The 57671-nt window shown below is 65.5% G+C and carries 48 protein-coding genes (2 of these 48 cut by a window edge); 38 read left to right on the forward strand and 10 right to left on the reverse strand.

The window, feature by feature from the left end; genetic code table 11:
- The 9 genes from B5V03_RS24675 to B5V03_RS24715 all read left to right on the forward strand — a co-directional run.
- Nucleotides 1-1162, forward strand: partial view of a Zn-dependent hydrolase gene (locus B5V03_RS24675; protein ID WP_129272977.1) — the 3' portion only. It extends 92 nt beyond the left edge of the window; the window shows 1162 of its 1254 coding nt (coding positions 93-1254); the start codon falls outside the window, past its left edge; it ends in the stop codon at nt 1160-1162.
- An 8-nt stretch (nt 1163-1170) separates the two neighbouring features.
- The gene (locus B5V03_RS24680) at nt 1171-1701 is read left to right on the forward strand and encodes a flavin reductase (RefSeq protein WP_164988254.1); all 531 of its coding nucleotides are present in this window, start codon (nt 1171-1173) and stop codon (nt 1699-1701) included.
- A gap of 117 nt (nt 1702-1818) precedes the next feature.
- Nucleotides 1819-3291 (forward strand): PLP-dependent aminotransferase family protein, encoded by a 1473-nt coding sequence (locus B5V03_RS24685; protein ID WP_245502333.1) that lies wholly within the window; start codon nt 1819-1821, stop codon nt 3289-3291.
- 416 nt (nt 3292-3707) lie between these two features.
- Entirely contained in the window at nt 3708-5717 is a 2010-nt protein-coding gene (locus tag B5V03_RS24690) for a hydantoinase/oxoprolinase family protein (RefSeq protein ID WP_129272980.1), read from the forward strand.
- Nucleotides 5714-7294 (forward strand): hydantoinase B/oxoprolinase family protein, encoded by a 1581-nt coding sequence (locus B5V03_RS24695; protein ID WP_129272981.1) that lies wholly within the window; start codon nt 5714-5716, stop codon nt 7292-7294. Before B5V03_RS24690 ends, B5V03_RS24695 begins: the two co-directional genes overlap by 4 nt.
- An 11-nt stretch (nt 7295-7305) precedes the next feature.
- Entirely contained in the window at nt 7306-8601 is a 1296-nt protein-coding gene (locus B5V03_RS24700) for an aminotransferase class III-fold pyridoxal phosphate-dependent enzyme (protein ID WP_164988255.1), read from the forward strand.
- The gene (locus B5V03_RS24705; protein ID WP_129272983.1) at nt 8598-10280 is read left to right on the forward strand and encodes a long-chain-fatty-acid--CoA ligase; all 1683 of its coding nucleotides are present in this window, start codon (nt 8598-8600) and stop codon (nt 10278-10280) included. The genes B5V03_RS24700 and B5V03_RS24705 overlap by 4 nt, the downstream gene beginning before the upstream one ends.
- A 106-nt stretch (nt 10281-10386) precedes the next feature.
- Nucleotides 10387-11319 (forward strand): N-carbamoyl-D-amino-acid hydrolase, encoded by a 933-nt coding sequence (locus tag B5V03_RS24710; protein WP_129272984.1) that lies wholly within the window; start codon nt 10387-10389, stop codon nt 11317-11319.
- A gap of 5 nt (nt 11320-11324) precedes the next feature.
- Nucleotides 11325-11978, forward strand: coding sequence for a flavin reductase family protein (locus B5V03_RS24715; RefSeq protein ID WP_206736188.1), 654 nt, complete (start codon nt 11325-11327; stop codon nt 11976-11978).
- On the opposite strand, the gene B5V03_RS24720 is transcribed toward B5V03_RS24715, so the two are convergent.
- The gene (locus B5V03_RS24720; RefSeq protein ID WP_129272986.1) at nt 11975-12637 is read right to left on the reverse strand and encodes an aspartate/glutamate racemase family protein; all 663 of its coding nucleotides are present in this window, start codon (nt 12635-12637) and stop codon (nt 11975-11977) included. The genes B5V03_RS24715 and B5V03_RS24720 overlap by 4 nt on opposite strands.
- A gap of 56 nt (nt 12638-12693) precedes the next feature.
- On the opposite strand from B5V03_RS24720, the gene hydA reads away from it, so the two are divergent.
- The 13 genes from hydA (at nt 12694) to B5V03_RS24785 (ending at nt 28259) form a co-directional block, all read left to right on the forward strand.
- Entirely contained in the window at nt 12694-14163 is a 1470-nt protein-coding gene (gene hydA / locus B5V03_RS24725) for a dihydropyrimidinase (RefSeq protein ID WP_129272987.1), read from the forward strand.
- Between the two features lie 16 nt (nt 14164-14179).
- A complete protein-coding gene (locus B5V03_RS24730) occupies nt 14180-15154 on the forward strand; it encodes an NAD-dependent epimerase/dehydratase family protein (RefSeq protein ID WP_129272988.1) in 975 nt (324 codons plus the stop codon).
- A 1-nt stretch (nt 15155) separates the two neighbouring features.
- Nucleotides 15156-15905, forward strand: coding sequence for an SDR family oxidoreductase (locus B5V03_RS24735; protein ID WP_129272989.1), 750 nt, complete (start codon nt 15156-15158; stop codon nt 15903-15905).
- On the forward strand, nt 15902-17338 hold the full coding sequence (locus tag B5V03_RS24740) for an NAD(P)-binding domain-containing protein (RefSeq protein WP_129272990.1): 1437 nt from the start codon (nt 15902-15904) through the stop codon (nt 17336-17338). The genes B5V03_RS24735 and B5V03_RS24740 overlap by 4 nt, the downstream gene beginning before the upstream one ends.
- 107 nt (nt 17339-17445) lie before the next feature.
- A complete protein-coding gene (locus tag B5V03_RS24745) occupies nt 17446-19065 on the forward strand; it encodes an ABC transporter substrate-binding protein (protein ID WP_129272991.1) in 1620 nt (539 codons plus the stop codon).
- Nucleotides 19066-19094: 29 nt separating this feature from the next.
- On the forward strand, nt 19095-20129 hold the full coding sequence (locus tag B5V03_RS24750) for an ABC transporter permease (RefSeq protein ID WP_129272992.1): 1035 nt from the start codon (nt 19095-19097) through the stop codon (nt 20127-20129).
- The gene (locus B5V03_RS24755) at nt 20126-20974 is read left to right on the forward strand and encodes an ABC transporter permease (RefSeq protein WP_129272993.1); all 849 of its coding nucleotides are present in this window, start codon (nt 20126-20128) and stop codon (nt 20972-20974) included. The genes B5V03_RS24750 and B5V03_RS24755 overlap by 4 nt, the downstream gene beginning before the upstream one ends.
- Entirely contained in the window at nt 20971-22641 is a 1671-nt protein-coding gene (gene nikE / locus B5V03_RS24760; protein ID WP_129272994.1) for a nickel ABC transporter ATP-binding protein NikE, read from the forward strand. Before B5V03_RS24755 ends, nikE begins: the two co-directional genes overlap by 4 nt.
- Nucleotides 22642-22786: 145 nt before the next feature.
- Nucleotides 22787-24391 (forward strand): ABC transporter substrate-binding protein, encoded by a 1605-nt coding sequence (locus B5V03_RS24765; protein ID WP_129272995.1) that lies wholly within the window; start codon nt 22787-22789, stop codon nt 24389-24391.
- A gap of 17 nt (nt 24392-24408) precedes the next feature.
- Entirely contained in the window at nt 24409-25350 is a 942-nt protein-coding gene (locus B5V03_RS24770) for an ABC transporter permease (protein WP_129272996.1), read from the forward strand.
- The gene (locus B5V03_RS24775; RefSeq protein WP_129272997.1) at nt 25347-26270 is read left to right on the forward strand and encodes an ABC transporter permease; all 924 of its coding nucleotides are present in this window, start codon (nt 25347-25349) and stop codon (nt 26268-26270) included. Before B5V03_RS24770 ends, B5V03_RS24775 begins: the two co-directional genes overlap by 4 nt.
- Before the next feature lie 19 nt (nt 26271-26289).
- Nucleotides 26290-27279 (forward strand): ABC transporter ATP-binding protein, encoded by a 990-nt coding sequence (locus B5V03_RS24780; protein ID WP_164988256.1) that lies wholly within the window; start codon nt 26290-26292, stop codon nt 27277-27279.
- On the forward strand, nt 27276-28259 hold the full coding sequence (locus tag B5V03_RS24785) for an ABC transporter ATP-binding protein (RefSeq protein WP_129272999.1): 984 nt from the start codon (nt 27276-27278) through the stop codon (nt 28257-28259). The genes B5V03_RS24780 and B5V03_RS24785 overlap by 4 nt, the downstream gene beginning before the upstream one ends.
- 9 nt (nt 28260-28268) lie before the next feature.
- On the opposite strand, the gene B5V03_RS24790 is transcribed toward B5V03_RS24785, so the two are convergent.
- Complete coding sequence (locus tag B5V03_RS24790; protein ID WP_129273000.1) at nt 28269-29615, reverse strand: aspartate aminotransferase family protein; 1347 nt, start codon at nt 29613-29615, stop codon at nt 28269-28271.
- 18 nt (nt 29616-29633) lie between these two features.
- Entirely contained in the window at nt 29634-30548 is a 915-nt protein-coding gene (locus B5V03_RS24795; RefSeq protein WP_245502334.1) for a GntR family transcriptional regulator, read from the reverse strand.
- Between the two features lie 88 nt (nt 30549-30636).
- Here B5V03_RS24795 and B5V03_RS24800 point away from each other — a divergent pair, with 88 nt between their 5' ends.
- From B5V03_RS24800 to B5V03_RS24820, 5 genes are read left to right on the forward strand one after another with little or no spacing between them, the layout of a single operon-like run.
- Nucleotides 30637-31797 carry a C45 family autoproteolytic acyltransferase/hydolase gene (locus B5V03_RS24800; protein WP_129273002.1) on the forward strand — a complete coding sequence of 387 codons (1161 nt, stop codon included), beginning with the start codon at nt 30637-30639 and terminating at the stop codon, nt 31795-31797.
- Nucleotides 31797-33362 carry an ABC transporter substrate-binding protein gene (locus tag B5V03_RS24805; protein ID WP_206736189.1) on the forward strand — a complete coding sequence of 522 codons (1566 nt, stop codon included), beginning with the start codon at nt 31797-31799 and terminating at the stop codon, nt 33360-33362. Before B5V03_RS24800 ends, B5V03_RS24805 begins: the two co-directional genes overlap by 1 nt.
- Before the next feature lie 14 nt (nt 33363-33376).
- The gene (locus B5V03_RS24810; protein WP_129273003.1) at nt 33377-34321 is read left to right on the forward strand and encodes an ABC transporter permease; all 945 of its coding nucleotides are present in this window, start codon (nt 33377-33379) and stop codon (nt 34319-34321) included.
- Nucleotides 34318-35130, forward strand: a complete 813-nt coding sequence (locus B5V03_RS24815) for an ABC transporter permease (RefSeq protein ID WP_129273004.1) — start codon at nt 34318-34320, stop codon at nt 35128-35130. The genes B5V03_RS24810 and B5V03_RS24815 overlap by 4 nt, the downstream gene beginning before the upstream one ends.
- On the forward strand, nt 35127-36734 hold the full coding sequence (locus B5V03_RS24820; RefSeq protein ID WP_129273005.1) for an ABC transporter ATP-binding protein: 1608 nt from the start codon (nt 35127-35129) through the stop codon (nt 36732-36734). The genes B5V03_RS24815 and B5V03_RS24820 overlap by 4 nt, the downstream gene beginning before the upstream one ends.
- A 59-nt stretch (nt 36735-36793) precedes the next feature.
- Here the strand turns inward: B5V03_RS24820 and B5V03_RS24825 are convergent, their stop codons facing one another.
- The 3 genes from B5V03_RS24825 to B5V03_RS24835 form a co-directional block, all read right to left on the reverse strand.
- Nucleotides 36794-37744, reverse strand: coding sequence for an acetamidase/formamidase family protein (locus B5V03_RS24825; RefSeq protein ID WP_129273006.1), 951 nt, complete (start codon nt 37742-37744; stop codon nt 36794-36796).
- Nucleotides 37745-37753: 9 nt separating this feature from the next.
- Nucleotides 37754-39172: a cytosine permease gene (locus tag B5V03_RS24830; RefSeq protein WP_164988257.1), complete on the reverse strand. Its 1419-nt coding sequence runs from the start codon at nt 39170-39172 to the stop codon at nt 37754-37756.
- Nucleotides 39173-39459: 287 nt separating this feature from the next.
- Nucleotides 39460-39954, reverse strand: a complete 495-nt coding sequence (locus tag B5V03_RS24835; protein ID WP_245502335.1) for a MarR family winged helix-turn-helix transcriptional regulator — start codon at nt 39952-39954, stop codon at nt 39460-39462.
- 194 nt (nt 39955-40148) lie between these two features.
- Between B5V03_RS24835 and B5V03_RS24840 the strand changes: the two genes are divergently transcribed.
- The 10 genes from B5V03_RS24840 to B5V03_RS24885 all read left to right on the forward strand — a co-directional run bounded on the left by B5V03_RS24840 (nt 40149) and on the right by B5V03_RS24885 (nt 50867).
- Nucleotides 40149-41426, forward strand: coding sequence for an amidohydrolase/deacetylase family metallohydrolase (locus B5V03_RS24840; protein WP_129273007.1), 1278 nt, complete (start codon nt 40149-40151; stop codon nt 41424-41426).
- Nucleotides 41427-41438: 12 nt separating this feature from the next.
- The gene (locus B5V03_RS24845; RefSeq protein WP_129273008.1) at nt 41439-43829 is read left to right on the forward strand and encodes a xanthine dehydrogenase family protein molybdopterin-binding subunit; all 2391 of its coding nucleotides are present in this window, start codon (nt 41439-41441) and stop codon (nt 43827-43829) included.
- The gene (locus tag B5V03_RS24850; RefSeq protein WP_129273009.1) at nt 43826-44662 is read left to right on the forward strand and encodes an FAD binding domain-containing protein; all 837 of its coding nucleotides are present in this window, start codon (nt 43826-43828) and stop codon (nt 44660-44662) included. The genes B5V03_RS24845 and B5V03_RS24850 overlap by 4 nt, the downstream gene beginning before the upstream one ends.
- Nucleotides 44659-45852: a xanthine dehydrogenase family Fe-S subunit gene (locus tag B5V03_RS24855; protein ID WP_129273010.1), complete on the forward strand. Its 1194-nt coding sequence runs from the start codon at nt 44659-44661 to the stop codon at nt 45850-45852. Before B5V03_RS24850 ends, B5V03_RS24855 begins: the two co-directional genes overlap by 4 nt.
- Before the next feature lie 76 nt (nt 45853-45928).
- Nucleotides 45929-47083 carry an ABC transporter substrate-binding protein gene (locus tag B5V03_RS24860; protein ID WP_129273011.1) on the forward strand — a complete coding sequence of 385 codons (1155 nt, stop codon included), beginning with the start codon at nt 45929-45931 and terminating at the stop codon, nt 47081-47083.
- 67 nt (nt 47084-47150) lie between these two features.
- On the forward strand, nt 47151-48023 hold the full coding sequence (locus B5V03_RS24865; RefSeq protein WP_164988266.1) for a branched-chain amino acid ABC transporter permease: 873 nt from the start codon (nt 47151-47153) through the stop codon (nt 48021-48023).
- A complete protein-coding gene (locus tag B5V03_RS24870; RefSeq protein ID WP_129273012.1) occupies nt 48020-49057 on the forward strand; it encodes a branched-chain amino acid ABC transporter permease in 1038 nt (345 codons plus the stop codon). Before B5V03_RS24865 ends, B5V03_RS24870 begins: the two co-directional genes overlap by 4 nt.
- On the forward strand, nt 49057-49839 hold the full coding sequence (locus B5V03_RS24875) for an ABC transporter ATP-binding protein (protein ID WP_164988258.1): 783 nt from the start codon (nt 49057-49059) through the stop codon (nt 49837-49839). The genes B5V03_RS24870 and B5V03_RS24875 overlap by 1 nt, the downstream gene beginning before the upstream one ends.
- Nucleotides 49832-50536, forward strand: a complete 705-nt coding sequence (locus B5V03_RS24880) for an ABC transporter ATP-binding protein (protein ID WP_164988259.1) — start codon at nt 49832-49834, stop codon at nt 50534-50536. Before B5V03_RS24875 ends, B5V03_RS24880 begins: the two co-directional genes overlap by 8 nt.
- Nucleotides 50508-50867 (forward strand): Rieske (2Fe-2S) protein, encoded by a 360-nt coding sequence (locus B5V03_RS24885; protein WP_129273015.1) that lies wholly within the window; start codon nt 50508-50510, stop codon nt 50865-50867. The genes B5V03_RS24880 and B5V03_RS24885 overlap by 29 nt, the downstream gene beginning before the upstream one ends.
- A gap of 5 nt (nt 50868-50872) precedes the next feature.
- Here B5V03_RS24885 and B5V03_RS24890 read toward each other — a convergent pair whose 3' ends face one another.
- From B5V03_RS24890 to B5V03_RS24900, 3 genes are all read right to left on the reverse strand, one after another.
- Nucleotides 50873-51733: an alpha/beta hydrolase gene (locus B5V03_RS24890; protein WP_129273016.1), complete on the reverse strand. Its 861-nt coding sequence runs from the start codon at nt 51731-51733 to the stop codon at nt 50873-50875.
- Between the two features lie 107 nt (nt 51734-51840).
- A complete protein-coding gene (locus B5V03_RS24895; protein WP_129273017.1) occupies nt 51841-53376 on the reverse strand; it encodes a glucosamine inositolphosphorylceramide transferase family protein in 1536 nt (511 codons plus the stop codon).
- Between the two features lie 29 nt (nt 53377-53405).
- A complete protein-coding gene (locus B5V03_RS24900) occupies nt 53406-54596 on the reverse strand; it encodes a glycosyltransferase family 4 protein (protein WP_129273018.1) in 1191 nt (396 codons plus the stop codon).
- 279 nt (nt 54597-54875) lie between these two features.
- Here B5V03_RS24900 and B5V03_RS24905 point away from each other — a divergent pair, with 279 nt between their 5' ends.
- Nucleotides 54876-56972: a GumC family protein gene (locus B5V03_RS24905; protein WP_129273019.1), complete on the forward strand. Its 2097-nt coding sequence runs from the start codon at nt 54876-54878 to the stop codon at nt 56970-56972.
- A gap of 7 nt (nt 56973-56979) precedes the next feature.
- On the opposite strand, the gene B5V03_RS24910 is transcribed toward B5V03_RS24905, so the two are convergent.
- Nucleotides 56980-57671, reverse strand: the 3' portion of a protein-coding gene (locus B5V03_RS24910; protein ID WP_129273020.1) for a lipopolysaccharide biosynthesis protein. 655 nt of this gene lie beyond the right edge of the window; 692 of the gene's 1347 nt are visible here — the last part of the coding sequence; its start codon lies off the right edge, out of view; it ends in the stop codon at nt 56980-56982.

The raw sequence follows: 57671 nt of genomic DNA on the forward strand, positions 1-57671 counted from the left end.
TCGTCAGGCGCTGAGCGACGGCGAGATCGCCGCCTGGCGCCGCGTGATCGGTTGGGCGGTTGAAGCGGGCATGACGCCGTCGACGGATGCCGCGGCAAACCTGTTCCTGACGCTGGCCGGCCGCGATCGCGCCGCGCCACCGTTTCTGCTTGGCAGTCATCTCGACAGCCAGCCGACCGGCGGCAAATTCGACGGCGCGGCCGGTGTGATGGCGGCGTTGGAGGCGGTCGTGTCACTCGCCGAGCAGGGCGGCACACCCGCGCGCGATGTCATCGTCGTTGCCTGGATGAACGAGGAAGGCTCGCGCTTCGCCCCGGGCATGATGGGCTCGGAGGCCTTCACCGGGGAGCGCGACATCGACGCGATCCGCGCCGCGCGCGACGCAGACGGCATCACCGTCGGCGAAGCGCTCGATCGCTTCCACCAGGCCTTCCCCGACCTGCCGCACAGGCCGCTTGGCTTTGCCGCCGGGGCCTATCTCGAACTGCACATCGAGCAGGGACCGCTGCTGGAGGCGGCCGACCGCACCATTGGGGTCGTCACAGGTATTCAGGGCAAGAAGACCTTTCAGGTGGTGGTCGAGGGCGCCGAGGGCCATGCCGGCACGCTGGCGCAGTCGGAGAGGCGGGATGCGCTCGCGGCCTTTGCCCGGATGGCCTCAGTGCTCCATGCCGAGATCGGCGCCATCGATGCCGACATCAAATTCACCGTCGGCCGGGTTACGGTCATGCCGAACGCGCCGTCAGTGGTGCCGTCGCGTGTCAGCTTCAGCATCGATCTGCGCCATCCTGATAATGCGGTGCTCGATGCCGCGGGTGCGCGCATCATGGCGCTCTGCCGGGAACACGCTCGACCATGTGCAGTGACGGTGACGCCACTGGTCGATGCGCCGTCGAACCAATTCGATCCGCGCCTGCGGGCTAGCATCGCGGAAGCTGCGCGTGAGCAGGAGCATCCTGCGATGCCTATCCTCTCGGCTGCCGGTCACGACGCCCGCCACCTCGCAAAAATCTGTCCGGCGGCGATGATCTTCATTCCGTGCCGCGACGGCGCCAGCCATGTCGAGCACGAATGGGCCGAGCCTGATCATGTTGCGGCCGGCGCCTCCGTTCTGGCGCAGGTGCTGCGCGGGCTCGCGCTTGCGCCTGCGATCGAGGCGTGAGGACGCTGATGCAGGACGTCGCCCCTCAGGATTACCGTGACGCGATGGCCTGTCTCGGCGCGGCCGTCAGCATCGTGACGACCGACGGCAGCGCGGGCCGCGCCGGATTTACTGCATCGGCAATTTGCAGCGTCACCGACGATCCGCCGACGCTTCTGGTCTGCATCAATCGCGCCTCCTCCGCCTATGCCAGCGTGACGCGCAACGAGGTGGTGTGCGTCAACGTGCTTTCGGCCCGTCACGAGCAACTGTCCCGCTTGTTCGGCGGCAAGGTGCCCGCCGACGAGCGGTTTGCCGCGGCCAATTGGTCGACACTCGAAACTGGTGCGCCGGTGCTGGCCGATAGTGCCGCTGCGTTCGACTGCCGGATTACCGATATCGTCAATGTCGGGACGCATGACGTGCTGTTCTGCCGGGTCGTCGCGCTGCAGAGGTCCGGCTGCACGGACAATCTGATCTATTTCGGCCGCGCCTACCACACGATCGGGGTGACCGATCCGGCGGAGGCTGGACCCGACTCCACTTCTGGCCCATCCTGAGGCGATGCCGGCGGATATCGCCGCCCGTTCCAACAGCCGCTCCACGCGATGGACAATAGCCGTCAACCGCACCAGCGCGTATCCCTTGCGGGGATGCATATCGACCGGACCTCGGCCATGCCGCTGCATTTGCAGATCGCGGCCCACATCCGTGGCTGCATTCTGCGTGGCGCCTTTCCGGCCGGAACGCAGTTTCTGGGCTCGCGCGAGATCGCGCGGGAATTGGGCTGCTCGCGCACGGTGGTGCTAACCGCGTGGGATCTGCTCTATGCTGAGGGCTATCTTGAATCGACGCCGCGCGGCAGCGTCATGGTGGCGTCCGTCGCGACACCACATGTCGAGCCTTCGTCCGCCAAATTGCCCACGGCCAAGCCTGCGCATATGTCGGAGCGCTGGCGATCGCTGCTCGCCTTCGACTACGAGACCAACTGGCCGTCGGAGTTCAGTCCTGGTGCGCCTGACATCTCGAGCTTTCCTTTCAAGGACTGGTCGCGCCTGCTGCGCCAGAGCTGGCAAAATCCGCGAGAGCAGGAGTGCCTCGACCTTCCGTCCGAGGGACATCCGCGGCTGCGGAGCGAGATCGCGAACTTCCTCGGCTCGGTCCGCGGTCTGGTCTGTTCGCCGGAGGAGGTCGTGGTCACCTCGGGCACGTCAGGCGCACTGGATTTTTGCGCCCGGATGATCCTCGATCCCGGCGACGAGGTCTGGGTCGAGGAGCCCGGTTTTATCGAGGCCCGCTTTGCGCTCACGGCGACCGGCGCAAAACTCGTCCCGGTTCCGGTCGACGACAAGGGGCTGGTCGTTTCGGAAGGGATCAGGCGCGCGCCGGGCGCGCGGCTGATCGTGGTCACGCCGTCGCACCAATATCCGCTCGGAATCAGCATGGGGCTGGAGCGGCGGCTCGAGCTGCTCGACTGGGCCGACAGGAATGACGTCTGGGTGATCGAGGACGATTACAATTCGGAGTTCAGGCATCAGGACAGCATGATCGCGTCGTTGCGCTCGCTCGACCGCGAGGGGCGGGTGATCTATTTCGGCACTTTTTCGAAGATCATGATGCCGAACCTGCGGCTCGGCTACATGGTCGCCAACAGGCATTTCATCGACGGCTTTTCCAAGGGCCGCGCGCGAATCGACGTCCATACCTCCGGCATCGGGCAACTTGCGCTGGCCGAGTTCATGCGCGAAGGGCATCTGCTGCGGCATCTGCGCGGGATGCGGCGGCTCTATGCCAGCAGGCGCAAGGCGCTGATCGACGCAATCGCGGCCCTGATGCCCGATGATTTGACCGTGTCCTCCGCCGTCACTGGGCTGCATCTGGTGGCGCTGTTCACCGACGCGATGCAGGCGCGGATGAGCGACCGCGAAGCGGCAGCCATCCTGAAACAGGCCGGCATCCATGTGCAGCCCTTGTCGCAGAATTTTCTGGAAGCGCCGACCCGTCAGGGATTGGTGTTCGGCTACGGGCGGCTGCATGTCGAGGACGCCGCGCCGCTGCTTGCGAGAATCGCGGCTTGCATCGGCAGCGGCAACGCACCGTCCGACGTGGCAATATCCTCTCTTACTGTTCGTACAATAAAGAGAAGCTGAGGCGACCGGCATGCATAGCTCATAGGCAGGCGGATATCCCTCAGAGCCGTTCGATCGCCTGCAAATTAGACAGGCGATTTGGGGCGCTCCGATTGCACTGCAGCGGGCGTCACGATTTGCGCGGAGAAATCCGTGGTGCGCCGCACTTTTCGTGCGTGGACCAGTCCTCGTCGGCGTGCTCTCTGCGCGGGCACCGCTGCACCAAAACGTGCAGCAGGTGGCGCGGTGCGCGGCGCCCGTCGCTTGCTGGTCTAATGATTTGCGACATCTCTGGCCCTATCCCGAGCCCGTCGCCCTGTCGCACGCTCGAAGTCGGTGGCATGACAGGGGATGATGATGAGCGCTCTCGGTTTGGCATTGGACGTTGCGATGGACCCGGCGTCCGGTTCGGACGTCACGCGTAGCTGACCCCGCACATGAGCTCTTCTGAACATCACTGGGAAGTCGGCACCGATATCGGTGGCACCTTCACCGACATCATTGCCATCCGGCGCGACTCCGCGGAGGCGCGGATCGCAAAAGTGCCGTCGCGCCCCGACGCCCCGGTTCAGGCGATGCTGGAGGCGATCGAGGCGGTGGGCCTGCGCAAGAGCGAGGTCAAGCGCTTCGTCCACGGCACCACGCGCGTGACCAACGCCATCGTTGAGGGCCGGCTGCCAAAGGTGGCGCTGGTCGCGACTGAAGGCTTTGCCGACGTGCTGGAGATCGCGCGCTATCGGCGCCGCGATCTCTATCGTCTCGACATTCCCCCGAAATCGCCGCCGCTGGTGCCGCCGGAACGATGCTTTGGGCTTGCCGAGCGCCTCGATCACGAGGGGCGGGTGCTGAAGGCGCTGGATGAAGCGGAAATCGAGCGCCTGGTGGCGTGGTTGAAGCAGACCGGCGTGCAGAGCGTCGCGGTCGCGCTCCTTCACGCCTATGCCAATCCAATCCACGAAAAGATGCTGGGCGAACGCCTCAAGGATGTCGTTGCCCACGTCTCGCTGTCGCACGAGGTCAATCCCGAGGCGCGTGAATATGAGCGGACCTCGGCGACCGTGTTCAACGCGGCCGCGATGCCGATCGCGGTGGAATATCTGAGCGAGCTGGAGCAGCGGCTCCCGATCGGCCCAGGTTTGCAGGTGTTTCATTCGGCCGGCGCGATGATCCCGATCTCGGCCGTGAAGCGGCGGCCGCTGGTGATGGCGATGTCGGGCCCGGCGGCCGGCGTCTCGGCCTCCGTCAGCATCGCGCGCCAGCTCGGCACATCGCGGATGCTGACGTTCGACATGGGCGGCACAACGACCGACGTCTGCCTGATCGTCGACGGCCAGGCCGAGATGACCGACGGCCGCATGCTCGGCGACAAGCCGCTGCGCCAGCCGATGCTCGCGGTTCACTCGATCGGGGCAGGCGGCGGATCGATCGTGCGTAATGGCCCGGGCGGCTTGACGGTCGGCCCGGAGAGCGCCGGCTCCGAGCCGGGACCGGCCTGCTACGGCCGCGGCGGCCTTGAGCCGACCATCACCGATGCCAATGCCGTGCTCGGCTATCTCAATCCCGAAACCAAACTTGGCGACCGTATCGGCATCGACATCGATGCAGCCAGGCGCGTCGTCGAGCCGGTCGCGCGCGCGTTGGGTCTGAGCCTGACCGAAACCGCGCTCGGCATCATCAAGGTCGCGAACGCGACCATGGCGCGTGCGTTGCGCCGCGTCACGGTCGAGCGCGGCATCGACGGCCGCGACTGCACGCTGCTCGCCTTCGGCGGCGGCGGCCCGATGCATGCCGCAGGTCTCGCCGATCTCTACGGAATAGCAGAGGTCGTCGTGCCCAGCGCGTCGAGCGCGTTCTCGGCGCTGGGTTGTCTCACCGCCGATTTCAGTTTCCTCCAGCAGCAGACGCTTCGCGCGGCACTTGATGGGATCGATCTTGCCCGGGTGTCAGAACGGATCGCGACACTGATTGACGATGCCTCGTCGCCGCTGATTGCGAATGGCGTTGCGCAGGCGGAGATCCAGGTCGAGCTCGTCGCGCTGATGCGCTACGCGGCGCAGAACGACGCTATTCCGGTGCCCTTCGCGCTGCCGCTTGATATTAGCAAGCTGAAGAAAGACTTTCTGGCGCGGCATCACGAGCTGTTCGGCTATGCCACGAGCGAGCCGTGCGTCATCGAATCCGTGCGGGTGCAGGCGCGTCGTCCGTCGACGACGGTGGTGAGCCGGCCTGCGACCGCGGTGAGGGCGGTATCCACCGGCAAGCGCATCTGCTCGTTCGACGGTCTCCACGACACAGCTACCGCGATCATCGATCGCGCCTCGCTGACTGACATTGTCAGCGGGCCCGCGATCATCGAAGACGCCTGGTCAACCGTGGTGGTGCCGCCGGGTTGGCAGGCAAGGCCTGATACCGCCGGCAATCTGTTCCTGACGCGGGGGGCGGCATGAAGCTCGATCCCTTTGTCGTCGAGGTCATCCGGCACGGGCTTTCCGCCGCGGCCGAGGAAATGAGCCTGGTGATGACGCGCTCGGCGCGCTCACCTCTGCTGCGCGAAGCCGGGGACCTGTCGTCGGCGATCACCGACGGCCATGGTGGCCTGGTCGGGCAGGGCCGCGACATCCCGATTCATCTCGGCGCGATGGCCTACACCATCCCCGAGCTGCTGAAGGTCATGCCGCGCGAAAACCTGAACGACGGCGACGTGGTGATCTACAATGTCGGCGCGCTCGGCGGCAATCACCTCAACGACGTCAAGGTCGTGCGCCCGGTCTTCGTCGACGGCGAGATCGTGGCCTTCGCGGTCAGCCTCGCGCACTGGCCTGATATCGGCGGCACCTGGCCCGGCAGCTATTTTGCAAAAGCCATCGACACCTTTCAGGAGGCGATGCGAATTCCGCCGGTGCTGATCGCGACTGCGGCCGGCGTCAACACGCCGATCGTGCAGCTGCTCAAGGCCAACGTGCGCGATCCTGAGTCCTGCGAGGGCGATCTGCTCGCCCAGATCGCTGCGACCAAGGCCGGTGAGAAGCGTATCGTCGAGCTCTGCCGCGAGCACGGCAAGGCGGTGTTCACGGCAACACAGTCGCGCCTGCACGATCTCTCCGAAATCGAGATGCGCGAAGCGATCCGCGCGCTGCCCGATGGCGTCTACGAGGGCGAGGATCATCTCGACGATGGCAGCGTCAACAACGCGCCGGCCCGGATTCACGTCAAGATCACCATCGCACGCGACGAGGCGATCTTCGATCTCTCCGGAAGCTGCGACCGCGTCTCGAACTTCTGCAACACCACGCCGTTCATGGCGCGCTCGGCGGTCGCCTATGCCGCGCGGATCATGAGCGGGCAAGATATGCACCAGAACGCAGGCGCGCTGCGGCCTCTGACCATCATCACGCGCCCGGGCTCGATCCTGGAGCCGGGCTGGATGGCCTCCGTTGCCGCCGGCAACCACGAGACCTCCATGCGCATCGTCGATGCGATTTTTCGCGCGATGCAGGACACCATCCCGGAGCGCCTGTCGGCTGGCGGCGCGACAACTGCAGGTGTGCTGTTCTTTGCCGAACCTCGGCCGAACGGCTCCTGGAAGATGCTCTATGAGGTTCACGGTGGCGGCGAAGGCGCGCGTCATGACCGGGCTGGAATGTCGGCGACGCGGGTGCATCTGTCCAACACGTCGAACACGCCGGTCGAGGTGATCGAGGCGAGCTACGCAATCCGCCTCGAGCAGCAGGCCATTCGCTGGAATTCCGGCGGCGCCGGCGCGCATCGCGGCGGTGACGGCTCGATTCGCACCTATCGCATCCTGGCGCCCTCGATGCACCTGACCACCTGCATCGAGCGCATGGTGATCGCGCCGTTCGGCATGCAGGGCGGAGAACCGGGCAAGGCGTGCCGCATCTCGCTGATCCGGCGGGGCGCGAACGTCGCCATCGACGGCAAATCGAACCTGGTGTTGCAGCAAGACGATCTCGTCACGATCGAGATGTGCGGCGGCGGTGGCTACGGCGCCGCGGCTGCGGAGTGAGGGGACCCGCGATGAGCAAATTGTTGCGAACCGGACTGAACGCTGGCGACAGCGCGCCCATGGCCGTGGTCGGCGGCGAGGGCGTCTACTTTCATTTGTCGGATGGTCGCAAACTGATCGACGGCAGCAACACCGGCGGCGGCCTTGGCCATCGGCACCCCGCGATGGTGGAAGCGATCCGTCGCGCGGCCGATACGCCGGTCGTGAACGAAGGCTGGACTTGGATCGGGCGCGAGCAGGCCGCCGATGATCTGATGGCCACCGCATTCGCGGGCGAAGAGGATTGGGTCGGCGCGGTGCGTTTCTGCATCAGCGGCAGCGAGGCCAACGACATGGCACTGTCGCTGTGCCAGGCGCTGACGCAGCGCTCGGCGCTGGCGACGCGCGAGCGCGCCTATCACGGCATCACCGGCCTGTCGCGCAGCATGACGGTGCAGCCGCAATGGCATGGCGGTCTCGCCGTGCACGCCGGTGGCTCAAAACTGCCGGCGCCGATGGCGCCGGCGCGGGTTCTTCCTGCGCCGGATGGCGCGATCTACGGTGCGCCTGCCAACAACACCCCGCCGAGCGAATATCTGGCGGATGCCGCGCGGCTGCTCTCGGACACCGCGGCAACGATTATCGACTACACCCAGGGCGGCATCTACTACGACGGCGCCTATCAGGACGAGGTGGCGCGCTATGCCCGCGAGGCGAGTTCGTACTGGATCGCGGACGAGGTCGTCACCGGCGCGGGCCGCGCGGGGCGCTGGTTCGCGTTTCAGGGCGCCGAGAGCCGCCCGGATATCGTGACGCTCGGAAAATCGCTCGGCGGCGGTGCGGCTGCGGTCGCTGCGGTCGTGGTCTCGAAAGACATCGTCGAGCGGCTCAAGGGCTCGAGTTGGCAGAACTACGGCACGCTGCGCGGCCACCCGATCAGCATGGCCGCCGTGAGCGCCTATCTGAAGGTCGTCACCGACGAGAAGATCCTCGCGCACGTGCAGATGCTCGAAGCGCTGTTCACGCGCCGTCTGCTCGCGATCGCGCAAAAACATCCGAGCGTGCAGCGCGTGGCGGGGCAGGGGCTGCACTGGACGGTGGAGTTGCACGGCCCGGACTGGCGCACCTGGCGTGCCGACACCACCGAGGTGCCGATCGCCTCGCGCGTCGCGGAGCGGGCGCTGGAGGCTGGCGCGGTGATCGGAACCAGCGGCGAGCAGACCTCGCTGTTCCTGGCGCCGCCGCTGGTGATCTCCGAGCGGGAAGCGACGCTGCTTCTGGATGCACTCGATTACGGTCTCGACATTGCGGACAGGGAGCACGGGTGAGCGCGGATCACGCAACGCCGCATCGATCGCCGGCCTGGCCGGTGGATGAGCCCTGGCATCTCGCGATGCCGGAGGGGACGCTGTACGATGCGCTGGTGCGTGCGGCGCTCGATCGGCCGTCGCACCCGGCGACGGTGTTTTACGGCGCGAGCCTGAGCTACGCGGAGCTGCGCGAGCGCGTCGATGCCATGGCCGGCTTCCTGCAACATGCTTGCGGCGTGAAGCGTGGCGACCGCGTGATGATCGCGCTCCAGAACTCGCCGCAATATGTCATCGCCTACTACGCGGTGATGCGGGCGGATGCCGTGATCGTGCCGGTCAATCCCATGAACAAGACCGCGGAGATCGCGTATCTCGCGGAGGACAGCGGCGCCAAAGTCGCGATCATCGGCAGCGAGCTGATCGATGTCTTTGCGCCGCTGGTGGGCGGAGCCATCGCGCATGCGATCGTTGCGCAATATCGCGACGAGGCGCCTGATGCCACGCCCTATACGCTGCCGTCATGCGTGACTGAGGCGCCGTCGGAGGTGCCTTCATCGCCGGGCTGGCAGTCCTGGCCGTCCGTAATCGCGCAAGGCTTGCGCCCGGGCGCAATGACCGCGGGGCCGGGCGACCTGATGATCCTGCCCTACACGTCGGGGACAACAGGTAAGCCCAAGGCCTGCATGCACACCCATCGCAGCGCGCTGTTCACAGCTGTGCTTCAGGCGCGCTGGTACGGTCTCGACGGCGATGACGTCATGACCGGCTTCATGCCGCTGTTCCACGTCGCGGGCATGCAGGGCTCGATGAATGCCGCGATGGTGACAGGTGCGACGCTGCTGCTGATGGCTCGCTGGGACAAGGATTTGTTACCCGACCTGTTCGAGACCTATGGCGTGTCATTCTGGAATGCGGCGCCGACCATGATCGTCGATGTGCTCGCCAGCGCCCGCTTCCGCGACCGGTGCTTTGCAAAGCTTAAAGTGCTGACCGGCGGCGGCGCGGCGATGCCGACGGCCGTGGCCGATCGGCTGAAAGGCCGCTTCGGCCTCGATTTCGTCGAGGGCTACGGCATGACCGAGACGATGTCGCCGACCCATCTCAATCCGATCGCCGCACCAAAGCGGGAGTGCCTCGGCATCGCCGTGCAGGAGACCGATGCGCGGATCGTCGATCCCGAGAGCTTGATCGAGCTCGACGACCATGTCGTCGGCGAGATTGTCGTGCACGGGCCGCAGGTGCTGCAAGGTTACTGGAACAGGCCACAGGCCAATGCCGAGTCCTTCATCGAGATCTCGGGAAAGCGGTTCCTGCGCACGGGCGATCTCGGCTATCGCGACTCCGACGGCTATTTCTTCGCGGTCGACCGCCTGAAGCGGATGATCAATGTCAGCGGCTTCAAGGTGTGGCCGGCCGAAGTCGAGGCCGCGATGTACCAGAACCGTGCCATCCGGGAGTGCTGCATCATCTCCGCGCCCGACGTCTACCGTGGCGAGACCGTCAAGGCGCTGGTGGTGCTGGACGATGCCGCGCGTGCAACCACGTCTCCAGACGATGTCGTGAGCTGGGCGCGCAGCGCGATGGCCAGCTACAAGGCGCCGCGCGCTGTGGTCTTTGTCGACGAGCTGCCGCGTACCGCGAGCAACAAGATCAACTGGCGGCTTTTGCAGGACGCCGAATGGGGGCGGACGGCATGAAAACTGCTTGGCTGGAAAAATTGGGCAAGGCTGCGTTATGCTGCACGCGCCGACGGGCCCTTGAAACCAAAATCCCTAGCTCCGCCAAGAAATCAGGAACTCGCTGATGCGTATCGTCAATGTTGCCGCCGCCCAAATGGGGCCGATCCAGAAGGCCGACAGCCGCGAGGCCGTGGTCAAGCGCATGATAGCGCTGATGGACGAAGCCAAGGCCAAAGGCGCCGACCTGATCGTCTATCCCGAACTGGCGCTGACCACGTTCTTCCCGCGCTGGTATTCGGAGGATCGGGCCGAGGCCGACATCTGGTTCGAGCGCGAGATGCCGAATGCGGCGACGAAGCCGCTGTTCGAGCGCGCCGCACAGCACCAGATGGCGATGAATTTCGGCTATGCCGAGCTGACGCCCGATGGCCACCATTTCAACACAGCGATCCTCACCGACAAGTCCGGCAAGATCGTCGGCAAATACCGCAAGGTCCATCTGCCGGGCCATGTTGAGTACGACACCAAGCGTTCGCACCAGCACCTCGAAAAGCGTTATTTCGAGCCGGGCGATCTCGGCTTCAAGGTCTGGCGCGAGCTGGGCGGTATCATCGGCATGGCGATCTGCAATGATCGCCGCTGGCCCGAGACCTATCGCGTCATGGGCCTGCAGGGCGTCGAGATGGTGCTGATCGGCTACAACACGCCGTCGGTGAATGCGGAGAAGAGCGAGGAGGGCGTCGAGAAGCGCCTGTTCCACAACCGCCTCTCCGTGCAGGCCGGCGCCTATCAGAACGCGACCTGGGTGGTCGCGGTCGCCAAGGCCGGCGACGAGGATGGCCACCCGCTGTTCGGCGGTAGCCTGATCGTCGATCCCAATGGCGAGATCGTCGCCGAGGCCAAGACCGAGGATGACGAGGTTCTGGTTCACGCTTGTGACCTCGACGCCACCATTTTCGGCAAGACCACGATCTTCGATTTCGCCCGGCATCGGCGCATCGAGCACTACGGCCTGATCACCAGCCAGACCGGCGCGGTGCCGCCGCCGGAGAAGTGACGCCGATGGTGGATAAAGGCATATCCCTGCGGGAGCTCGATCCGCGCGATCGCTACAAGCTGCTCTGCGGCGTGGTGGTGCCGCGACCGATCGCGCTGGTGACGACGCTGGACGAGAACGGTGCCGTCAATGCCGCGCCGTTCAGCTTCTTCAACGTCTTCTCGGAAAGTCCGGCGCTGGTCGTGCTCGGGCTCCAGCACAAGCCGGATCACTCGCCAAAGGACACCACCCGTAACATCCATCGCGACGGCGAGTTCGTCGTGCACATGGTCGACGAGGCACTGTCGGGTGCGATGAACGACTGCGCTGTCGATTTCCCCTCCGGCGACAGCGAGGTCGCGGCGACGGGACTTGCGACGCTTCCCTCAATTGACGTGAAGGTGCCGCGCCTCGCCGCAGCGCCGTTCGCACTGGAATGCCGGCGCCATGTCGTGCTGAACTTCTCGCCCGACCGCGAGCTATTGGTCGGCGAGGTGCTCAGGGTTCACGCCCGCGAGGGTCTGGTCGACGAAGCCAACATGTATGTCGATCTCGACGCCTATCGGCCGATCGGCCGCATGTTCGGCAATCTCTACACGACGCAGCGGGATACGTTTGCGCTGTCGCGCGAGAGTCATGCGCAATGGCTCGCGCGCACACAAGAGCTGAAGGACGCTTAATGAGCCGAGAACTGCACCGTACCCAGCGCCATGGTGACGGCCGCCTGTGTCGGGTCGATCACGGGAATAGCCAGCGCGTCTTCGAGCGGCCGGCGGTGGCGTGCCATGCCGGCGCAGCCCATTACGATGGCGCGGGCGCCGTCCTCGTCGCGCAGCGCGCGGCCGATCTCGATCATCTTGGCCAGCGTGCCTTCGCCCGAGGCGGTCTCCGCAACGCTCATGTTGAGGGGGCGTTCGCCGGCGAGACGCTCGGTCAGTCCCATCTGCCTGAGATAGCGCATGTGGCGCGGGATCGAACGCTGGGCGATGGCGATGACGCCGAACGTCTCGGCGCGGGCCAGCGCCGTCAGTACGCCACACTCGGCGATGCCGAACACCGGGCGGTTGGTGCCTTCGCGGCAGACCTGAAGCCCGGGATCACTGTAGCAGGCGATGACGAAAGCGGCAGAACTGTTGTCGCCTTCGACCAGCTTTCGGAGCGGCATCGCGACGCCGTCGACATCGGCCTGGCTTTCAATGCCGAACGGACCCTCGGCCAGCGACTGGCAGACCAGTTCCGGCCCGCCCTCGAAGCCGAGCGGCTTCAACGCTTCCTCCAGCCCTCGCGTGACCGCAGGGTTGGAGTTCGGATTGATGACGAGAATGCGTGGCCGGGCCATGGTGGTCTACCTGCGAAATTGCGATCACGTGCCCTAAGCCTATCACGGAGTGCCTCATGACTGAACCCACTTACGACCTGATCATTCGCGGCGGCCGCGTCGCCACCACGACCGATGTGTTCGAGGCTGATGTCGCCATCTCCGGCGAGACCATCGCCGCCGTCGGCAAGGGCCTTCCGGCCGCGAAGCGCGAGATCGACGCGCGCGGCAAGCTGGTGCTGCCAGGCGGTGTCGACAGCCATGCCCATATCGAGCAGCTCTCCGCCGCCGGCATCATGAACGCCGACACCTTTGAAAGCGCGACCGTCTCCGCCGCTTTCGGCGGCACCACCACGGTGATCCCGTTCGCGGCCCAGCATGTCGGCATGAAGCTGCCGCAGGTGGTGGAGGATTATCACGCGCTCGCAAAGAAGGGCGCGGTGATCGATTACGCCTTCCACATGATCATTGCCGATGCGACCAAGGAGACGGTCGAGGAGCACATTCCCGCGCTGGTGAAGCAGGGGCATGCGTCGATCAAGATTTTCATGACCTACGACCGCCTCAAGGTCGACGACGAGCCTTTGCTCGATATCCTCCTCGCCGCGCGCCAATCCGGTGCGATGTTGTGCGCACATGCCGAAAACCACGGCATCATCGCCTGGATGGTGAAGCGTCTGCTCGCGCGCGGCTACACGATGCCGAAGTACCACGCTGTCAGCCACGCCCGCGTCTCGGAGGCGGAGGCCTTCACGCGCCTGATCGGCATGGCGGCGCTGATCGACCAGCCGATCATGATCTTCCATGTCTCGACGACCGAAGGCACCAAGGTGATCCGGGACGCGCGCGGGCAGGGGTTGAAGGTTTTTGCCGAGACTTGCCCGCAATATCTGTTCCTCACCGCCAACGATCTCGACAAGCCCGGCGCGGAGGGCGCGAAGTGGATGTGCAGCCCGCCGCCGCGCACGCATTCCGACCAGGAGGCGCTGTGGCAGGCGCTGTCGCTCGGCGATCTCCAGACCATCTCGTCGGATCACGCACCGTATCGCTACGACGAAACCGGCAAGCTGCGCGCCGGACCCAATCCCAACTTCAAGCAGGTCGCCAACGGCTTGCCCGGACTGGAGCTGCGGCTGCCGCTGCTGTTCGACGCGATGGTGTCGAAGGGTCGGCTGGGTCTCGAGAAGTTCGTCGAGCTGACGTCGACGGCGCCGGCAAAAATCTACAATCTGCATCCGCGCAAGGGCTCGATCGCGGTCGGCGCCGATGCCGATATCGCGATCTGGGATCCGAACCGCGAGACCGTGATCGCCGACGAGATGATGCACGATCTCGCCGGCTACACGCCGTTTGCGGGCCGCAAGCTGAAGGGCTGGCCGGTGTCGGTGCTCTCGCGTGGCCGCGTCATCATCGACGGCGACAAGTGTCTTGCGAGTGCCGGCAGCGGGAAATTCCTGCCGCGCAGCGGCGGGGAGGCGGCCAAGCCCACCGGCCGGCTCGTTGCCGACATGGATCCGGAACGGAACTTTGGGGCGAAGCTGCTGTGACGGTGGATCGCGCGCGATGAAGGTTCTCATCTTCGGCGGTGCCGGCTTCGTCGGCCTCAATGTTGCGGACGCGCTGCTCGCGCGCGGCCACGATGTGACGCTTTATGACCGCGCGGAGTTGCCGCCATCCGCGCGGCGATCGCTTGCTGATTATGGCATGCGGCTCAAGGCCGTGCAGGGCGATATCACCGACGCAGTAGCCATCGACGCCGTCATCGCCGAAGGCTGCGATGCGATTGTACTGGGTGCCGCAGTCACCGCTGGCGAAGAACTCGAGCGTGCCTCGACCGCGCGCGTTCTCGAAATCAACGTGATGGCGCAGATCCCGGTCCTGCTCTCCGCGATCCGCCATGGCGTGCGCCGCGTCGTCAACCTGTCGTCGGCCTCGGCCTATGGCGCTGCGGGTGGGCGGGTTGACGTGCTGGACGAGGAAACGCCGTGCGATCCCGTCTCGTTCTATGCGATCAGCAAGTTCACCTCGGAGCGCTCGGTCGCGCGCCATGCCGAACTCTTTGGCGGCGACTTTTTGAGCGTGCGCCTGAGCGCCCTGTTCGGCCCCTGGGAAAAACCCAGCTCGGTGCGCGATACGCCGAGCCTCCAGTACCAGATCCTGGCTGCGTTCGCGCGCGGCGCGCCAGCGCTGATGCCGGAGCCGGGCATGCGGGACTGGATCTACGCGCCGGATGCGGCCGAAGCCGTGGCTCTGCTGATCGAAGCCGAGCGGCCGCGCCATCGGCTCTACAACATCTCCCGCGGCGAATTATGGCCGGCGCTACAATGGGGTGAGGCTTTTGCGGCGCTAAATCCCGGCCTGCAATGCCGGCTCGCAGCGTCCGGAGAGAAGACGGGCATCAAGCTGCATGGACCTTATCGCGCACCGCTGTCGGTGTCGCGGATGGCGGATGAGTTCGGTTGGCGTGCGCGGTTCGGCTGTGCCGAGTCGGCGGCTGAGATGAGCGTCTGGTTGACGCAGCACAAGGAGTGGATCTGACATGCGGCTGCAGGGGCGCACGGCGATCATCACGGGAGCAGCTTCGGGCATCGGCCGCGCCAGCGCAAAGCTGTTCGCCGAAGAAGGTGCGCATCTTGCTCTGGTCGATCGGGATGCCGCGGGCCTCGCAGAGACTCTGAGCTTGGCCGGCGAAGCAACCACGCATGTCGGCGACGTCGGTGATGCCGGTTTCGCCGAGACCGTCGTCAGAGACGTCGTGGCACGGCACGGCCAACTCGATATCCTCATGACCGCGGCCGGCTTCTCCGTCGGCGGTACGGTGCTGACGACGAGCCCGGAGGACTGGGACGCGGTGTTCCGCGCCAATGTCGGCGGCACCTGGCTGTGGGCGCGCGCCGCGGTGCCGCAGATGCAAAAACAGAAGAGCGGCTCGATCATCACACTGGCGTCGCAGCTTGCGATCGCCGGCGGCAAGGGCAACAGCGCCTATATCGCCGCCAAGGGTGCGATCATCAGCCTCACGCGGACCATGGCGGTGGATTTTGCGACCGACGGCATCCGTGTCAATGCGATTGCGCCGGGCGCGATCGATACGCCGATGCTTCGCCGCAGCTTTGCCCGCCACGCCAATTCGGACGAGGTGCGCGAAGCCTCGCGCAATCGCCACGCCATGAAGCGGTTTGGCCAGGCGGAGGAAATCGCGCAGACTGCGCTGCATCTTGCCAGCGATGCCTCCTCGTTCACGACCGGCACCGTGGCGGTGGTCGACGGAGGCTGGCTCGCGGCATGAGTGACGCGCTGACAGAGCTCGAAGCGGGCGTTCGCGCCGATCTCGCCATGATCGCACATCCGCACGCGGCATGGCTCGAACCGAAGACCGGCCCGGACGGCAAGCCCGCGCTCGATGTGCTCATCATCGGCGCCGGCCAGTCGGGCATCGCCATCGGCTTCGGCCTTCTGCGTTCGCGCGTCAGCAACATCCTGCTGCTGGACAAGGCCGAGGAGGGAAAGGAGGGCCCGTGGCTCACCTATGCCCGCATGCCGACGCTGCGCAGCCCGAAGGATTACACCGGCCCTGACCTCGATATTCCCAGCCTGACCTATCAGTCCTGGCACGAAGCCCGCTTCGGCAAGGAGAGCTGGCAGACGCTGAACCTGATCCTGAGGGAGCATTGGGCGGAGTATCTGCTCTGGCTGCGGCGCACGATCGGCTTGCCGGTTCGCAATGGCTGTGAGCTCCTGGAGATTGCTCCGGCGGCCGATGGCCTGCTCGCCGCGCGCGTGAAGCGCGCCGACGGCGTCGCGACGCTTTACGCGCGCAAGATCGTGCTGGCGACAGGGCAGGAGGGCACGGGCGACTGGATGATCCCGGAGCCGCTGCGCGCTCTGCCGGCGAGCTCGATCGCAACCGTTGCCGACGACATCGATTTCGAAAGCCTGCGCGGCAGGCGCGTCGCCGTGATCGGTGCCGGCGCGTCTGCCTTCGACAATGCGGCAACGGCGCTCGAGGCCGGCGCAGCCGAAGTGCATCTGCTTTGCCGCCGCGCGCAGATCCAGGTGATCCAGCCCTATCGCTGGCTGACTTTTCGCGGGTTCCTGCGTCATCTCAGCGATCTCGACGATGCCTGGCGCTGGCGCTTCATGCGCACCATCCTCGAGATGCGCGAAGGGTTTCCGCAGCCGACATACGACCGCTGTGCGCGCCACGCCAATTTCACATTGCACGAAGGCGCGCCGCTGGAAGCGGCACGACAGACCGCGGGCGGCGTCGAGTTGCAGACGCCGCGCGGCATCGTCGCGGCCGATCTCGTCATCTGCGGCACCGGCATCGACATGAATTTTACCGGCCGCGGCGAACTCGCCAAATTCGCCGGCAATATCGCGACGTGGGCGGATCGCTATCAGCCGCCGGAGAATGAGCGCAACGCGCGGCTCGGCCGCTTCCCTTATCTCGGCGACGATTACGCCTTCACCGAGCGCGTGCCGGGCGAAACGCCTTGGATCTCCGACATCCATCTCTTCGCCATCGCCTCCACCATGAGCTTTGGTCCGTCGGGATCGTCGATCAACGCGATGACGACCGCCGTGCCGAAGCTGGTGAATGGCCTGACGCGCGGGCTGTTTCGCGCGGATATCGCGCGTCATTGGGCCTCGCTCAGCGCCTATGACGTGCCGCAGGCCGTGGTCACCCGGCCGGCGGGAAAAATGGGGGAATCGCGGTGATCATCCATGCGCCGCCGCGACGAAGCGCCCTCCAGGTTTGGCGCGCAACTTGCTTCTTTCTTAACCTGCCTTGCTGGCGTTCTCGTACGAAATTCAGGGAAAAACCAATGCGTTTTGTGTCTTTCAGGCCGGCGGCCGGCGTCCTCGCCACCACCGCGCTGTTGCTCATCGCCACCGCGCCTTCGCAGGCGCAGACCAGGGCCGAGACATTGCGCTACGTCACCGGCGCATCGGTGAACACGCTCGATCCCAACATTCCGGGCTCGACGCGCGAGTCGTTCGCGCTGAGCATGAGCACCTATGACCGGCTGGTGGCGTTCGGCCGCAAGCAGCTCAACGGCAAATGGGTGTTCGATCTCGACACGATCACGGGCGAGCTCGCCGAGAGCTACGACGTCAGCCCGGACGGCCTGAAGATCACCTTCCGCTTGCGCAAGGACGCAAAATTCCAGGACGGCTCGCCTGTCACGGCCGAGGACGTGAAATGGTCGCTCGATCGCTGCGTCACCGCACCGATCCTCGGCAAGGCGCAGCTGCTGACGGGGTCGCTGACGTCGGCCGATCAGTTCAAGGTGATCGATCCTCTGACCATCGAGGTGACGCTGCCAAAGCCCGACAAGCTCGCGCTGCCAAATCTCGCCACCGTCTATCCCATGATCATCAACTCGAAGGTCGCGAAGGAGCACGCTACCGCGGATGATCCCTGGGCGACCGCGTGGCTGAAGGAGCACACCGCCGGCAGCGGCGCTTATGTTGTGGAAACTTTCAAGCCCGGTGAGCAGGTCATGCTCAAGCGCGACGAGGCCTGGAATCGCGGCTCGGCCAACAAGCCGGCGTTCTTCAAGCGTGTGATCATTCAGTCGGTGCCGGAGCCGGCAACGCGCGCCAACCTCGTCGAGCGCGGCGATGCTGATATCGTCGTCGATCTCCAGGCCAGCGACGTGCAGTCGCTCGAGGCCAAGGGCAAGCTCAAGGTGATCTCCACGCCGCAATACAATGCGATCACCTTCGTCTCGATGAACAACCAGATGCCGCCGTTCGACAACGTCAATGTCCGCCGCGCCATCGCCTACGCGCTGCCATATGACGACATGTTCAAGGCGGCGCTGTTCGGCCGCGGCTCGCCGCTGTTCGGCGCGACCTGGGCAGACGGCAAACCGGCGAACGGCATCTATCCGTTCCAGCAGCCGGTGAAGCTCGATCTCGACAAGGCCCGCGAATATCTCAAGGCCGCAGGCCTTCCGGAAGGCTTCTCGACCACCTTCAGCTTCAACGTCGGCCAGGCCTCGACCGCGGAGCCGATGGCCGCGCTGGTGAAGGAATCGCTTGGCAAGATCGGGATCAAGGTCGACATCCAGAAGCTGCCGGATGCGCAGATGTCGACACAGATCAACGAGAAGAAGCTTCCGTTCTACACCGAAGGCATCGTCGCCTGGCTGCCGTCGACCGACTACTTCTACCGCAACTTCTACACCGGTAATCAGCGGTGGAATTACAGCTCGATCAACAACCCGGACCTTGCTGCGATCGCGCAGGAAGCACGGTTCGAGCCGGATAAGGCCAAGTATGAGGAAGCCGGCCGCAAGCTCAATGCGATGCATTTCGACCTGATGCCGCAGGTGATGCTGTGGCAGCCGAACCAGGATGCGGTGATGGCCTCGTCGGTCGAGGGATACACCTACGAGTTCCATCGTCAGGTCGACTATCGCGACGTCAGCCGCAAGTGATAGCGTCAAACGCTGGGGAGTTCTGAATCGTGAAGACCGGTCTTGGCGCAACGATGGTGCGGGCGGGCAGGCGGCTTCTGTCGTCGCTGCCGGCGCTGTTCGGTGTGCTGGTCTTCACCTTTCTCCTGATGCGCGTCCTGCCCGGCGACCCCGCGGTGTTCTTCGCCTCGGGGCCTAACGCCGGCAAGGAGGAGATCGAGCTGATCCGCAAGCAGATGGGGCTCGACAAGTCGGTGCCGGAGCAGCTCGTGTTCTATCTCTCCGACATCGGCCGCGGCAATCTCGGCCGCTCCATGATGACGGGGCAGCCGGTGCTCAAGGATCTGCGCGAGCGGCTGCCGGCCTCGTTGGAGCTCACCTTCACCGCGCTGTTGATTGCGCTGATCGCTGCGGTGCCGCTCGGCGTGGTCGCGGCGCTGCGGCCGGGGTCGGCAGTCGATCACGGCGTACGGCTGTTCTGCGCGCTCGGCGTCTGCGTGCCGACCTTTGTTTCTGGCCTCTTGCTGATCTACGTCTTCTACTACCTGCTCGGGCTCGCACCCGATCCGACCGGGCGCATTGACGTCTTCACGTCGTTGCCGCCGTCACGCACCGGCTTCCTGTCGATCGATTTCCTGCTGGCTGGAGATTTTGAGGGCTGGTGGGCGGCCTGCAAGCAGCTGATCCTGCCGGCGGTGAGTATGGCGCTGTTTGTCATCGCGCCGCTGGCGCGGATCACACGCGCCTCGATGCTGGTCTCGCTCGGCAGCGATTTCGTCCGCACCGCGCGCTCGGTCGGATTGTCCTGGCATAAGGTGGTCGTCACCTACGCGCTCCGGAACGCGATCCTCCCCGTCATCACCATCGCCGGCATCGTGTTCTCGACCATGCTGGGCGCCAATGTGCTGGTGGAGAAGGTGTTCTCCTGGCCGGGCGTGGCGTCCTACGCGCTCGATGCGCTGTTGTCCTCCGACTATGCGCCGGTGCAGGGTTTTGTGCTGCTGATGGCTGGCATCTTCGTGCTGGTTAATCTCATCGTCGATGTCTGCTACGGCATCGCCGATCCCAGGGTGTCGATCGAATGACCAGCGCAACCCTCCGTCATTCGGTCTGGATCCTCCGCGGCAACCCGCTTACGGCTGTGGCCGCAGCCGGTGTAATGCTGTTCGTTCTGCTCGCGATCTTCGGCCCCTGGATCGTTCCTTACGATCCTGTGGTCTCCAATGTCTCGGAAGCCCTACTGCCGCCGAGCGCGGCTCATCTCGCCGGCACCGACCAGCTCGGGCGCGATGTGTTCAGCCGCCTCGTCATCGCCGCGCGGCTCGACCTCACGATTGCGGTGTCGGCGGTCGGTATCTCCTTCGTAATCGGCGCCGTCGTCGGCGCGTTCTGCGGTTATACTGGCGGCAAGCTTGACCGCGCGGTCGGCCGCTTCGTCGACGTGATGATGGCGTTCCCGCTGTTCGTGCTGGCCATGGCGATGGTCGCAGCGCTCGGTAACCGGATCGAGAACATCGTGATCGCAACCGCGATCATCAATCTTCCCTTCTACATCCGTTTCGCGCGGGCCGAGGTCAACGTCCGCCGCAACGTCGGCTGGGTGGAAGCCGCGCGCGCCTGCGGCGAGAGCCATTTTTCGGTGGTGCTGCGCTTTCTGCTGCCGAACATCCTGCCGGCGATGGCGGTGCAGATCTCACTCAACCTCGGCTGGGCCATTCTCAATGCGGCCGGTCTGTCCTTCATCGGCCTCGGCGTCAAGCCGCCGACGCCGGAATGGGGCATCATGGTCGCGGAAGGCGCACGCTTCATCTCGACCGGGCGGTGGTGGCTGGTGGCCTTTCCGGGCCTTGCGCTGATGATGGCCGTGCTGTGCTTCAATCTCCTCGGGGACGGGATGCGGGACATTCTCGATCCCCGCATGCGCACATGAGCGAGGACCTGCTAGAGATCAACGACCTCCAGGTCGCGTTCACGACGCGGCGTGGCGTGGTCGAGGCGGTGCGCGGCATCACGCTCACCGTCGCAAAGGGCGAGATGCTTGGCCTTGTCGGCGAGAGCGGCTCGGGCAAGTCGGTCACAGGGTTCGCAACGACACGGCTGCTCGATGCGGCCGGGCGCGTCACCGGCGGCAAAATCCTGTTCCGCGGACAGGACGTGACAAAACTCAGGGGAGACGACCTCCGTCAGCTCCAGGGTGCCGCGATGTCGATGATCTTCCAGAATCCGCGGGCGGCGCTAAACCCCATCCGCGCGATCGGTCTCCAGATCGCGGATGCGATCCTTACGCACAAGAAGATATCGAAGGACGCCGCGCGCGCCGAGGCGCTGGAGTTGCTGCGCGCCGTCCAGATCCGCGACCCCGAAGCGCGGATGAACGCCTATCCGCACGAGCTCTCCGGCGGCATGTGCCAGCGCGTGATGATCGCAATCGCGATCTCCTGCAATCCCGCGCTGCTGATCGCGGACGAGCCGACCACCGGCCTCGATGTCACCACCCAGAAGGTTGTGATGGACCTGCTTGCGGAGATCGCCGCCGCGCGCGGCATGGCGACGATTTTGATCACGCACGATCTCGGGCTCGCAGCGCGCTATTGCCGCCGCATTGCCGTGATGGAGCGCGGCCGCATCGTCGAGGAGGCAAGTCCCAAGATTCTCTTCACCGCGCCACAGCACGCTTACACAAAACGCCTCGTTGCGGCATCGCCCACCGCGACATCCCGGATCGAGGATCTCGTGACGGAGGAGGAGCGGGAGCGCACCGCGGCCGTTGTCAGCAAGCCGAGGCCCGCGCCCGCACACGGTACGCCGCCGCTGCTGGAGGTGCGCAAGCTCGCAAAACGTTTTGACCAGGGCTCTGCCGCTGTCGCCGACTTCTCGATGACGATGGCAGGCGGCGAGAGCGTCGGCCTCGTCGGCGAATCCGGATCCGGCAAGAGCACGACCTCGCGGATGATCTGCCGCCTGATCGACCCGAGCGAGGGCGATATCGTGTTCGACGGACAGTCGATCGGCCATGTCGCGGCGCGCGATTTCCACCGCTCGCGCTTCCGCAAGGACATCCAGATCGTGTTCCAGGATCCCAACGAGAGCCTCAATCCGCGCTACACGGCCTTCGACTGCATCGCCCATCCTTTGATGCGTCTCGACGGCATGCGTGGGGGTGACGCGCTGCGCAAGCGGGTGGAAGAGTGCGCCGAGCGGGTGGGGTTGCCGCTCGACCTGCTGCCGCGCTTTCCGCATCAGCTCTCCGGCGGCCAGAAGGCCCGCGTCGGCATTGCCCGTGCCATCGCCTGCCGGCCGCGGCTTCTGGTACTGGATGAGCCGACCGCCGCACTTGACGTCTCGGTGCAGGCGGTTGTGCTGCAACTGCTTGATCGCCTTCGGCGCGAGAACGACATCGCACTTCTGTTCGTCAGCCACGATCTCAACGTGGTGCGCATGCTGTGCGACCGCACCATCGTGCTGCGCAACGGCAGCATCGTGGAGCAGGGGGAGAGCAGGGCGCTGTTCGATAATCCGAAGACCGACTACACGCGCAAGCTGGTCGAGGCGATCCCGCATATCGAGACTGGGCCTGCGCTCGCGGCCGCCCTCTGAGGCCGCGGTCAAATCAACCTGGTTCGGCCCAAAAGTCGGTGGCGGAGGCCCATTTACTGGCATACCATTTGCAGGCCAATGGGCTCTGTTTCACTTGCCTTTGGCCAATGATTGGCCGGTATCACGGCATTACTGGGAGGACTTCATGGATCGCAGGACCGTATTGAAGGGACTGGCTGGCGCTGGCGGCTTGGCATTGTCGGGTGGCCTTTCGGCCCCTGCGATCGCTCAGGGCGCAGCAGCCCGCACCCTGCGATTTGTGCCCCAAGCCAATCTCGCCAATTTCGATCCGATCTGGGGCACGCAGTATGTCGTCCGCAACGCGGCCGCGATGGTCTGGGACACGCTCTACGGCATCGATTCTTCGTTCCAGCCGCAGCGGCAGATGGTCGAGTCCGAGCAGGTCAGCGACGACGGCACGACCTGGATTTTCAAGCTGCGGTCCGGGCTCAAATTCCACGACGGCGAGCCGGTGCTGAGCAAGGACGTCGTCGCGAGCCTCAACCGCTGGGCGGTGCGCGATCCGATGGGCCTGATGATCAAGGCGCTCCAGCAGGAGCTGACCGCCGTCGACGACCGTACCTTCAAATGGGTGCTGAAGCAGCCTTTCCCGAAAATGCTGTTTGCGCTGGGCAAGAACAACGCGCCGGTCGCCTTCATCATGCCGGAGCGCATCGCGCAGACCGACCCGTTCAAGCAGATCTCGGAATATGTCGGCTCCGGTCCGCTAAAATTCGCCAAGGCTGAATGGGTCCCCGGCGCGAAAGCGGTGTTCGAGAAATTCACCGACTACGTCCCGCGGCAGGAGAAGCCGTCATGGCTCGCCGGCGGCAAGCAGGTGATGGTCGATCGCGTCGAGTGGGTGATCATGCCTGACGCGGCAACCGCGGCAGCCGCGTTGCAGAACGGCGAGGTCGACTGGTGGGAGAATCCGATCGCGGATCTCGTTCCGGTTCTGAAGAAGAACAAGAACATCAGCGTCGATATCGGCGATCCCCTCGGCAATATCGGCTCGTTCCGCATGAATTTCCTCTACCCGCCCTTCAACGACGTCAAGGCGCGGCGTGCGGTGATGATGGCGCTCAGCCAGGAAGACTACATGCGCGCGATCGTCGGCGACGACAATTCGCTGTGGAAGTCGCTGCCCAGCTACTTCACGCCGGATACACCGCTCTATACCGAGATGGGCGGCGAAATCCTGAAGGGCAAGCGCGACCTCGATGCCGCCAAGAAGCTGCTCGCCGAGAGCGGCTATTCCGGCCAGCCGGTGACCTGCCTCGTCGCGCAGGATCAGCCGATCACAAAGGCCATGGGTGACGTGACCGCGGACCTCCTGAAGCAGCTCGGCATGAATGTCGACTTCGTGGCGACCGATTGGGGCACCGTCGGCGCGCGACGCGCGCAGAAGACACCGCCCGGACAGGGCGGTTGGAACATGTTCCACACTTGGCATGCCGGCGCGGATTGCGTCAATCCGGCGGCCTACACCGCCATTCGCGCCACCGGCGACAAGGCGTGGTTCGGCTGGCCGACCAGCCCGGGCACCGAAAAGGAAGTGGCGTCGTGGTTCGAGGCCAAGAACATCGACGAGGAGAAGGCCGCCATCGGCCGTCTCAACAAAGCGGCGATGGACGACGTCGTCTACGCTCCGACCGGCTTCTTCCTGGGCTACACCGCGTGGCGCAAGAACGTCTCCGGTGTTACCAAGGGACCGGTGCCCTTGTTCTGGGGCGTGTCGAAATCGGCATGATCGTGCGCTGAAGCCAGATGCTCTCCTACATCCTCCGTCGCATCGTCGCGACCTTGCCGGTCATGGCAATCGTCGCGCTGTTCGTGTTCAGCCTGCTTTACATCGCGCCGGGAGATCCGGCAGTGGTGATCGCGGGCGACCAGGCAAGCCCGGAGGATGTGGAGCGCATCCGCCAGAGCCTCGGCCTCGACCGGCCGTTCCTGATCCAGTTCGGAAGCTGGGTCTGGCGCATCCTGCATGGTGATCTCGGCACCTCGATCTTCACCAATCTGCCGGTCTCGACGATGATCGGACAGCGTCTCGGACCGACGCTGTCGCTGATGATCGTCACGCTGCTGCTCACGATCGTGGTCGCCGTGCCGCTCGGCGTGCTGGCGGCGTGGAAGGCCGGCAGCCTGATCGACCGCGTCATCATGGGATTTGCCGTATTCGGCTTCTCGCTGCCCGTCTTCGTGGTCGGCTACATCCTCGCCTATATCTTTGCGCTCGAGCTCGAATGGCTTCCGGTGCAGGGCTATACGCCGCTCACGCAGGGCTTTTGGCCGTGGCTGCAAAACCTGATCCTGCCGGCCATCGCGCTCGGCTGCGTCTACATCGCGCTGGTCGCGCGCATCACCCGCGCCGCCATGCTCGAAGTGCTGCAGCAGGACTATATCCGCACCGCGCGCGCCAAGGGCATGGGGCAGGGCGGCATCCTGTTCATTCACGCACTGAAGAACGCGGCGGTGCCGATCGTGACCGTGATCGGGATCGGCATCGCGCTCCTGATCGGCGGCGCGGTGGTCACGGAAAGCGTGTTCGCGATCCCCGGCCTCGGCCGGCTCACGATCGATGCGATCCTGCGCCGCGACTATCCCGTCATCCAGGGCATCGTGCTGCTGTTCAGCTTCGTCTACGTCCTCGTCAATCTGATGATCGACGTCACCTATACGCTCGTCGACCCGAGGATCCGCTATTGACCGACACCACCGTCAATCCCCAATCGCTTCCGGCCGGCTTCGTCCTCGCGCCGCAACTGCCGGAGATCCTGCGGCCGGTCAAGATCCGGCGCGGCTTCATCGGCCTGTTGCGCGGTCATCCGACGGTCGCCATCGGCGGCGCGCTGCTGCTGATGCTCGTCCTGATGGCAGTCTTCGCGCCCTATCTCTTCACGGTCGACCCGACCGCACTCGCGCCCGCAAAACGCACCCGTGCGCCGTCGGCGCTTTACTGGTTTGGCACCGACGTGCTCGGCCGCGACGTCTATTCGCGCGTGCTGTTTGGCGCGCGGGTCTCGCTCACGGTCGGCCTGTCGGTTGCGATCTTCGCGTCCGCGATCGGCCTTGCCATCGGCATCGTCTCCGGCTTCATCCGCTGGGCCGACGGCATCTTGATGCGCTTCATGGACGGCCTGATGTCGATCCCGCCGATCCTGCTGGCGATCGCGCTGATGGCGCTGACGCGCGGCAGCGTCGGTAACGTGATTCTGGCGATCACCATCGCCGAGATCCCGCGGGTTTCCCGTCTTGTTCGCAGCGTCGTGCTGTCGCTGCGCGAGCAGCCCTATGTGGACGCCGCGGTCGCCTGCGGCACGCGTACGCCGATGATCATCCTGCGCCACATCCTGCCCAACACGCTCGCGCCGATGCTGGTCCAGGCGACCTATATCTGCGCCAGCGCCATGATCACGGAGGCGATCCTGTCCTTCATCGGCGCGGGCACCCCGCCGACGATTCCGTCCTGGGGCAACATCATGGCCGAGGGCCGCGCGCTCTGGCAGGTCAAGCCTTACATCGTGTTCTTCCCGGCGGCCTTCCTGTCCGTCACCGTGCTTGCCGTAAATCTGCTCGGCGACGGCCTTCGCGATGCGCTCGATCCGCGCATGGCCAAGAGCCTGTGATGTCGAGAGGCTGATCACGATGGCGCTGCTCGAAGTCGAGAACCTCCAGACCCATTTCCGGACCCCCAGCGGCATCAACCGCGCGGTCGACGGTGTGTCCTTCCATGTCAACGAGGGCGAGACGCTCGCCATCGTCGGTGAGTCCGGCTGCGGCAAGTCGGTGACCTCGATGTCGCTGATGCGGCTGGTGCCGGAGCCGCCCGGCAGGATCGCCGGCAGCATCCGCTTCGCGGGCAAGGATCTCCTCGAACTGTCCGACCGCGAGATGCGCGCGATCCGCGGCAACGACATTTCGATGATCTTCCAGGAGCCGATGACCAGCCTCAATCCGGTGCTGACCGTCGGCCGCCAGATCCGCGAGACCCTGATGATCCATCAGGGCCTGGACCAGCAGGCCGCCGAGGCCCACGCGGTCGAGATGCTGACCTTGGTCGGAATCCCGGAGCCGAAACGGCGGGTGCGCGAATATCCGCACCAGCTCTCCGGCGGCATGCGCCAGCGCGTGATGATCGCGATTGCGCTGGCCTGCAATCCAAAACTCCTGATCGCGGACGAGCCGACCACCGCGCTCGACGTGACCATCCAGGCGCAAATTCTCAAGCTGATGCTCGACTTGAAGCATCGGGTTGGTGCAGCGATCATCCTGATCACCCACGACCTCGGCGTCGTCGCAGAGATCGCCGAGCGCGTCATGGTCATGTATGCCGGCCGCAAGGTCGAGGAGGCGCCGGTCGCCGAGCTGTTCCGTTCGCCGCGCCACCCCTATACGCAAGGCCTGCTCGGCGCGGTGCCGCGGCTCGGCTCTTCGCTGACCGGTACCGCGAGGCGGCTCGCCGAGATTCCCGGTCAGGTGCCCGATCTGCGCAAGCCGATCATCGGCTGCGTGTTTGCCGGGCGCTGTGCGCTTGCGACCGATCTCTGCCGCCAATACGCGCCCGGGCTCGAGGAGAAGGGGCCCCGCCACATTGCCGCCTGCCACTACGCGGCCAAGGGAGCAGTTGCGGCATGAGTGTTCCGCTGCTCCAGGTCAACGACCTCAAGAAGCATTTTCCGGTCAACAAGGGTCTGTTCGGGCGAAAGTCCGAATGGGTCTACGCAGTCGACGGTGTGTCCTTCGAGATCGCGAAGGGCGAGACGCTGTCGCTGGTCGGCGAGTCCGGCTGCGGCAAGTCGACGGTCGGCCGCGCCGTCCTGCGGCTGTTCGACATCACGTCGGGGCAGGTGATCCTCGACGGCCAGCGCATCGACGACGCACATCCGAGCACGATGCGCCAGATGCGCCGGCGCGTGCAGGTCGTGTTCCAGGATCCGTTCTCCAGCCTCAATCCGCGCATGCGCGTGCGCGACATTCTCGCCGAGCCGATCCGCAATTTCGGCCTCGCCAAATCCAGGGAGGATCTCGAGGTCCGCGTCACCGAGCTGATGGACACGGTGAGGCTGCCGCGCGAGGCGCTGAACCGCCGGCCGCATGAATTCTCGGGCGGCCAGCGCCAGCGTATCGGCATCGCGCGAGCGCTCGCGGCGGAGCCCGAGCTGATCGTTTGCGACGAGGCGGTCTCGGCGCTCGACGTGTCGGTCAAGGCACAGGTCGTCAATCTGTTGCAGGACCTTCAGCAGAAATTCGGCCTCGCGCTGCTGTTTATCAGCCACGACCTCGCCATCGTCGAGCACATGACCCATCGCGTCGCGGTGATGTATCTCGGCAAGATCGTCGAAGTCGCGCCGCGCCGGGAGATCTTTGCCGCGCCGAGGCATCCCTACACCAAGGCGCTGCTCTCGGCGGTGCCGCTGCCCGAGCCCGGCGCCCAGCGCAATCCGATCATCCTCGGCGGCGACGTGCCGAGCCCGATCAATCCGCCCAGCGGGTGCCGCTTCCACACCCGCTGCCCCTACGTGTTCGACCGTTGTCGCACGGAAGAGCCGCAGCTCCGTTCGACTGAAGGCGAGCAATGGGTGGCGTGCCACCTGGACGCATTGCCGGCGACGTAGAGGGCAACGTCAGCTGATCCCGGTCAGGGCGCGGCGGATCGCAGCAAAAATGTCCGCGATCTGCTCTTCTGTGATGATCAGGGGCGGCGAGATCAACAGCGTGTCACCGCTGCCGCGGATCAGGATGCCGTCCTCATAGCAGCGGTTGGCGCACTCGCTGCCGCGCGCGCCTGGTGCGCCCTCGCGCGGCTTCAGGTCGATTGCGGCCAACAGCCCGATGTTGCGGATATCGATGACGTGAGGAAGGTCGCGCAAGCCGTGCGCATGGTTCTCCCACACCGGCGCGAGGCGGCGCGCCCGCTCGAACAGGCCGAGATCCTGGTACACGTCGAGCGCGGCTAGGCCCGCGGCGCAGGCGAGCGGATGCGCCGAATAAGTATAGCCGTGGAACAGCTCGATCGCGTTGTCCGGCCCCTGCATCAGCGCATCATAGACCTTGCCGCTGGCGATGACGCCGCCCATCGGCACCGCGGCATTGGTCATGCCCTTGGCGCAGGTGATGATATCAGGCGTCACGCCGAAGGCGTTGGCGCCGAACGCCGCGCCCAGGCGGCCAAACCCCGTGATGACTTCGTCGAAGATCAGGAGAATACCGTGCTGGTCGCAGATTTTTCGCAGCCGCTCGAGATAGCCGACCGGCGGCGGCAGCACGCCGCCGGAGCCGGTAACGGGCTCGACGATGACGGCGGCAATGGTCGAGGGATCGTGGACTTGCAGCAGCTTCGACAACTCGTCGGCGAGATGCGCGCCCCATTGCGGCTGCCCGCGCGAAAACGCCGCGTGCTCGGGGTTATGGGTATGCGGGAGATGATCGACCTCCGGGAGCAGCGGACCGAAATCCCGGCGGTGGCGGACGATGCCGCTCACCGACAGGCCGCCCCATCCCATGCCGTGATAGGCCTTGGCGCGCGAGATGAAGCGGATGCGGCTGGCGTCCCCATGGGCGCGGTGATAGCCGCGCGCGATCTTCAGCGCAGTGTCGACCGCTTCCGAACCGGAATTGGTGAAGAAGACGTGGTCGAGGCCGGCGGGCGCGATCTCGGTGATGCGACGGGCAAGCTCGAAGGCGGCCGGATGGCTCATCTGGAACGAGGAGACGAAGTCGAGCTTCGCCGCCTGCGCCTGGATCGCCTCGACGATGCGCCGCTGCGCATGGCCTGCGTTCACGCACCACAGCCCCGCCATGCCGTCGAGAATGCGCCTGTTGTCATCGGTGACGTAGTGCATTCCTTCGGCGCCGACGAAGATGCGCGGCTTCGACTTGAACTGCCGGTTCGGCGTCATCGGCAGCCAGAACGGCTCCATGGCCTCGCGGGTGAGGGGGCTGTTGGACGAGGCGAACGCATTCATGGTCATGGCAGCTCTTGCAAATCGTTAGGCGGTCTTTGATGGGGCGTTGGAATTGGCCGGGCTGCGCTTGAGCTTGGCGGCGCCTTCGAGATGCCGGCGCAGTAGCGCAGCGGCGGCCTCGTTCTGGCCGGCTTCGAGCTGGTCGAGGATGGCGAGATGCTCGCGGCAGTTCACGATCACGCGCTCATGGCCGAAGGTCCAGTCGTAATTGCCGAAGCGCCGCAGCCGGTTCTGCTGCTGAACGGCGACCAGCAGATAGCGGTTGCCTGATGCGGCGGCGAGGCCTTCGTGAAAGGCCGCGTTCATTTCGTAGAGCGCGATGCTGGCCGTGTCGCTCCACGGCATCGCCAGCATCTCCTGATGACGGCGGCGCATCTCGCCGGCCCATGCCGGATCGAGCTGGAATCCGGGCTCGAGCAGGCCGGCCGGTTCGATCAGCAGGCGATATCGGTAACTCTCATCGCGCGCCTTTGTATCCGCAAGCGTCGGCTGGAAGCGCCAGCCATGTCCCGGCTTGCGCTGCACGGCCGCAACTTCGGCAAGCTTGGTGAGCACGCGCTGCACGACCGGCCGCGTCGCATCGTAGCGCTGCATCAAATCGCGCTCGGACACTTCGTCGGGCAGCCGGCCGGCGCGGCGATCGCGCGCAATCGCAAGGAACAGCCGGTCGGTATCGTCGGGGCTTGGCTTGGGCGGCGCCTTGTGCAGGGCAGGGGCGCTGTCCGCGACGAAATAGCCGCGGCTTTCGCCGGCGTGCACGAGCTTGCGCCGCGCCAAAAGCTTCAGCGCGGCACGCACCGGCGTGCGCGAGACCTGGAGGCGTTCGGCGAGCGCAACTTCAGCAAGCCTTGTTCCCGGCGCGAGTCCTTCGCTCCGGATCAGCTCGACGATCCCGGCGGACAATTCGCGCTGGAGCCGGCTTGGAGGCGTTTTTTCCACGGTGGATTTCGAGGCGGAAGATTTTTGTTTCATGTCATCACAAAATACATTAGGCTTCATGAGAAAGCAAAAGGAACTTGGCATCCCCATGGTCGAACCCTTCCCCCTGATCGAAATTTCGGGTCCGCCCCGGGAGCGCGGACGTCAGTACGGACAGAAGGCGGCGAGCCGCATCAAGAAGGGGACCACGCATTACTTCGCGCAGTTGAAGGAGCTCTCGCTCGACGCGAAGGGCGTGTCCGAGTTGGTGCGGGACTATCTGCCCGTCATTGAGGCGTTCGAGCCGAGCTATATCGAGGAGATGCGCGGCATCGCCGAGGGCGCTGACGTTCCGTTCGAAGACATCGTGCTGCTCAACGCCCGCACGGAGATCCTCAAGCTTGCCAATCCAAAAATCCGCGCGCGCCTGAAGGCGCCCGATGAGCCCGATGGCTGCACCGGCGTCGTTGTGCTGCCGACGGCGACCGGCAGCGGTCGTCTGATCCATGCCCAGAACTGGGACTGGAAGCGCGAATGCGCGGAGACCGCGGTGGTGCTGAAGGTGCGCCGCGATGACGGTCCTGATCTCATGACCTTCACCGAGGCCGGCGCGCTCGGTCGCTGTGGCTTCAACGCGGTCGGCATCGCGATCACTGCGAACTATCTCCAAAGTGACCGTGACTATCGCCAGGTCGGTGTGCCGCTGGCGCTGATCCGTCGCAAGGTGCTGGAGCAGGAGCACGTCGCGCTTGCCATGCGTGCGGTCTATTGCACGAAGAAATCCGCGGCCAACAACATGATCGTCAGCCATCGCGAGGGCGTGGCGATCGATTTCGAATGCGCGCCGGATGAGACCTTTCAGGTGCATCCGCAGAACGGCCTGCTCGTGCACGCCAATCACTTCGTGAGCCCAGTTGCGCTCGGCAAGCTCAAGGACGCCGGTATCCAGGATACGCCGGACAGTCTCTACCGCGACATTCGCGTTCGCGATCTGCTCCAGCCGCACATCGGCAGCATCACCTTCGACACGGTCAAGAACGCGCTGTTCGACGAGTTCGCCTATCCCTGGTCGGTGTGCCGTCCGCCGCGCCGCAATCTCAGCAACAATCTCAGCGCCACCGTGGCGATGATCCTGATGGAGCCGGCGAGCGGGTTGATGCAGGCGGCGCCGCTGCCCGCGCTCAATCGCGAGTTCACCGAGTACCGGCTCGAGATCGACGAGATCGGGCGGGCCGCGTTCGAGCGGTCGGCCGGGGCGGGGGCGGCGTGATGCGTCGGCGTCGGCCATCGCCGGCATGGGCGGTCGGTCTGGCCGCGTTGGCCCTGCTGGCCATGCTGGGGAGGGCCGATGCCGAGACCTTGCTGCGGACGCGGCTCAACGCCGACATCCGCTCGACCGATCCCGGCACCAATCGCGACGCCAACACCGACGGTGTCATTGGGCATGTGGTGGAAGGGTTGGTCGCCTTCCGCGACGATACCTCGATCGGTCCGATGCTGGCCGACAGCTGGGCTGTTTCGAACGAAGGCAAGACCTACACGTTCCGCCTGCGGCAAGGCGTCAAGTTCCACAACGGCGCGACCATGACGGCCGATGACGTGGTCTGGTCACTGAAGCGCTGGCTGGATCCGGCGACGCAATGGCGCTGCCTCTCCGAGTTCGGCGCGACCGGTATTGCGCGGATCGAGAAGATCGAGGCGCCGGATCCGCAGACCGTCGCCATCACGCTTGACCAGCCGACAGCTCTGTTCCTTCCGACCCTGGCGCGGCCCGATTGCGGCCAGACCGCGATCATCCACCGCGATTCCGTCGCCCCCGACGGCAAGTGGATTGCCCCTGTCGGCACCGGCCCGTTCAAGCTCGCTGAATGGAAGCGAGGGCAATATGTCGATATCGTCCGTTTCGAGGGCTATGTCTCGCGCAGCGAGCCGCGTACCGGCTACACCGGCGCGAAGGACGTCAAGGTCGATCGTGTACGCTTCAATGTGATCCCGGACAGTTCGGCCGCGAAGGCTGGGCTGCTCAGCGGTTCGCTCGACGTGATCCTGAGCCTGTCGATCCCCGATCTCGAAGAGCTCAAATCGCGTCCCGAGGTGCAGCTCAGCATCACGCCGGCGCTCGGCCTCACCGGCATCCTGTTCCAGACCAAGGATCCGCTGCTGAAGGACGTCCGCATCCGCCGTGCCATCGCGCTGTCCATCGATACCGCGCAGATCGCGGACGCCGTGATGATGGGCACCGCGCGTCCGAACAATTCCGCGCTGCCGCTCGGCAGCCCGTTCTACAGCGAGGCGCAGTCGCACGGCTATGCACAGAACATCGCCGAGGCCAAGAAGCTGCTGCTGGAGGCCGGCTATCGCGGCCAGCCGATCAAGATGATCACCAACAAGCGCTACAGCTATGTGTTCGATGCCTCCGTGCTGGTGCAGGCGATGGCGCAGTCCGCGGGGATCAACATCGAGCTCGAGGTCATGGACTGGGCAGCGCAACTCGATCGCTACAACCGCGGCGACTACCAGTCGATGGCCTTCACCTATTCGGCGCGGCTCGATCCCTCGCTGAGCTTCGAGATGCTGACCGGGCCGAAGGCGACGCAGCCGCGCAAGGTCTGGGACAATCCGGAGGCGCAGGAAATGCTGCGCCAGTCCATGATGATCGATGACACCGCGAAACGGCAGGCGCTGTTCGACGAGATGCACAGGCGATTCATCGCCGATGTGCCGATGATCGTGCTGTTCAACGGCGCCGAGCTGACGGCGCTGCGCACGGGCATCAAGGGCTATGCCGGCTGGCTCTATCCCCAGCCGCGGTTCTGGGGCGTCACGGTCGAGTAGAGCAGGGGCGCGCGATGTTGGGTTACCTCGCAAGACGGCTGGTCATGACGATCCCGACACTGCTGCTGGTCGCGATCGCCGTGTTTGCGCTGGTCCGGCTCATCCCCGGCGATCCCGTGCAGGTGATGCTCGGCGATGCCGCCGATCCCGCGCAGGCGGCGCAGCTCCGCGCCCAGCTTGGCCTCGACCAGCCGATCCCAGCCCAGTTCATGCACTGGATCGCGAAGCTTGCGACAGGCGATTTCGGGCACTCCATCACCAACAATCTCGCGGTGCTGCCGCTGATCCTCGATCGCTTCCAGGTCAGCGCCGTCATCGTGCTGGTCGCGGTCGCAGCGGCGGCCTGCATCGCGGTCCCGGCCGGGCTGGTCGCAGCGTGGAAGCAGAACAGCCTGCTCGATCTCTCCGTCGTCGGCGGGGCTACGCTGCTGCTGTCGATTCCGAGCTTCTGGCTCGGCCTGTTGCTGCTGCTCCTGTTCGGGCTCAAGCTGAAATGGCTGCCGGTGATCGGCTACGTGCCTTTCACGGAGAATTTCTGGCAGGCGGCGACCTTCATCGTGCTGCCGATTGCCACCCTGACCATGGTGGAGATCGGCGTGCTGACGCGTATGGCGCGGGCTGCCTCGATCGAGGTGCTCAGGCTCGAATATGTCACGCATGCGCGCGCCAAGGGCGTGCCGGAATGGCGCGTGCTTGCCCGCCACGTCTTGCCCAACGCATTCGCGCCGACCTGGACGCTGATCGGTCTCGTGCTCGGTCATCTGCTCGGCGGTATCGCCGTGATCGAAACCGTGTTCACGCTGCCCGGGCTCGGACGGTTGCTGGTCGATTCCATCTTCGCCCGCGACTATCCGGTGGTGCAGGGCTGCCTGCTGTTCACCGCCGTGATCTACGTCGTGGTCAATCTGATCGTCGACCTCTGCTATCCGCTGTTCGATCCCAGGGTGGCGGTGGCATGAGGATGCGCGCCAACACAGCGATCGGCGGCGCCTTGATGGCAATTCTGCTCGGTGCGGCCATCACCGGCGCCTTCTGGACGCCGTTCGATCCGCTGCGGATCAATCTGCGGGCTCGGCTTCAGGCGCCGTCGCCGCTGCACTGGCTCGGTACCGACGAATTCGGCCGCGACGTGCTCAGCCGCATCATGGTCGGGGCCGGCGCCAGCGTCGTCATTGCCTTTGTCACGGTGCTGATCGCCGTGACGGCCGGCATAGTGATCGGCTGCACGGCCGGATACATCCGCGGCTGGGCCGACCGCGTCATCATGGCCGTCAACGACGCGCTGTTGGCATTCCCCGGCATCCTGCTGGCGCTGGCCGTGATGATCGTGGTTGGCGCCAACAAGGTCGGCCTGATCCTGGCGCTCGGCCTTGCCTACATCCCGTCGGTCGTCCGCGTGGTGCGAGGCACCGTGCTCTCGATCCGCGAGAAGGAGTATGTCGAGGCCTCGCGCGTCATCGGCAATTCCGAGGTCTATTCGATGATCCGCCATGTGATGCCGAATGCGATTGCGCCGGTCGCGGTGCTCGCGACCAGCATGTTCGGCTGGGTGCTCTTGGCCGAGAGCGCGCTGAGCTTCCTCGGCCTTGGCGTGCCGCCGCCGGCGCCGACCTGGGGCAACATGCTGGCGGCGAGCCGTCCGTTCATGGAGACGGCGGCCTGGCTCTCGATCGCGCCGGGCCTCTGCATTGCGCTCACATTGCTCGGCATCAATCTGCTCGGCGATTCCCTGCGGGACCGCCTCGACCCCAGGATGGCGCACGGATGACGCTGCTGTCGGTCGAAAATCTGCGAATTGAGGTCGCTGCCAGCAAGGCTGTGATCGTCGACGAGGTCTCCTTCGCCGTCGAGCGCGGCGAGTTCCTCGCCATCGTCGGCGAATCCGGTAGCGGCAAGACCGCAGCGGCACGTGCGGTGCTCGGCCTGTTGCCACCAGGATTGCGCAAGGCTAGCGGCCGCATCGTGCTCGACGGCGTTGATCTCGCCAACGTCTCCGCGCGCAAGATGCGGACGCTGCGCGGGCCCACCGTCGGCATGGTGTTCCAGGAGCCGATGGTCTCGCTCAACCCCGCCATCAGCGTCGGGGCGCAGATGGCCGAAGGGCTCGGCTTGCACGAGCGGCTCGGCAAGCGCGAGATCAGGCAGCGCTGCCTTGACATGCTGGCGCGCGTGCAGATCCGCGATCCCGAGCGGACGTTTGGCGCCTATCCGCATGAGTTCTCCGGCGGCATGCGCCAGCGCATCATGCTGGCCTCGGTGATGCTGCTGAAGCCGAAGCTGCTGATCGCGGACGAGCCGACCACGGCGCTTGATACGCTGACCCAGCGCGAGGTGCTCGATCTCATGGTTGGGCTCGCCCGCGATCACGGTACGTCGGTGATGCTGATCACCCACAATCTGGGCCTTGTCTCGCGCTATGCGCAGCGCGCGCTGGTGTTGCGCCAGGGCAAGATGATCGAAACCGGCACGACGCGGCAAATCCTGTTCTCGCCGCGGGAGGCCTATACCAAACGGCTGGTCGAGGCCCTGCCGCGCCGTGGGGCCACGACCAAGGCGCGCCAGGGTGGCGAGCCTCTCGTCAGCGCGCGCGGCCTCAAGGTCGGCTTCGCCGGGCGGCAGCGATTGTTCCGGCGCGATACCGGCGTCTCCGCCGTCAACGGCGTCGATCTCGATATCGCCGCGGGCGAAACGGTCGCCGTGGTCGGCGGCAGCGGCTCGGGCAAGACCACGCTCGGCCGCGCCATGCTGCGGCTGATCCCGACGTCGGGTGGTGAAATCAGGTTCCGGGGCAGGGACGTGACGGCAACGATCGATCGCGACTTTCGTCTCGCCTCGCAGCTCGTGTTCCAGGATCCTTACTCCTCGCTCGATCCGCGCATGCGCGTCGGCGAGATCGTCGCCGAGCCGCTGCGTCATGTGGCGCAACTGACGACGGCCGAGCGCGACAGGCGAGCCGAGGCGATGCTGGACGAGGTCGGGCTTGCCGGTCTGGCTGCGCGCTGGCCGCATGAATTGTCCGGGGGGCAGCGGCAGCGCATCGCGATCGCGCGCGCCATCGTGCGCGAGCCGGCCTTCGTCGTGGCGGACGAGCCTGTCTCGGCGCTGGACATGACCATTCAGGCGCAGGTGCTGAAATTGTTCGAGCGGCTGCAGGCGCAATACGGTTTTGCCTGCCTGTTCATCAGCCATGACCTCGCGGCGGTCGAGCAGGTCGCCGACCGCGTCGTGGTGATGCAGGGCGGCAAAATCGTCGAGCAAGGCTCGCGTGACGAGATATTCGATCATCCCCAGCACGACTACACCAAGGCGCTGCTCGCGGCCGCGCCCGTGCTGGATTTTGCCGGGGCGGCGGAGACGCACGCGTCGGGCTAGACAGGATCTTGCGTACGAAGCGGTTTGTCGTTGATCGACGCCGTCTGGAGCGATCGGACCTAAATTGGCTTCACGGGCATGCGGGATTTCGCCAGTACGCAGTGAATGCCCTTGTTGCCGTCGACCAGCTGCGTGACCCGCAAGTCTGCGGCAATCGAGCAGAGCGTATAGGCATCCTGCGCGCTGAGGCCGCTTCTCTCCCGGATCAGCGCGATCATGTCGCGTAGCGCGGCCTTGGCCGCATCGTCGAGGTCCTCGTCGAATCCCATGGTGATCCAGTCCGACGCCGTCTCCGCGCGCGGCGAGGTGAGGCGGAGATCACGGCGGACGTGGAATTCGAAGGTGCCGGTGAGCGCGGCCTCGATTGCGGTCAGGCAGACTTCGCCATCGCCCTGGAGCGCGTGGCCGTCGCCGGCCGAGAACAGCGCGCCCGGCACGAACACCGGAAAATACAGCGTGCTGCCGGCACCGAGCTCCTTGTTGTCCATGTTGCCGCCGAACGCGCGCGGCTCCTTCGAGGACAGCCGACCCCATGACGGCGGCGGCGCGACGCCGAAATTGCCGAAGAAGGGGGCGAGCGGCAGCTCCTGCCCCCAGGGAAGTGTTGCGACGTTGCGCGCGCGGTCCAGGGGAATGTGGATGCGGCGGAACTCCGGGAAATCCTCCGGAAGGGTGCCGAGAGTCGGGACCTGGATATTCCAGCCCCAATTGCAGCGCAGCTCGATGTTGAGGATGCGCACTTCGAGGACGTCGCCGGGCTCAGCGCCCTCGATATGAACAGGTCCGGTGAGGAGATGCGGCCCCGGACCGCGAAAGGCGCTTGCCAGCACCTCTGCATGTCCGGGAACGATATCATAGCCGAGCGACGGATCAGGCAGATCGTCCGGTTCGCCCGACAGCGTCTCGATGGTCACCCGGTCTCCGGATGCGATCCGGAGCACCGGTTTCGATCGTCCATCCCAGAGACCCCATTGGACATTTCCGGGCGTCGATTGCAGGACGAAGTCCATGATCTGCGACTACCTGCCTGCGCTACTCGCAACGATCGAGGAGGGCGAGGTCGCGAACTTGCCGAGCCCAAGATAGACGAGGCCCGCAACGCCGATGCCGAACAGCCAGCTCAGGTCGGCACCGCCGAGCAGGTTGATCGAGATCGGCCCCTGCAGCGCGCCGACGAGGCCGTCTTCCACGAGCCAGCCGGCAACGAGGCCCGCGAAGAACGCGATCATGCCGGCCCAGTTGATGTCGCCATAGGCGCTGGTCTCCGGCGAGCGATAGAGCTCGGCGACGTCGATCTTGCCCTTCCGCTTGATGAAGAAGTCGGCCAGCACCACGCCGGCCCACGGGCTCATCCACAGCAGCAGGCTGATCATCCAGTTGTCGAACGCCTTCGCGAAGGACGGCGCGAAGATGAAGTAGAGCGTGACCAGATAGCCGGCGACGCCGACGATGAGCGTGAGCCAGAAGCGCGAGAGTTTCAGCCCCGCGCTCAGCGCCGCCAGCGTCGCCGAGTAGACGTTGAGGATGTTGGTGGCGATCGGACCGTGCAGCACCATCAAGAGCACGAGGATGCTGACGGGACCGCCGAATACCGCGCTGACCATTTTTGCAGGGTCCGTGTCCAGCGTCGTCGAGGCGATGGTCGCGCCGAGAATGCCGAGCCAGACCGTTGGCACGAACATGCCGACATAGCTGTACCAGAACACGGATTTCGACGACACGCTGCGCGGCACGAAGCGCGAATAGTCGGAGGCCCAGGTCACCCAGGAAATGCCCCAGCCGACGCCGATCGCGGTCATCAGCAGCGTCAGCATCGCCAGATGCGCGCCCGGCGGCAGCGACGTCGTGAGGCCCCAGTTGACGACGCCGGGACGCGTCCAGGCCAAAATGCTCATCAGCACCATGATGGCGATGGTGGGCGGCACCGTGTATTTCTCGAAGGTGCGGATCGCATAGAAGCCGTAGATGCCGATGAGGACCTGCACGGCCATCACCAGCGTGATGACGACGATCTCGATGAACCAGGTGTCGGGAACACCGAACTGGCCGAGGATGCCCATCGAGACCTTGACCGGGAAGTAGGTGTTCACGCCGATCCAGCCCAGCGTCATCACGAACATCAGGATGCTCGGCAGGTAGGCGCCGCGGACGCCGAAGGCGGAGCGGCTCAATACCATCTGGTTGACGCCGGTCTTGTGTCCCATCACCGTGAAGGTCGCGAAGATCGCGCAGCCCACGATGTTGCCGAGCACGATGACCGCGATCGTCTCCATCAGGCCGAGCTTGAGAATAATGCCGAGCGCGCCGAGCGCCCAGTTCACCGGTGCGATGTTGGCGCCGGCCCAGATCCACATCTGCTGCGGGCCGGTCGAGTCCCGGTCCGCATCGGGAATGGGTTCGATGCTGTGAATATCAGCGCGAAGTTCGGAATCCGTCATGACATCCCCCAAATACGAAGCACGCTTCGCATCATCGCAGCATAAATCGTGCCATCGGTTGCGGAGACGCCGGAGCAGGGGGTGCACGGACGCTGGATGCAACGTGCCTCGCGCGGGATTGCACCTGAAATTTCAAGCGCGCTTCGTCACGCGCCGGCTCGCCGCTACATGTTCGATACAGCGCTCCTCTGCGCCGGCTAGTCGGCGAGAAGCGGAGGACGTTGCATGGCCGGGCGGCGGTACGATGATAAAATGAGCAGCCCAACTCAAAAGTGCAGCAGCAGCTTCTAGTCGAATAGGGCAGCGGAGCTGTCGCGACTGGGATTGCCGGCCACGATGCGCTGCATCATTTCGATGAAGAGCGCCTGTTCCTTTTCGCTGAGATCGCCGAGCGTCGCACGATGGGCCCGCCGCGCGGCGTCCTCGATCTTGACCAGCAGCGCGGCGCCGGCCGGTGTCAGGCGGCACAAGCGCGCGCGGCGATCGTCCTTGTTGACGGCGCGCTCGACCAGGTTTCGTGCGGCGAGCCGCTTCAACGCACCGGTCGTCGTGGTCCGGTCGAGGGCGATATCGGCCGCCAAAGTGGTCTGATCGGCGGTTTCGCGCACTGCCAGCGCCGAGAGCAGGCTGTATTGCAGCGGCGTGACCTCGAACGCGCCGCAGGCGTCCTGAAACAGCGCGACGTGAATCTGGTGCAGCCGCCGGATCAGATAGCCGGGACGTTGCGACAATGGCCAGGGGCGGTGCTTGCCCCCGCCGCGACGCTTCTGTGCTTGCCGCAATGCACGCTCTCCCAACCCAAGACCTGCCGCGCTTAGCTCGATTCGAGTGCGCCCGCCACCGATTGATCACCACCCGATCATGGCATGATGCTTGCTTTTGTCAAAATACGAAGCATACTTCGTATATCGAAATGCGAAGCATGCTTCGTAATTCCCGAGCGAGGCAATCGCCCGTGTGAGGAGAGGAGACCGTCATGTCCGTCACAGCCAGCTTCGACCTTCTGCTGCGAGGCGGTCGCGTGATCTGTCCGGGCTCGGGCGTGGACGGCATCCGGGACATCGCCATCCGCAACGGCAAGATCGCGGCGGTCGCGCCTGATATCCTGCCCACGAGTGCGAAGGAGGTCGTCGATGTCGGCGGCAAGCTGGTGCTGCCCGGGCTGATCGACACCCACGCGCATGTCTATCAATATGTCTCGGGACGTTTCGGCATGAACCCCGACATGGTCGGCGTGCAGTCGGGCGTGACGACGGTGATCGACCAGGGCGGTCCGTCCTGCATGACGCTGCCCGGCTTCCGTCATTTCATCGCCGAGCCCTCGGCCACGCGCGTCTACGCCTTCCTATCGGCCTATCTCGTCGGCGGTCTCGAGGGACATTTCTATCCGCAGCTCTACAGCCCCGATGGCGTCGACATCGATGCGACGGTGAAGGCGGCGACGGCCAATCTCGACATCGTGCGCGGCATCAAGGCCCATGCCGAGATCGGCGGCTTCGCGCGCTGGGGCATCCGCGTCATCGAGATGGCGGCAGAGATCGGCAAGCGCGCCGATCTGCCGGTCTATGTGCATTTCGGCCAGCTCTGGGGCCTCCCCGAGAGCGGTGCCAATGGCGAGGATGCCGACACCATCCTCACGCGCGTGATTCCGCTGCTGCGCGAAGGCGACGTGCTCGCTCATCCGTTCACGCGCCATCCCGGCGGCTTCGTCAACCGCGAGGGCGAGGTGCATCCCGTGATCCAGGCCGCGCTCGACCGCGGCCTCAAGGTCGATGTCGGCCACGGCAGCCACTTCTCCTACCGGCTTGCCAAGAAGGCGATCGCCGCCGGCATCGTTCCGGCCACGCTCGGCGCCGACATCCACGGCTACAACACCCACGTGCCCGCGCCGGCCGGAACGCCGGACCAGCATGAGGACGAGGAGAACCATCCGTTCGCAGGCCAGGCCAAGTTCAGCCTGGTGCAAGCGATGAGCTCGATGATGGCGCTTGGCCTGTCGCTGGAGCAGGTGGTGCCGATGGTCACCTCCAACCCTGCAAAGATGCTCGGCCGCAGCGGGGAGATCGGCGCGCTCAAAGTCGGCATGGACGCCGACGTCTCGGTGCTCTCGGAGAAGAACGGCCGGTTTGTTCTGACGGACAATGAAAAGAACGAGGTGATCGCCGAGCGCCTGCTGCAGCCGGCGTTCTGCCTGCGCGCCGGCACGCGCTTCGACGCGGTCGCGCCGATCCTGCCGCAAGCCGTCGCGGCGTAAGGCCGGGCGGCGATGGAGGGCGCGGAGTTGCGCAACGAGCGAGAGTTTCCTTCTGGAAAGTCCGGGCAGGGCGTGGGCGCACGGCTGCCGCGGAAGGAGGACGACCGTCTGATGCGCGGCCGCGGCCAGTACGTCGCTGACATCAGGCTCGCCGGTCTTCAGGACGTCGCCTTCGTGCGCAGCCCGATGGCGCATGCGCGGATTCGCGGCATCCACGTGCCCGAGCGCCATCGCGGCAGCGTCTTCACGGCAGCAGACCTCGTCGGCATCAAGCCGATCCGTGCGGTGTCGGGATTGCCAGGCTTCAAGATTTCCGAGCAGCCGGTGCTGGCGACCGGAAAAGTGCGCCAGGTCGGCGAGCTCGTCGCGATGTGCCTGGCGCCGACGCGGGCCGAGGCGGAGGACATCGCGGCCTCCGTGACGCTGGATCTGGAGGAGCTGCCGGCGATCACCGACATGCTGAAGGCGCGCGAGCCCGGCTCGGCGCTGGTGCACGAGCATTGGGGCGACAACGTCTTCCTGGAGACCAATTACGAGGTCGATATCTCCGCAGCACTCGACGCGCCGATCAAGGTGACGCGCGAGATCTCGACCGCGCGGCAGTGCATGTCGCCGCTGGAAGGCCGCGGCGTGGTCGCGACGTTCGACCGCCGGCTCGATCAGCTGACGTTGCATTCGGCGGCGCAAATGCCGCACATCACGCGCAGCGGCCTTGCCGAATGCCTTGATATGGACGAGGGCCAGATCCGCGTCATCTCTCCCGATGTCGGCGGTGGTTTTGGCCACAAGGGAATTTTGCTGCCCGAAGAGGTCTGCCTGTCCTGGCTGACCATGCAGCGCGGCCATCCCGTGCGCTGGATTGAAGATCGCCGCGAGCATCTCATCGCCAGCTCGAATTGCCGCGAGCATCATTACAAGATCACGCTCTATGCTGACCGCGACGGCACGCTGCGCGGCATCGATTGCGAGGCGACCGTGGATTCCGGCGCCTACTCGTCCTATCCGTTCTCGGCCTGTCTCGAAGCCGCGCAGGTCGCGAGCATCCTGCCCGGCCCCTACAAGATGCCGGCCTATCGCTGCCGCACCTTCTCGGTCGCCACCAACAAATGCCCGATCCTGCCGTATCGCGGCGTCGCGCGCACCGGCGTCTGCTTTGCGCTGGAGCTGATGCTCGATCTCGTGGCGACTGAGGCCGGGCTCGAGCCCGGTGAGGTCAGGCTGCGCAATCTGGTGCAGCCGGAGCAGATGCCGTTCGACAACATCACCAGGAAGCACTTTGACAGCGGCGATTATCCGCAAGCGATGCGCCGCGCGCTGGCCGCTATTAACATCGATGCCATTCGTGCCAGGCAAAGCCTGGGCGAGACCGACGGCCGCCGCATCGGCGTCGGAATCTCCATCTATTGCGAGCAGGCCGCGCACGGCACCTCGGTCTATGCCGGCTGGGGCATCCCGATGGTGCCGGGCCATGAGCAGGCCTCGGCACGGCTGACGCCGGACGGCGGCCTCGAATTGCGCGTCGGCGTGCATTCGCACGGGCAGGGCATGGAGACCACGCTCGCCCAGGTCGCGCATGAGATGCTCGGCATCGACGTCGCAAAGATCCGCATTATCCTCGGCGACACCGCGATGACGCCCTATTCGACCGGCACCTGGGGCTCGCGCTCGATGGTGATGGCGGGCGGCGCGGTAGCGACGGCCTGCCGCGAGCTCGGCGAACGCGCCCTGCGCATCGGCGCAAAGCTGCTGCAGCACGATCCGGCGGCCGTGGTGCTGCAGAATGGCGAAGTGTGCGGCGTCAATGGCAGCGTCAGCCTGAAGACGATCGCCCACACCTGGTATCGCCGCCCGCAAGACCTGCCGGCGGACGTCGATCCCGGCGGGCTGGAAGTCACCCAAGGCTACAAGCCCGTGCGCGACAGCGGAACCTTCAGCTACGCCGCGCATGCGGCCCTCGTCGCGGTCGATCCTGATCTCGGCGAGGTGGAAATTCTGGACTATGTGATCGTCGAGGACGGCGGCGTGCTGGTCAATCCGCTCGTCGTCGACGGCCAGATCTATGGCGGCCTCGCCCAAGGCATCGGCACCGCGCTCTACGAGGAGATGCCGTTCGATGCGTCCGGTCAGCCGCTGGCGACGACGCTTGCCGACTATCTGCTGCCGGGCCCGACTGAGGTCCCGGCCGCGCGTCTCGATCACATGGAGACGCCGTCGCCTTACACGCAGTTCGGCGTCAAGGGGATCGGCGAGGGTGGTGCCATTGCGCCGCCGGCCGCGATCGCCAACGCCGTCAACGATGCGCTGCGCCCGCTCGGTGTCGAGCTGATGCAATCGCCGATCACGCCGCATCGCGTCGTCACGGCCGTGCTGGCCGCGCGCGCCGCCGAAAGGAGCGCGGCATGAAGCCGGCGCCCTTCAGCTACGAGCGCCCGCGCGATCTCAGCGCGGCCCTGTCGATGCTGGCCGCAAGCAGCGGCTCCGCAAAAATCATCGCCGGCGGCCAGTCGCTCGGTCCGATGCTCAATCTGCGGCTGGTGCAGCCGGAGCTGATCGTCGACATCTCCGGCCTGTCCGAGCTCAAGCGGGCCGAGGTTTCCGGCAATGAGCTCGTGCTTGGGGCCCTGGTCACCCATGCCGATATCGAGGACGGACGCACGGCCGACGTGACGCGCGGCGCCATGCGCGCCGTCGCGGCCAATATCGCCTATCGCGCGGTGCGCAACCGCGGCACCATCGGCGGCTCGCTCAGCCACGCCGATCCCGCCGCGGACTGGGTGTCCGCGTTCGCGGCATTGGGCGCGCGGCTGACGCTGCGCAACCTCGCCGGCGCGCGCATGATGGCGATCGAGGCTTTCGTCGTCGGCGCCCTTGAATCTGCGCTGCACGCCGGCGAGATCGTCGAGTCCGTTCATGTTCCGGCACGAACGGTTTCGTCTCATTGGGGCTATGCCAAGAGCTGCCGCAAGACCGGCGAGTTCGCCCATGCCATCGGCGCGGTGCTGGTCGATCCGGCCGCCGCTTCGGCGCGAATCGTAATCGGCGCGATCGACACGACGCCGATCGTCGTGACCGAGGCCGCGGAGCTGTTCGGCGGGCGTATTGCGGCCGACTACAAGCAGCGTTTCGACACCCGCGTCGCGGACGCGCTTCTCGCGAAAGCCGGCATCGACGATGCCGCGCAGCGCCATATCCATGTCAGCGTGCTCAAGCGCGCCGTCCTGGAGGCCGCGGCATGACCACGATCGCGCTTCACGTCAATCGCCGCGCGGTGGAGCTGTCGGCCGAGCCGCGCACCAGCCTGGCCGATTTCGTCCGCGACAGGCTCGATCTGACCGGCACGCATCTCGGCTGCGAGCACGGCGTTTGCGGCGCCTGCACCGTGCTGCTCGACGGCGTGCCGGCGCGGTCCTGCATCACTTATGCGGTCGCCTGCGAGGGCGCGGATGTCACCACGATCGAAGGTCTCGACGAGGACGAGGTCACGACCGAGCTGCGCGCGGCCTTCACCCGGGAGCATGCCCTGCAATGCGGCTATTGCACGCCCGGCATGCTGGTCGCGGCACGGGACCTGGTGCTGCGTCTGCCCGATGCCGACGAGCGGCGCATTCGCGTCGGCCTCAGCGGCAATCTCTGCCGCTGCACCGGTTATGTCGGGATCGTGCGGGCGGTGCAGTCGGTTATCGAAGCCCGGCGCGCGCGCAACATCGCGCCGCAGGCCGATGCGGGCCGGACCCATCTCGGCCCCGCCGGATCGGGGCGGGCCACTTCCACCAGAGACGAGCCGAGGCGCGCGACGCAGGCGTCGGCGCCGGCATCAGAGAGTGCCGCACCGGGGCGAATCCCGGACTTCACGCCGGCGACCGTGCTCGACCAGCGCTTCACGCTGCCGCACCCGCCGGCAAAAGTATTCGCGATGTTCGATGATATCGCAGCCATCGCGGCCTGCTTGCCCGGCGTATCGCTGACGGCACCGCCGAAGCCCGAGCGCGTCGTAGGTTTGATCCGGGTCAGGCTCGGACCGATCGCGGCGGCCTTCGAGGGGGCCGCGCGCGTCGAACGCGATCCGGCAACGCTCTCCGGCCGCATCGTCGGTATCGGCACCGACCAGCGCAGCCATTCGGCGACGCAAGGCGAGATTCGTTACCGCCTCGTGCCGCTCGAAGGCGGCGCGGCGACCGCCGTCGAATTGTCGATCGGCTACACGCTCACGGGAATGCTGGCGCAATTCGGCCGGCCCGGCCTGGTGCGGGATCTCGCCAGACGCCTGATTGCGGAGTTCGCGGGAAATCTCGACCGACACATGTCCGGCGCGTCGCCGGAGCAGGCGGCCGAGCTCAGCTTCTGGTCGATTGCATCGGACGTTCTGCGCGCCCGGCTCGCGCGCATGTTTGGCCGCGTCTTCACCGGAAAAGGTGGCGCGGAATGATCGGCGTGCCGGCGCCGCGAAGTGACGAAGCCTGGACTGCTCTAGACATCAACAGCGTGGGATTTGGAGAGACAACATGACACGAGCACTCGGACTGGTTGGGACAATCGCGCTGGCGACGGCCTTGTTCGGCGGCACGGCAGGGGCGCAGACCATCAAGATCGGCGTCAATGAGCCGCTCACCGGTGCGTTCGCTGCTTCAGGCACCTACGTTGTCAACGGCGCCAAGATCGCCGCCGACGAGATCAACGCCAAGGGTGGCGTGCTCGGCAAGAAGATCGAGCTCGTCATCGAGGACAACAAGAGCAACCCGACGGAAGCTGCCGCCGTCGCCGAAAAGCTCATCACCAGCGACAAGGTGCCGGTGCTGATGGGCGCCTGGGGCTCGAGCCTGACGCTCGCGGTGATGCCCAAGCTGATGGAATACGAGACGCCGATGGTGGTGGAGACCTCGTCCTCCGGCAAGATCACGACCACCGGCAATCCCTTCATCTTCCGCATCTCGCCGCCCTCGGCGGTCGAGGCAGCCGCGTTCAAGGGCATCGTCGACAAGCTCGCGCTCAAGAAGGTCGACTTCCTCGTCATCAACAACGACTGGGGCCGCGGCACCGCCGAGGATTTCAGCAAGATGATGAAGGACAAGGGCATCACCATCGGTCTCGTTGAGACCATGGACCAGGGCGCGCAGGACATGAGCGCGCAGCTCTCCAAGATCAAGAGCTCGGATTCCGAGACTGTCATCGTCACCACCGCTGTCGACCAGCTCACGCTGATCTTCAAGCAGGCGGCAGCGCTCGGTTTGAAGAAGCGCATCATCACCACCGGCGGTTCGCAGAACCCGGACCAGATCATCGCCCAGGCGGGAGCGGCCGCCAACGGCACCATGCATCTGACCACCTTCCTGCCCTGGTTCCCGGACAAGACGCCGAACCCGGAAGCAACCAACTATTTCATCACCGAATGGAAGAAGCGCGGCTTCGAGTTCGCCGGCTGCACCGAGAGTTTCCGCGGCTATGACGGCATCCGCACCGCGGCAGCTGCGATCGAGAAGGCGGGCAAGGCCGAGCCGGCTGCGATCAAGGCGGCGCTCTGGGACATCAACATCAAGGGGCTGAACGGCGACATCGTGTTCCGCAAGTCCGGCCCCGAGGGCAAGGAAAGCGGCCAGAGCCAGCCGAACGTCTATCTCATCGAGATCAACGACGGCAAGGTCGAGATGAAGACGCTCTGACGTCGCGCCAAGGGCGAGGGCGGCACATCGCCGCTCTCGCCGTATTGCAGGTCAATCGGGAATGGCTTTGAGCGAATTCCTCCAGCATCTCGTCAACATGCTCGTGCTCGGCGGCACTTATGCGCTGCTGGGCATCGGGCTGACCTTGATCTTCGGCATCATGAACGTCGTGAATTTCACGCACGGCGTGCTTTACACGTTCGGCGCCTACATCATGTTCATCGTGGTGCAGCAGCTAGGGCTGAACTTCTTCCTGGCCTTGCCGGTGGCCGTGCTGGCCGGATGGCTGCTGGGAGCCGCCATCGAGCTGACGCTGCTGCGACCCTTGCGCGGCTCCGACATCGACACCACGATGCTGGTCATGATTGGCGCCTGGATCGCGATGCAGTCGGGCACGCTGTGGATCTGGGGCGGTGTCGCCAAATCGGTAACGACACCGTTTCCCGAGGCGCCGCTGGTGCTCGGACCGGTCTCGGTCTCGTGGCTGCGCCTGTTCGTCCTGGCCGCGGCGGCACTTCTGATCGTGGTGACGTATCTGCTGATCAACAAGACGAGCCTCGGACGCGCGATGCGGGCGACGTTCCAGGACCACGACACGGCCTCGCTGATGGGCGTCAATGTCGACATGATCTACACCTCGACCTTCGCGATCGGCTCCAGCCTCGCCGCCGCCGCTGGCGCCTTGCTCGGGCCGGTCTACGTCATCTTCCCGCAAATGGGTGACCTCGCCGCGGTCAAGGCGTTTGCCATCGTCATCCTCGGTGGTCTGGGCAACATCACCGGTGCGGTGATCGGCGGCTTCATTTTGGCGCTGGCCGAGGAGCTTGGCGCCGGTTACGTCTCATCGGGCTACCGCGACGCCATGGGTTTTTTGATCATCATCGCGGTCCTCATCTTCAAGCCCACCGGCCTGTTTGCGCGCGCGGAGCGCGTCGGATGAGGATCGTCGTCACCATCCTCGCCGTCGCGGCCCTTGCCTCGGTGCCGCTCTGGCTGCGCGATCCCTATCTGCTCAACGCGCTGATCACGACCGGAATCTTCGTCATCGGCGCGATGAGCCTCAATCTGCTGCTCGGCTTCACCGGCCAGCTCAGCCTCGGCCACATCGCCTTCTTCGGGATCGGCGCCTATGTGAGCGCGCTGACATCGCTCGGCTTCGACGTCGGCCTGCCCGGAGGCTTTCGCGTGGTCCACGAGCCATGGCCGCCGATCATAGGGCTTGTGTTCGCAATTCTGGCAGCCGGATTGTGCGGCTATTTCGTCGGACTGCTCTCGTTCCGGGTTCGCGGCGCCTATTTCGTCATCGTGACGATCTCCTTTGCCGAAGTCGTGCGGCTGGTGGCGCTGAACTGGGTCGAGCTGACGCAGGGACCGCTGGCGTTGACCAACATTCCCTCCATCGCGCTGCCTTTGCCGGGTTTCGGTGAGCTGACGCTGCGCACCAAGATGCAGAACTATTATCTCGTGCTGGTGGTCGCGCTGATCGCCTATCTCTTGATCGCACGCCTCGTTCGGTCCCATTTCGGCCGCGCCATGCGCGGGCTGATGGAGAACGAGACGCTGGCCGTCTCCGTCGGCATCGATGTGACCAGGACGCTGACGCTGGCCGCGGTGATCTCGGCTGCGATCGCGGGCGCGGCCGGCAGCCTCTATGCGCATTACATCCGGATCATCGACCCCGAGGTGTTCGCCTTCATCAACACCGTCACCATGGTGATCATGGTGATCAGCGGCGGCAAGGGTTCGCTGGCAGGTCCCGTCGTCGGCGGTTTGATCTTCGGGCTGCTGCCGGTTGCGCTGCGTCCGGTGATGGCGCCGGAAGCGCAGTGGATCGCCTATGGCGGTGTGCTCATGGCGATCCTGTTCGTGCTGCCGCGCGGCATCGTGCCGTCGCTGGCGCAACGATTGACGAAGCGGCGGAGCTCGACGGCGGCGCTTGCGCTCACTGAGACCGGCATCGAGGAGCGGGCGTGATGACGGCGCGCAGCGTTGCCATGACGATCGAGCAGGTCGCCGTCCGCTTCGGCGGGCTGGTCGCGATCTCCGACATGAGCTTTACCGTGGGCGAGGGCGAGATCGTCAGCCTGATCGGTCCGAACGGCGCCGGCAAGACCACCGCGTTCAATGTCATGACCGGTTTCCTGACGCCGAGCGCGGGCCGCGTCACCTATCGTGACACCGCGCTCAACGGATTGAAGCCGCACGAGATCGCCGATCTCGGCCTGATCCGCACCTTCCAGCGCACCAGCGTGTTTCCCAACGATACCGTCTACGACAATCTCCTGATCGGCTTGCACCGACAGGGCCGGGTCCGGCTGCTCGACGCCATCCTCGGGCTGCCCGGTGCGCGCGCCTCGGAGCGCAAGCTGCGGCAGCGGGCGAGCGAGCTGATCGAATGGGTCGGTCTCGAACGCCGTGCGCACGATTTGGCCGGCTCGCTCTCCTACGGCGAGCAGCGTCTCGTCGGCGTCGCGCTGGCGCTCGCGGCCGAGCCGTCGATGCTGCTGCTCGACGAGCCGGTCTCCGGCATGAATGCCTCGGAGACGCACCGCTTCGTCGAGCTGATCCGCAGCATTCGCGACCGCGGCATCACCATTCTGCTGGTCGAGCACGACATGCCGATGGTGATGACGGTTTCGGACCGCATCGTGGTGCTCAACTACGGCCGCATCATCGCGGAAGGAACGCCCGATGTGATCCGCAACGATCCCGCCGTGATCGAGGCCTATCTCGGACATGGAGCGGCGCGTGCTTGAAATCCGCGACATGGTGTGCGGCTATGGCGGCGTCACCGCGCTGCGCGGCATCTCGCTCGACGTCAAGGCCGGGCAGCTTGTCGCCCTGATCGGCGCCAACGGCGCCGGCAAGAGCACGACGTTGCGCGCGATTTCCGGGCTCGTGCCGCCGCGCTCAGGACAAATGCGGTTCGAAGGTACTGACATCACCGGGGCGAAGCCGCCGCGCGTGCTGGCCAGCGGCATCGCGCATTGTCCGGAAGGCCGGCGCGTGTTTCCGCATATGAGCGTCGAGGAAAATCTCGACATGGGGGCTTACCTCCGTCGCGGGTCAGGCGAGATCGCGGCCGATCGCGATCGCATCTACAGGGAATTTCCGCGGCTCGCCGAGCGGCGCAAGCAGGCGGCGGGCACGCTGTCCGGCGGCGAGCAGCAGATGCTGGCGATCGGGCGCGCGCTGATGTCGCGGCCGCGGCTGATCATGTTCGACGAGCCCTCGCTCGGGCTCGCGCCCAACATCGTCGAGCGCACCTTTGCGATCATTCGCGGCATTCGCGATGCCGGCACCACGGTGCTGCTGGTCGAGCAGAACGCGTTTGCTGCGCTGGAGATGTGCGATCATGCGTATCTGCTTGAGAGCGGCCGCATCGTGCTGTCAGGCGCAGGCTTCGAACTGATCGAGAACGAGCATGTGCGGAAAGCCTATCTCGGTGGATGATCCGGACGAACCGGGGTGGATTCCGGTCTGCGATCTCAGTCGGTTGAAGGCAGAGACGATCGTTCGCGTTGCCGGCCGCGATTTGCTCGTGATCTGGAACGAGGGCGATGTCGTCGCCTGCGAACGCGCGTGCCCGCACGAACAGGCCGATCTCGGTCTTGGGCATGTCGCGGAGAAGCGCCTGTTCTGCCCGCGCCATGCCGCATCATTCGATCTACGTGACGGGGCAATCACGGCGGGATGGCCGGGCCCGCCATTGCGGCTCTATCCGATCCGCATCACGGGAGAGCAGATCTGGATCGAGGTGCCGGAGCGTCGATCGGTGCGATGATGGCATCAGTCCAGCAAGTGCCTGATGGCGTCGACCAGAATGCCGTCGGGGCGCCGCAATGCCTCAAGAATGGTGAAATGGTCGGCGCCTTCGACCGGGATGAGCTTGCCGGGCGCGTTCGCGGCCGCGCGCTTGTCGTGGAGAGCGATTGAATCGCAGACCAGCGCCGGCAGCTCGTTGCTGCCATAGGCGATGTCGAGCCGCTTCTGCGTCACGGGCAGACGAAGCGGCGAAAGCTCAGCGATCTCCTCATCCGTCAGCTTCAGCGCGGTGTTGAGGCCGGTATCGCGGATCGGCGCGAGATCGTAGACGCCCGATAGCGCGAGCCCGGCATGGACGCGTGGATGGTCCAGCCCCATCGCAACGAGATGGGCGCCGGCTGACCAGCCCGACAGCACGACCGGCCCGGCAATGCCATAGGCTGCACCGTGTGCGGCAAGCCAGTCGAGCGCGCGCGGGATTTCGGCGACGATGTCGGTAAGGGACACTTCGGGCGCCAGCGAATAGCCGGGAATGGCGACCGACCAGCCATGCGCCGCGACGCCCTCGACGAGCATGGCAAACAGCTCGCGGGAATTGCGCTGCCAATAGCCGCCATGCACGAACACCAGGCATGGCGCATCGGGCTTCGCGGCCGGATAGAGGTCGATCTTGTTGTTGGCGCGCTCGCCGTAAGGAAGGTCGAGATGGGATTTCAGCGTGGCCCGCAGCCGTCCCGAAGCTTCGTTGCGCTCAGCAATCAACTCTGCGCTGTTCTTGACCGCCGCGTTGTTGTCATAGGCGGCGCTGCGTTCCGCCGGGGACAGTTTTGCCCATGTGCTGCGGGGATCGAACGGCCGATGTATCGAGCTTGTGTCGTCTGCCATTGGAATCTCCGTGCGGGGGCATCACTCGCTCCTGTCTGCCACGAATCCCGCTCGAATTGAACATCGCTCGCGCCCAGGCGAGCAATGCGTCGTGCGCGGGACGCGCTTCAGCAGGCGGTGAATGGACGGGTTCGCGCAGGCAAGACGGCCGATGGGAGTTGGCGCGCGAAGGCACGCGTCTTCGGCTGAACGCGCGAGCCGTCGATCACCTCCAGCCGGCCGCAGCGGTTCAGGGTGTGCAGCTTCCGGCCGGGCCATGCCGGGCCGGGCTTCAGCGAGTGGCGGACGATCTGCCTGAACGTCGTCGGCGACAGCTCGACGACTTCCGCAAGCCCGAGCGCTGCGCCATAACCGTCGGCACAATCCTGCACCGGGCGCCACAGCCTGTCATTGATGGTGACGAAATTCCCCGCCGGTCGCGCGCTCGCGCGATCGATCAGGACCGGATTGCTGGCATGGGGCAGCCAGGGGCCGAGCAGGTGTTCGGCGTAGTAGATCGCAAGCGAATCCGAATAGCCGCCGGTTCCGTCGCGCCAGGCGCCAAACAAATAGTGCAGGCCGTTGTGCCGCGTGATCGTCACGTCGGCCAGTTCGAGGCCCGACAGCAGCGTTACGTGCCGCTCCCATTTGTCCGGAAACCGGACGCATTTGTAGAGCGCGACGTCGCCGTGGAGCGAGCTCTCCGGGATCATCCACAACTCGCCATCGTCCTCGAGCAGGAAGGGATAGGAGAGATGCCAGGTCTCCTCCAGCACGGGCACGACGTTTCCGACCGGCCCGGTGTCACCGAACTCGATGGCCGAAATGATGCCCTTGCCGACGCGGTGATCGAGATCCTCGAAGAAGACGAATGTTCGTCCGCGCCATGTGATGGGGAAAGGATCGGCGTAGAAGTGGTTTCCGGGATCGGCGAGGACGTTCCAGCCCGGCCCCGAGAGATCGCCCGTCTGCCAGACGCCGGCATTGTCGTTGAAGCGCCATCCGATGTGCCAATGCGGCGCATAGCAGCAGAGGCGATAGATCTCCTTGGCGATCGACACGGCGAGGCCGCGTGCGACGTAGCCGACAGGTCCACGGTGGCTCGTTGCACCGGCGGGACGCGCGAGCTGTGGCAGAATGCGCGGCCGTCCCGACAGGATGGCTGCCACCATGGTCAGGGTTCGCGCCATGACCGTTTCAAGCGCACCGCTCAGGCCCGCCGCAATCTCTGCTGACGGGTGGCCGCGATCGAGGACCGCGCCGTCGACCTCGTTGACGATCTCGATCACCGGAAGGTCGCCGGCCAGAATGGCGGCGAGCGCAGCGTTCTCGCCTGTGGCGCCATTGAACAGCGGGCGGAGATACAGTTTGGCCGAACGGTCGGGATCCCGTGCGGCGGTCGTGAAATCGACGATCACATCGGCCGTGCCGGCGCGAGCCTGCGTCTGGTCCGGAATGCGCGTCAGCCTGTCGGCGCCGCCGGGTTTGCCCTTGCGCAGCACCATGCGTTCGAGCCCGAACAGCGCGTCGAGACCTGCCGGCCGCGGCTCCGCTGTCGTCGTCCATGCGATTTGCACCGGAACGTCGCGGCCGTCGATCGACAGCGTATCGCGGCCCATCCATTGCCGCGCGTGGTCAATTTCACAGCGAAACTCGATGATCATGTCGAGCCAATCTATTTCAGCGTATCAGGTCAAATGACTTGGTCGAGAATTCGAATGTATTCCTCCACCATCGCATCCACTGAATAGCGCAACCTGAGGCCTTTGGCGGTTTGCCGCAGTTCGTTGCTCAGCGGTTGGTCGGTCAGGAGTCTTGAGACGGCCGCCGACAGTTTTGCGTGATCGGAGGCATCGACGAAGAGGGCGGTCGGTCTTCCTTCGAAGGACAACACCTCGCGCAGGACGGGTAGATCGGTGACGACGGAGGGGACACCGGCGTTTGCGGCCTCGACCGCGGCGAGACCAAAGGTCTCGGCCTGCGTCGGAAACACGAAGACGTCGAGAGAAGCGAGAAAGTCCGCCATCCGGCGCGGGGGGATTTCCCCGAGCAGATGCAGCCTGTCCGAGACGTTCAAGTCATTTGCCAGCTGCCTCAGCCGGGCCTCGTCGTCGCCCTGGCCGGCCAGCGCAAGGTGCCAGGATGGCTGATCAGGCAGCAGCCGTATCGCGGCATCGAGCCGCTTGTGCGGATGCAGCCGCGCGGCGCAGCCGAGCAGGATGCGGTCCGGCGGCAGATTGAATGTCTGTCGTGCCGCGTCCTTCGACAGGGTGAGGGCCTTGTCGTCGAAGCCGTGCGGGACATGTATCATGCGCGAGCGATAGGCCGCGGGGTAGCGCGAATATTCGCGCTGCATGTCCTGCGAATTGAGCGTGATGCGGTCGAAGAAGCCGAGGCTGCCCATGACGATGTCGGCGGTGCGGACCGGCCAGCTCATCGACAGCGCGGAGGAGACCTGATTAGCGACGATTGGGGCGCGGCTGACGAGGCGGGACGTGCCTGCGCCGATGACGTTGCCGAAATGCTGAAAGGTCAGAAGGGCATCGGGCTTGATGGTCCTGATATGACGGCCGAGCGTCCACAGCATTCGCAGCAAGGCCAGCGGGTTTCCCGGCCGGCGCGATGCGCAGTAGAGCGTATCCGGCGGCTCATCGAAGGACGCCGATTTGCGGAAGAAGAACAGATTGGTGACACGGTAGCCGCGCGCGGTCAGGCCGGCGCCGAGCAGCCTGGAGATCTCCTGCGCGCCCGCGTTCTCGGCTTGGGTCTGGATGAGAAGCACGTGCGGCTTTGGTCTGCCGCTGTCCGGTCTTGCGGAGGCTGCTGCGGTCGAAGGCAGCTTCGGTGCATCGCCCGGTTCTGCGCCTGGCTGGTAATGGAGCACGACTTCCGACCTGCTAATGAAACGCTCACCTTCTTAACCCGGTACCTACCATGCGAGCATCGCGCGGACACTGACTAGCGACAAACGGAGTTAATGCGCTGGCTGCCGCAACGGCATCTTTCGCAGGGCAATTTCGATGATTCCCGATGGCGCGAGACGCGCGCGTTAACCAGTTGGTCATGATTGCGCGGAGGGCGGAGTAACTGCCGATTAACCATAGATATTTACGGTAGCTCAGGCCACTGAACAGTGTTCGCCAGTTGAATCCGAGTAAAGTCCATGACGTTCGGTCGCCGCGCAGAGCCGACAAGTTCCGGATCGACCGGTGTCTCCGCGTCGTGGCAGACTCAGACTGCGTCGAACGACGAGGCGCGCGGAACCGCGGCGCGCCTTGGCGGCGTGCTCACCGCCGCAGGCGCGCTCTCTTTCATGCGGGACAATGCCCGCCGCATCCTGACGCTCGCGCTCGCGATCTTCGCCCTCGGCGTCGTCGTTCTCCTGGTGATCCCGGTTCGATTTGCCGCAACCGCGCTGGTCGTCGTCGATCCCCGCGAGCAACGTATCACCACCGAACAGGACGTTCTGCCGGGCATCGGGCAGGACAGCGCCGCACTGCAAAGCCTGGTCGAAGTGGCGAAGTCCGACGGCTTCCTCAAGCCGCTGATCGAGCAGCTCAGGGTTCAGGATGATGAAGACATTTCCGGGGGACACACCGATCCCGCGCGCCTGCTCGAGAGGTTCCGCAACCGTCTCGATATTTCCCGCCGTGGGCTGACCTACGTCATCGCCATTCGCTTCACCTCGAACCGGCCGGAGCGGGCGGCCTATTATGCCAATGCGATCGCCGAGGCGTTCGTCGCGGGCCAGAGAAGTATCCGCACCGATGCGACCGACGAGGCCGCCGACTGGCTGAGCAGCCGGCTCAAGACGTTGAACGACCGGCTGAAGGCGTCGGAGGATGCCGTCGCCGGGTTCAAGCTCGAGCACAGGATCGTCAACGCCGGCAAGGACTCCACGACCCAGCAATTGCGCGTGACCGAATTGTCGCAGCAGGTTTCTGCCGCGCGTGCCCGGACCGAAGAGGCGAAAGCGCGCTACGAGCAGGTGCAGCGCGACGTGAAGGCGAATGTCGAGGCTCCCGCCAGGCAGGATCTGCTCAGCGCCCTGCGCGCACAGCGTTCCGCGCTCAACGATCAGATCGCGCAGAAGCGTGCGGTGTTCGGCGATCGCCATCCCGACCTCGTCATGTCGTACAGCCAGCTGAACGATCTCAACAGGCAGATCGAGGTCGAGCGGACCAAGGGCATCGACACCGCCAAGTCGGAATATGAGGCCCAGCGCGATCAGCAGAAGGCGCTGGAGAGCCAGATGAAGGCGGCGGAATCGCAGCTGCTGGTCGACGGTCAGGCGCTGGTGAAGCTCCAGGAATTGCAGCGCGACGCCGAAGCCAACAGGAACATCTACGAGCAATTCCTGTCGCGTTCGAAGACGACAAACGAGCAGCGTCTCCTGCAGAGCTCCCAGACCAAGATCGCGTCCTCCGCCATTCCGCCGCTGCGCTCGACCCTTCCGCCGCTCCCCCTGCTGCTCGCCGCGCTCGCGATCGGCTCGCTGCTGACGTCGACGGCGGTCGTCGTCGCCACCGGCCGCGGATCCGACAAGGCCGTTGAAGAAGTTCGTGCGCCCGATCCGGCACCGCGCCAGCCTGCGCCGGCGTGGCCACGTCCGCCCCTGTGGGCCCGCATTCCCGATCTCGTACCGGGCGATGCTCCCAGAAACATCTGGCAAGGTCCCGTGTCCGCGACGGCTGAACTCGATCTCGGTCCTTATCTGCGCCCGCTGTTCGACAGGCTGGAGAAATTGCCGGCACAGCGGGGCAAGGTCGCCCTCGTGATGTCGGTCGGCAAGCGCGCCGGCGGCAACACCGTCGCCCGATCGCTGAACCGGTGGGCGGTGAACAGGGGGAAGCTGAGCGTCCTGATCCGGGTCGAGCCGGACCTCGGCGGTGCCGGGGCCGGACAGGCGAGAGGGCACGCGGACGGCACGACCACAGCAAGCTTTCCCGGTGTCGATGCGCTTCTGAGTGCCGGCAAGGGGCCCGGACTGTCGCCCGCGGAAGACATCCGTTCGGAGTTCGATCTGATCGTCGTCCACGCAAGCTCTCTGGCCTTGCAGCCGGAGGCGGCGGCGCTGGCTGCTCACGCCGATCTGATCATGCTGGTCGCGCGCGAGGACGCCGTCGATTCAGCCGCCATGCGCAGGGTGACGGCGGCGCTCTCCCGCTTCGGCGGCGTGCCGACCGGGATCGTCGTCAATCGCGTGCCTGCCGATCCCTCGGCTCAGCGTCGCGGTGAAGTGCTCGGCTTGACCGGTTGATCGGCGCCTAGTCGCCGGAGTCGGCGCCGCGAACCGCATAGGCGCCGCGCTTCGATGCCGAGAAGCGCAAAATCACGAGAATTGAGGGATCGACCCCGGTTCGCCGCCGGCAGAGGATGTTGAGCGCGATGGTCGCGAGCGCCAGCGACACGGTCGCCGAGATCGCAGCGCCAAGCACGCCGAGCCAGGGGATCAGCACGAGAAATCCGACCAGCCGCAGCGCCACGTTCGCCGCGACGACGGGCACGTAGATGCGCTCATGGCCGGTGAGCTGCAAGATCGCCGCGGATGGACCGCCCGCTGCCTGGAATGCCGTCCCGATCGCAAGCACGATCAGCACCCAGTGCTGCGCGGCGAAATGGGGGCCGAACAGGTTGAGCAGATACGGACTGCCGATCCAGATCAGGAGGAGTCCGCCGGCCACGCAAAGTGCGGTCACCTCCGCCATGAGCTGCAACGTTCGCTCGAACTCCTCGTGGTTCTTGCTGAAGTACAGCGAGGGAAGCCGGCGCGCGCCGAAACTGTAGAGCGCAGCCGACAGCATGGCGAAGATGTTGGCAAGGCGCGAAGCCGCGAAATAGATTCCGGCGGTCGCCGGATCCAGCAACCAGTAGACCAGGATGACGTCGAAATACTGGTTTGCCGCCTCGAGGATCGACGCGACCCAGAAATGAAGCGCGCTCGATCTCCAGCGCGACG

Source organism: Bradyrhizobium betae, from assembly GCF_004123905.1.
Taxonomy (GTDB): domain Bacteria; phylum Pseudomonadota; class Alphaproteobacteria; order Rhizobiales; family Xanthobacteraceae; genus Bradyrhizobium; species Bradyrhizobium betae_A.

Coding starts and splice junctions, on each gene's coding strand:
- B5V03_RS24680 (WP_164988254.1), top strand. CDS start 1,171: ATGCAGGACGTCGCCCCTCAGGATTACCGTGACGCGATGGCCTGTCTC.
- B5V03_RS24685 (WP_245502333.1), top strand. CDS start 1,819: ATGCCGCTGCATTTGCAGATCGCGGCCCACATCCGTGGCTGCATTCTG.
- B5V03_RS24690 (WP_129272980.1), top strand. CDS start 3,708: ATGAGCTCTTCTGAACATCACTGGGAAGTCGGCACCGATATCGGTGGC.
- B5V03_RS24695 (WP_129272981.1), top strand. CDS start 5,714: ATGAAGCTCGATCCCTTTGTCGTCGAGGTCATCCGGCACGGGCTTTCC.
- B5V03_RS24700 (WP_164988255.1), top strand. CDS start 7,306: ATGAGCAAATTGTTGCGAACCGGACTGAACGCTGGCGACAGCGCGCCC.
- B5V03_RS24710 (WP_129272984.1), top strand. CDS start 10,387: ATGCGTATCGTCAATGTTGCCGCCGCCCAAATGGGGCCGATCCAGAAG.
- B5V03_RS24715 (WP_206736188.1), top strand. CDS start 11,325: ATGGTGGATAAAGGCATATCCCTGCGGGAGCTCGATCCGCGCGATCGC.
- B5V03_RS24720 (WP_129272986.1), bottom strand. CDS start 12,637: ATGGCCCGGCCACGCATTCTCGTCATCAATCCGAACTCCAACCCTGCG.
- hydA (WP_129272987.1), top strand. CDS start 12,694: ATGACTGAACCCACTTACGACCTGATCATTCGCGGCGGCCGCGTCGCC.
- B5V03_RS24730 (WP_129272988.1), top strand. CDS start 14,180: ATGAAGGTTCTCATCTTCGGCGGTGCCGGCTTCGTCGGCCTCAATGTT.
- B5V03_RS24735 (WP_129272989.1), top strand. CDS start 15,156: ATGCGGCTGCAGGGGCGCACGGCGATCATCACGGGAGCAGCTTCGGGC.
- B5V03_RS24740 (WP_129272990.1), top strand. CDS start 15,902: ATGAGTGACGCGCTGACAGAGCTCGAAGCGGGCGTTCGCGCCGATCTC.
- B5V03_RS24745 (WP_129272991.1), top strand. CDS start 17,446: ATGCGTTTTGTGTCTTTCAGGCCGGCGGCCGGCGTCCTCGCCACCACC.
- B5V03_RS24755 (WP_129272993.1), top strand. CDS start 20,126: ATGACCAGCGCAACCCTCCGTCATTCGGTCTGGATCCTCCGCGGCAAC.
- nikE (WP_129272994.1), top strand. CDS start 20,971: ATGAGCGAGGACCTGCTAGAGATCAACGACCTCCAGGTCGCGTTCACG.
- B5V03_RS24765 (WP_129272995.1), top strand. CDS start 22,787: ATGGATCGCAGGACCGTATTGAAGGGACTGGCTGGCGCTGGCGGCTTG.
- B5V03_RS24770 (WP_129272996.1), top strand. CDS start 24,409: ATGCTCTCCTACATCCTCCGTCGCATCGTCGCGACCTTGCCGGTCATG.
- B5V03_RS24780 (WP_164988256.1), top strand. CDS start 26,290: ATGGCGCTGCTCGAAGTCGAGAACCTCCAGACCCATTTCCGGACCCCC.
- B5V03_RS24785 (WP_129272999.1), top strand. CDS start 27,276: ATGAGTGTTCCGCTGCTCCAGGTCAACGACCTCAAGAAGCATTTTCCG.
- B5V03_RS24790 (WP_129273000.1), bottom strand. CDS start 29,615: ATGACCATGAATGCGTTCGCCTCGTCCAACAGCCCCCTCACCCGCGAG.
- B5V03_RS24800 (WP_129273002.1), top strand. CDS start 30,637: ATGGTCGAACCCTTCCCCCTGATCGAAATTTCGGGTCCGCCCCGGGAG.
- B5V03_RS24805 (WP_206736189.1), top strand. CDS start 31,797: ATGCGTCGGCGTCGGCCATCGCCGGCATGGGCGGTCGGTCTGGCCGCG.
- B5V03_RS24810 (WP_129273003.1), top strand. CDS start 33,377: ATGTTGGGTTACCTCGCAAGACGGCTGGTCATGACGATCCCGACACTG.
- B5V03_RS24815 (WP_129273004.1), top strand. CDS start 34,318: ATGAGGATGCGCGCCAACACAGCGATCGGCGGCGCCTTGATGGCAATT.
- B5V03_RS24820 (WP_129273005.1), top strand. CDS start 35,127: ATGACGCTGCTGTCGGTCGAAAATCTGCGAATTGAGGTCGCTGCCAGC.
- B5V03_RS24825 (WP_129273006.1), bottom strand. CDS start 37,744: ATGGACTTCGTCCTGCAATCGACGCCCGGAAATGTCCAATGGGGTCTC.
- B5V03_RS24830 (WP_164988257.1), bottom strand. CDS start 39,172: ATGACGGATTCCGAACTTCGCGCTGATATTCACAGCATCGAACCCATT.
- B5V03_RS24840 (WP_129273007.1), top strand. CDS start 40,149: ATGTCCGTCACAGCCAGCTTCGACCTTCTGCTGCGAGGCGGTCGCGTG.
- B5V03_RS24845 (WP_129273008.1), top strand. CDS start 41,439: ATGGAGGGCGCGGAGTTGCGCAACGAGCGAGAGTTTCCTTCTGGAAAG.
- B5V03_RS24850 (WP_129273009.1), top strand. CDS start 43,826: ATGAAGCCGGCGCCCTTCAGCTACGAGCGCCCGCGCGATCTCAGCGCG.
- B5V03_RS24855 (WP_129273010.1), top strand. CDS start 44,659: ATGACCACGATCGCGCTTCACGTCAATCGCCGCGCGGTGGAGCTGTCG.
- B5V03_RS24860 (WP_129273011.1), top strand. CDS start 45,929: ATGACACGAGCACTCGGACTGGTTGGGACAATCGCGCTGGCGACGGCC.
- B5V03_RS24870 (WP_129273012.1), top strand. CDS start 48,020: ATGAGGATCGTCGTCACCATCCTCGCCGTCGCGGCCCTTGCCTCGGTG.
- B5V03_RS24875 (WP_164988258.1), top strand. CDS start 49,057: ATGACGGCGCGCAGCGTTGCCATGACGATCGAGCAGGTCGCCGTCCGC.
- B5V03_RS24885 (WP_129273015.1), top strand. CDS start 50,508: ATGTGCGGAAAGCCTATCTCGGTGGATGATCCGGACGAACCGGGGTGG.
- B5V03_RS24890 (WP_129273016.1), bottom strand. CDS start 51,733: ATGGCAGACGACACAAGCTCGATACATCGGCCGTTCGATCCCCGCAGC.
- B5V03_RS24895 (WP_129273017.1), bottom strand. CDS start 53,376: ATGATCATCGAGTTTCGCTGTGAAATTGACCACGCGCGGCAATGGATG.
- B5V03_RS24905 (WP_129273019.1), top strand. CDS start 54,876: ATGACGTTCGGTCGCCGCGCAGAGCCGACAAGTTCCGGATCGACCGGT.